At 67.1% G+C, this 54,609-nt stretch carries 59 protein-coding genes (2 of these 59 running past the window's edge); 29 read left to right on the forward strand and 30 right to left on the reverse strand.

Annotation, left to right across the window (positions count from 1 at the left end; genetic code table 11):
- The 5 genes in view from A9J21_RS25790 to A9J21_RS25810 are tightly spaced (at most 36 nt apart) and all read left to right on the forward strand, a layout consistent with a single transcriptional unit that may run on beyond the window.
- A protein-coding gene (locus A9J21_RS25790) for a tripartite tricarboxylate transporter substrate binding protein (protein WP_066740665.1) crosses the window boundary here: on the forward strand, nt 1-484 show its final stretch. Its footprint begins 503 nt before the window's first position; the window shows 484 of its 987 coding nt (coding positions 504-987); its start codon lies beyond the left edge, outside the window; its stop codon occupies nt 482-484.
- Between the two features lie 16 nt (nt 485-500).
- Nucleotides 501-1,733 (forward strand): CaiB/BaiF CoA-transferase family protein, encoded by a 1,233-nt coding sequence (locus A9J21_RS25795; protein ID WP_066740667.1) that lies wholly within the window; start codon nt 501-503, stop codon nt 1,731-1,733.
- Nucleotides 1,733-2,749, forward strand: a complete 1,017-nt coding sequence (locus tag A9J21_RS25800) for a cyclase family protein (RefSeq protein WP_066740773.1) — start codon at nt 1,733-1,735, stop codon at nt 2,747-2,749. The genes A9J21_RS25795 and A9J21_RS25800 overlap by 1 nt, the downstream gene beginning before the upstream one ends.
- Nucleotides 2,750-2,785: 36 nt before the next feature.
- Nucleotides 2,786-3,745 carry a tripartite tricarboxylate transporter substrate binding protein gene (locus A9J21_RS25805; RefSeq protein WP_066740669.1) on the forward strand — a complete coding sequence of 320 codons (960 nt, stop codon included), beginning with the start codon at nt 2,786-2,788 and terminating at the stop codon, nt 3,743-3,745.
- Nucleotides 3,746-3,759: 14 nt separating this feature from the next.
- Nucleotides 3,760-4,626, forward strand: a complete 867-nt coding sequence (locus A9J21_RS25810; protein ID WP_066740672.1) for a CoA ester lyase — start codon at nt 3,760-3,762, stop codon at nt 4,624-4,626.
- 32 nt (nt 4,627-4,658) lie between these two features.
- Here A9J21_RS25810 and A9J21_RS25815 read toward each other — a convergent pair whose 3' ends face one another.
- Nucleotides 4,659-5,048 (reverse strand): hypothetical protein, encoded by a 390-nt coding sequence (locus tag A9J21_RS25815; RefSeq protein WP_066740680.1) that lies wholly within the window; start codon nt 5,046-5,048, stop codon nt 4,659-4,661.
- Nucleotides 5,049-5,269: 221 nt separating this feature from the next.
- On the opposite strand from A9J21_RS25815, the gene A9J21_RS25820 reads away from it, so the two are divergent.
- Nucleotides 5,270-5,875, forward strand: a complete 606-nt coding sequence (locus tag A9J21_RS25820; protein ID WP_066740682.1) for a DUF2239 family protein — start codon at nt 5,270-5,272, stop codon at nt 5,873-5,875.
- Here A9J21_RS25820 and A9J21_RS25825 read toward each other — a convergent pair.
- On the reverse strand, nt 5,854-7,686 hold the full coding sequence (locus A9J21_RS25825) for a cytochrome c biogenesis protein DipZ (RefSeq protein ID WP_066740683.1): 1,833 nt from the start codon (nt 7,684-7,686) through the stop codon (nt 5,854-5,856). The genes A9J21_RS25820 and A9J21_RS25825 overlap by 22 nt on opposite strands.
- Before the next feature lie 229 nt (nt 7,687-7,915).
- Between A9J21_RS25825 and A9J21_RS25830 the strand changes: the two genes are divergently transcribed.
- The 5 genes from A9J21_RS25830 (at nt 7,916) to A9J21_RS25850 (ending at nt 11,969) form a co-directional block, all read left to right on the forward strand.
- Nucleotides 7,916-8,659 (forward strand): response regulator, encoded by a 744-nt coding sequence (locus A9J21_RS25830; RefSeq protein ID WP_066740778.1) that lies wholly within the window; start codon nt 7,916-7,918, stop codon nt 8,657-8,659.
- Nucleotides 8,660-8,688: 29 nt separating this feature from the next.
- A complete protein-coding gene (locus A9J21_RS25835) occupies nt 8,689-9,960 on the forward strand; it encodes a HAMP domain-containing sensor histidine kinase (protein WP_156546193.1) in 1,272 nt (423 codons plus the stop codon).
- Between the two features lie 417 nt (nt 9,961-10,377).
- Nucleotides 10,378-10,851: a hydroxyquinol 1,2-dioxygenase gene (locus A9J21_RS25840; protein WP_066740686.1), complete on the forward strand. Its 474-nt coding sequence runs from the start codon at nt 10,378-10,380 to the stop codon at nt 10,849-10,851.
- Nucleotides 10,852-10,914: 63 nt separating this feature from the next.
- On the forward strand, nt 10,915-11,334 hold the full coding sequence (locus A9J21_RS25845; protein WP_066740688.1) for an organic hydroperoxide resistance protein: 420 nt from the start codon (nt 10,915-10,917) through the stop codon (nt 11,332-11,334).
- Nucleotides 11,335-11,414: 80 nt separating this feature from the next.
- Nucleotides 11,415-11,969 carry a thioredoxin family protein gene (locus A9J21_RS25850; protein WP_066740689.1) on the forward strand — a complete coding sequence of 185 codons (555 nt, stop codon included), beginning with the start codon at nt 11,415-11,417 and terminating at the stop codon, nt 11,967-11,969.
- 100 nt (nt 11,970-12,069) lie between these two features.
- Here A9J21_RS25850 and A9J21_RS25855 read toward each other — a convergent pair whose 3' ends face one another.
- Both A9J21_RS25855 and A9J21_RS25860 read right to left on the reverse strand, forming a co-directional pair.
- On the reverse strand, nt 12,070-12,405 hold the full coding sequence (locus A9J21_RS25855; protein WP_066740690.1) for a cupin domain-containing protein: 336 nt from the start codon (nt 12,403-12,405) through the stop codon (nt 12,070-12,072).
- Nucleotides 12,406-12,629: 224 nt separating this feature from the next.
- Complete coding sequence (locus A9J21_RS25860; protein ID WP_066740691.1) at nt 12,630-13,028, reverse strand: hypothetical protein; 399 nt, start codon at nt 13,026-13,028, stop codon at nt 12,630-12,632.
- Between the two features lie 307 nt (nt 13,029-13,335).
- Here A9J21_RS25860 and A9J21_RS25865 point away from each other — a divergent pair, with 307 nt between their 5' ends.
- Nucleotides 13,336-14,898, forward strand: coding sequence for a diguanylate cyclase domain-containing protein (locus tag A9J21_RS25865; protein ID WP_066740693.1), 1,563 nt, complete (start codon nt 13,336-13,338; stop codon nt 14,896-14,898).
- A 26-nt stretch (nt 14,899-14,924) separates the two neighbouring features.
- Here A9J21_RS25865 and A9J21_RS25870 read toward each other — a convergent pair whose 3' ends face one another.
- Nucleotides 14,925-15,428, reverse strand: a complete 504-nt coding sequence (locus A9J21_RS25870) for an Lrp/AsnC family transcriptional regulator (protein ID WP_066740695.1) — start codon at nt 15,426-15,428, stop codon at nt 14,925-14,927.
- A 153-nt stretch (nt 15,429-15,581) separates the two neighbouring features.
- On the opposite strand from A9J21_RS25870, the gene glmS reads away from it, so the two are divergent.
- From glmS to A9J21_RS25895, 5 genes are all read left to right on the forward strand, one after another.
- Nucleotides 15,582-17,411, forward strand: coding sequence for a glutamine--fructose-6-phosphate transaminase (isomerizing) (glmS, locus tag A9J21_RS25875; protein WP_066740697.1), 1,830 nt, complete (start codon nt 15,582-15,584; stop codon nt 17,409-17,411).
- A gap of 273 nt (nt 17,412-17,684) precedes the next feature.
- Nucleotides 17,685-17,909: a DUF2188 domain-containing protein gene (locus A9J21_RS25880; RefSeq protein WP_066740779.1), complete on the forward strand. Its 225-nt coding sequence runs from the start codon at nt 17,685-17,687 to the stop codon at nt 17,907-17,909.
- Between the two features lie 5 nt (nt 17,910-17,914).
- A complete protein-coding gene (locus A9J21_RS25885) occupies nt 17,915-18,526 on the forward strand; it encodes a DUF421 domain-containing protein (RefSeq protein WP_082926607.1) in 612 nt (203 codons plus the stop codon).
- A complete protein-coding gene (locus A9J21_RS25890; RefSeq protein ID WP_066740699.1) occupies nt 18,513-19,043 on the forward strand; it encodes a CinA family protein in 531 nt (176 codons plus the stop codon). The genes A9J21_RS25885 and A9J21_RS25890 overlap by 14 nt, the downstream gene beginning before the upstream one ends.
- Before the next feature lie 235 nt (nt 19,044-19,278).
- Complete coding sequence (locus tag A9J21_RS25895) at nt 19,279-19,662, forward strand: NUDIX hydrolase (protein WP_066740701.1); 384 nt, start codon at nt 19,279-19,281, stop codon at nt 19,660-19,662.
- Between the two features lie 94 nt (nt 19,663-19,756).
- Here the strand turns inward: A9J21_RS25895 and A9J21_RS25900 are convergent, their stop codons facing one another.
- Nucleotides 19,757-20,317 carry a DUF4142 domain-containing protein gene (locus A9J21_RS25900; protein WP_231907042.1) on the reverse strand — a complete coding sequence of 187 codons (561 nt, stop codon included), beginning with the start codon at nt 20,315-20,317 and terminating at the stop codon, nt 19,757-19,759.
- Nucleotides 20,318-20,451: 134 nt separating this feature from the next.
- Here A9J21_RS25900 and A9J21_RS25905 point away from each other — a divergent pair, with 134 nt between their 5' ends.
- The 5 genes from A9J21_RS25905 to A9J21_RS25925 all read left to right on the forward strand — a co-directional run bounded on the left by A9J21_RS25905 (nt 20,452) and on the right by A9J21_RS25925 (nt 24,463).
- Nucleotides 20,452-20,667, forward strand: a complete 216-nt coding sequence (locus A9J21_RS25905) for a hypothetical protein (RefSeq protein ID WP_066740705.1) — start codon at nt 20,452-20,454, stop codon at nt 20,665-20,667.
- Nucleotides 20,668-20,706: 39 nt separating this feature from the next.
- A complete protein-coding gene (locus tag A9J21_RS25910) occupies nt 20,707-21,405 on the forward strand; it encodes a BON domain-containing protein (RefSeq protein ID WP_082926608.1) in 699 nt (232 codons plus the stop codon).
- 314 nt (nt 21,406-21,719) lie between these two features.
- Complete coding sequence (locus tag A9J21_RS25915; protein ID WP_066740709.1) at nt 21,720-23,126, forward strand: selenium-binding protein SBP56-related protein; 1,407 nt, start codon at nt 21,720-21,722, stop codon at nt 23,124-23,126.
- Nucleotides 23,123-23,785, forward strand: coding sequence for a hypothetical protein (locus A9J21_RS25920; protein WP_066740711.1), 663 nt, complete (start codon nt 23,123-23,125; stop codon nt 23,783-23,785). Before A9J21_RS25915 ends, A9J21_RS25920 begins: the two co-directional genes overlap by 4 nt.
- A 186-nt stretch (nt 23,786-23,971) precedes the next feature.
- Nucleotides 23,972-24,463, forward strand: coding sequence for a hypothetical protein (locus A9J21_RS25925; protein ID WP_066740713.1), 492 nt, complete (start codon nt 23,972-23,974; stop codon nt 24,461-24,463).
- Nucleotides 24,464-24,506: 43 nt separating this feature from the next.
- On the opposite strand, the gene A9J21_RS25930 is transcribed toward A9J21_RS25925, so the two are convergent.
- Together A9J21_RS25930 and A9J21_RS25935 are read right to left on the reverse strand one after the other, a co-directional pair.
- Entirely contained in the window at nt 24,507-24,971 is a 465-nt protein-coding gene (locus tag A9J21_RS25930; protein ID WP_066740715.1) for a type II 3-dehydroquinate dehydratase, read from the reverse strand.
- A gap of 3 nt (nt 24,972-24,974) precedes the next feature.
- Nucleotides 24,975-26,258, reverse strand: coding sequence for an MFS transporter (locus tag A9J21_RS25935; protein ID WP_066740782.1), 1,284 nt, complete (start codon nt 26,256-26,258; stop codon nt 24,975-24,977).
- Between the two features lie 181 nt (nt 26,259-26,439).
- Here A9J21_RS25935 and A9J21_RS25940 point away from each other — a divergent pair, with 181 nt between their 5' ends.
- The gene (locus A9J21_RS25940) at nt 26,440-27,225 is read left to right on the forward strand and encodes an IclR family transcriptional regulator (RefSeq protein WP_066740717.1); all 786 of its coding nucleotides are present in this window, start codon (nt 26,440-26,442) and stop codon (nt 27,223-27,225) included.
- 15 nt (nt 27,226-27,240) lie between these two features.
- Here the strand turns inward: A9J21_RS25940 and A9J21_RS25945 are convergent, their stop codons facing one another.
- From A9J21_RS25945 to A9J21_RS25960, 4 genes are all read right to left on the reverse strand, one after another.
- Nucleotides 27,241-27,828, reverse strand: coding sequence for an isochorismatase family cysteine hydrolase (locus A9J21_RS25945; RefSeq protein ID WP_066740719.1), 588 nt, complete (start codon nt 27,826-27,828; stop codon nt 27,241-27,243).
- 15 nt (nt 27,829-27,843) lie between these two features.
- Nucleotides 27,844-28,728: an oxaloacetate decarboxylase gene (locus A9J21_RS25950; protein WP_066740721.1), complete on the reverse strand. Its 885-nt coding sequence runs from the start codon at nt 28,726-28,728 to the stop codon at nt 27,844-27,846.
- A gap of 186 nt (nt 28,729-28,914) precedes the next feature.
- On the reverse strand, nt 28,915-29,472 hold the full coding sequence (locus A9J21_RS25955) for a hypothetical protein (protein WP_066740723.1): 558 nt from the start codon (nt 29,470-29,472) through the stop codon (nt 28,915-28,917).
- 30 nt (nt 29,473-29,502) lie between these two features.
- Complete coding sequence (locus tag A9J21_RS25960) at nt 29,503-30,417, reverse strand: LysR family transcriptional regulator (RefSeq protein WP_197497570.1); 915 nt, start codon at nt 30,415-30,417, stop codon at nt 29,503-29,505.
- Between the two features lie 89 nt (nt 30,418-30,506).
- Here A9J21_RS25960 and A9J21_RS25965 point away from each other — a divergent pair, with 89 nt between their 5' ends.
- Entirely contained in the window at nt 30,507-31,274 is a 768-nt protein-coding gene (locus A9J21_RS25965; protein WP_066740725.1) for a sulfite exporter TauE/SafE family protein, read from the forward strand.
- Nucleotides 31,275-31,310: 36 nt separating this feature from the next.
- Here the strand turns inward: A9J21_RS25965 and A9J21_RS25970 are convergent, their stop codons facing one another.
- The 7 genes from A9J21_RS25970 to A9J21_RS26000 form a co-directional block, all read right to left on the reverse strand.
- Nucleotides 31,311-31,634 (reverse strand): hypothetical protein, encoded by a 324-nt coding sequence (locus tag A9J21_RS25970; RefSeq protein WP_066740786.1) that lies wholly within the window; start codon nt 31,632-31,634, stop codon nt 31,311-31,313.
- A gap of 123 nt (nt 31,635-31,757) precedes the next feature.
- Entirely contained in the window at nt 31,758-32,174 is a 417-nt protein-coding gene (locus tag A9J21_RS25975) for a cupin (RefSeq protein WP_066740727.1), read from the reverse strand.
- Nucleotides 32,175-32,240: 66 nt separating this feature from the next.
- Entirely contained in the window at nt 32,241-33,092 is an 852-nt protein-coding gene (locus tag A9J21_RS25980) for a class I SAM-dependent methyltransferase (RefSeq protein ID WP_066740728.1), read from the reverse strand.
- A 173-nt stretch (nt 33,093-33,265) separates the two neighbouring features.
- Nucleotides 33,266-33,940: a DUF3016 domain-containing protein gene (locus tag A9J21_RS32620; protein ID WP_082926609.1), complete on the reverse strand. Its 675-nt coding sequence runs from the start codon at nt 33,938-33,940 to the stop codon at nt 33,266-33,268.
- Complete coding sequence (locus A9J21_RS25990) at nt 33,876-34,415, reverse strand: cysteine hydrolase family protein (protein ID WP_066740788.1); 540 nt, start codon at nt 34,413-34,415, stop codon at nt 33,876-33,878. The genes A9J21_RS32620 and A9J21_RS25990 overlap by 65 nt, the downstream gene beginning before the upstream one ends.
- A gap of 65 nt (nt 34,416-34,480) precedes the next feature.
- The gene (locus A9J21_RS25995; RefSeq protein WP_066740730.1) at nt 34,481-35,449 is read right to left on the reverse strand and encodes a tripartite tricarboxylate transporter substrate binding protein; all 969 of its coding nucleotides are present in this window, start codon (nt 35,447-35,449) and stop codon (nt 34,481-34,483) included.
- Between the two features lie 146 nt (nt 35,450-35,595).
- Nucleotides 35,596-36,507, reverse strand: a complete 912-nt coding sequence (locus tag A9J21_RS26000; protein ID WP_066740790.1) for a LysR family transcriptional regulator — start codon at nt 36,505-36,507, stop codon at nt 35,596-35,598.
- A gap of 177 nt (nt 36,508-36,684) precedes the next feature.
- Between A9J21_RS26000 and A9J21_RS26005 the strand changes: the two genes are divergently transcribed.
- Genes A9J21_RS26005 through A9J21_RS26015 form a run of 3 tightly spaced genes read left to right on the forward strand, consistent with a single transcriptional unit; the run spans nt 36,685 to nt 41,430 of the window.
- Nucleotides 36,685-38,040 (forward strand): MmgE/PrpD family protein, encoded by a 1,356-nt coding sequence (locus tag A9J21_RS26005; protein ID WP_066740732.1) that lies wholly within the window; start codon nt 36,685-36,687, stop codon nt 38,038-38,040.
- Nucleotides 38,041-38,073: 33 nt separating this feature from the next.
- The gene (locus tag A9J21_RS26010) at nt 38,074-40,227 is read left to right on the forward strand and encodes an acetate--CoA ligase family protein (protein WP_066740734.1); all 2,154 of its coding nucleotides are present in this window, start codon (nt 38,074-38,076) and stop codon (nt 40,225-40,227) included.
- 57 nt (nt 40,228-40,284) lie between these two features.
- On the forward strand, nt 40,285-41,430 hold the full coding sequence (locus A9J21_RS26015; protein ID WP_066740736.1) for an acyl-CoA dehydrogenase family protein: 1,146 nt from the start codon (nt 40,285-40,287) through the stop codon (nt 41,428-41,430).
- A gap of 27 nt (nt 41,431-41,457) precedes the next feature.
- Here the strand turns inward: A9J21_RS26015 and A9J21_RS26020 are convergent, their stop codons facing one another.
- From A9J21_RS26020 to A9J21_RS26040, 5 genes are all read right to left on the reverse strand, one after another.
- Entirely contained in the window at nt 41,458-42,186 is a 729-nt protein-coding gene (locus tag A9J21_RS26020; protein ID WP_066740737.1) for a LuxR C-terminal-related transcriptional regulator, read from the reverse strand.
- Between the two features lie 324 nt (nt 42,187-42,510).
- A complete protein-coding gene (locus tag A9J21_RS26025; protein WP_066740740.1) occupies nt 42,511-42,831 on the reverse strand; it encodes a hypothetical protein in 321 nt (106 codons plus the stop codon).
- A gap of 143 nt (nt 42,832-42,974) precedes the next feature.
- Nucleotides 42,975-43,196 carry a hypothetical protein gene (locus A9J21_RS26030; protein WP_066740742.1) on the reverse strand — a complete coding sequence of 74 codons (222 nt, stop codon included), beginning with the start codon at nt 43,194-43,196 and terminating at the stop codon, nt 42,975-42,977.
- A 154-nt stretch (nt 43,197-43,350) separates the two neighbouring features.
- Nucleotides 43,351-44,751: an amidohydrolase family protein gene (locus tag A9J21_RS26035; RefSeq protein WP_066740743.1), complete on the reverse strand. Its 1,401-nt coding sequence runs from the start codon at nt 44,749-44,751 to the stop codon at nt 43,351-43,353.
- Between the two features lie 3 nt (nt 44,752-44,754).
- Nucleotides 44,755-46,125: a nucleobase:cation symporter-2 family protein gene (locus A9J21_RS26040; RefSeq protein WP_066740748.1), complete on the reverse strand. Its 1,371-nt coding sequence runs from the start codon at nt 46,123-46,125 to the stop codon at nt 44,755-44,757.
- A 249-nt stretch (nt 46,126-46,374) separates the two neighbouring features.
- On the opposite strand from A9J21_RS26040, the gene A9J21_RS26045 reads away from it, so the two are divergent.
- Nucleotides 46,375-47,289 (forward strand): AraC family transcriptional regulator, encoded by a 915-nt coding sequence (locus tag A9J21_RS26045; RefSeq protein ID WP_197497571.1) that lies wholly within the window; start codon nt 46,375-46,377, stop codon nt 47,287-47,289.
- 290 nt (nt 47,290-47,579) lie between these two features.
- On the opposite strand, the gene A9J21_RS26050 is transcribed toward A9J21_RS26045, so the two are convergent.
- Genes A9J21_RS26050 through A9J21_RS26070 form a run of 5 tightly spaced genes read right to left on the reverse strand, consistent with a single transcriptional unit; the run spans nt 47,580 to nt 52,957 of the window.
- A complete protein-coding gene (locus A9J21_RS26050; RefSeq protein WP_066740750.1) occupies nt 47,580-48,686 on the reverse strand; it encodes a GTP-binding protein in 1,107 nt (368 codons plus the stop codon).
- A complete protein-coding gene (locus A9J21_RS26055; protein ID WP_066740752.1) occupies nt 48,683-49,309 on the reverse strand; it encodes a UbiX family flavin prenyltransferase in 627 nt (208 codons plus the stop codon). The genes A9J21_RS26050 and A9J21_RS26055 overlap by 4 nt, the downstream gene beginning before the upstream one ends.
- Nucleotides 49,306-51,591 carry a xanthine dehydrogenase family protein molybdopterin-binding subunit gene (locus tag A9J21_RS26060; RefSeq protein ID WP_066740754.1) on the reverse strand — a complete coding sequence of 762 codons (2,286 nt, stop codon included), beginning with the start codon at nt 51,589-51,591 and terminating at the stop codon, nt 49,306-49,308. Before A9J21_RS26060 ends, A9J21_RS26055 begins: the two co-directional genes overlap by 4 nt.
- A complete protein-coding gene (locus A9J21_RS26065; protein WP_066740756.1) occupies nt 51,588-52,097 on the reverse strand; it encodes a (2Fe-2S)-binding protein in 510 nt (169 codons plus the stop codon). The genes A9J21_RS26060 and A9J21_RS26065 overlap by 4 nt, the downstream gene beginning before the upstream one ends.
- A complete protein-coding gene (locus A9J21_RS26070) occupies nt 52,097-52,957 on the reverse strand; it encodes a xanthine dehydrogenase family protein subunit M (RefSeq protein WP_066740757.1) in 861 nt (286 codons plus the stop codon). Before A9J21_RS26070 ends, A9J21_RS26065 begins: the two co-directional genes overlap by 1 nt.
- A 194-nt stretch (nt 52,958-53,151) precedes the next feature.
- Between A9J21_RS26070 and A9J21_RS26075 the strand changes: the two genes are divergently transcribed.
- Nucleotides 53,152-54,051 (forward strand): LysR family transcriptional regulator, encoded by a 900-nt coding sequence (locus A9J21_RS26075; protein ID WP_066740794.1) that lies wholly within the window; start codon nt 53,152-53,154, stop codon nt 54,049-54,051.
- 58 nt (nt 54,052-54,109) lie between these two features.
- On the opposite strand, the gene A9J21_RS26080 is transcribed toward A9J21_RS26075, so the two are convergent.
- Nucleotides 54,110-54,609 carry the 3' portion of a nucleobase:cation symporter-2 family protein gene (locus A9J21_RS26080; protein WP_066740796.1) on the reverse strand. The gene runs 892 nt beyond the window's last position, so only the last 500 of its 1,392 coding nucleotides appear in the window; the start codon falls outside the window, past its right edge — the gene reads right to left on this strand; it ends in the stop codon at nt 54,110-54,112.

A 54,609-nucleotide genomic window follows, 5' to 3' on the forward strand; every position in this document is an offset into this window, starting at 1 on the left:
GATCAACCAGATGTCCAGCGAACTGCTGGCCGGTGATGCCGGTATCGAATTCACGCACGTGCCGTACAAGGGCATCTCGAACGCGCTGACCGACCTGATCGCCGGGCAGGTGCAGTTCGTGATTGCCAGCTTTCCGTCCGTGGCCTCGCAGGTGAAGGGGGGCAAGCTGCGCGCGCTGGGCGTGACGTCGCCGTCGCGCTCGCGCTTTGCGCCGCAGTGGCCGTCGGTGGCCGAGACCGTGCCCAACTATTCCGCCGAACTCTGGTGGGGCGTGTTCGCGCCGGCCGGCACGCCGCAGCCGCTGGTGGACAAGCTCAACGCCGAGATCCGCGACATCATTGCCACGCCCGAAATGCGCGAGACCTTCGCGCGCGAAGGCGCCGAGCCGTCCGCGATGACCGCGGCCCAGTTCGCCGAGCATATCCGCCGCGACAGTGCGCGCTGGAAGCAGGTGGCCAAGGCCCGCAACATCACCGCCGAATAATTCACAGAGTCTTTCCATGTTCAGGCAGCAAGCCCTGGCGCCCGACGCCACCGGACCGCTCGACGGCATCCGCATCCTCGACCTTTCCCGCCTGGTGGCGGGCAACACGCTGACGATGGCGCTGGCCGACCTGGGCGCCGATGTGCTCAAGGTGGAGCCGGCCAGCGGCGACACGCTGCGCGACTGGAAGGTCAGGGACGTGTCCACCGCCTGGAAGGCGTACTGCCGCAACAAGCGCAGCCTGTGCCTGAACTTCCGGGGCGAAGGCGCCATCGACGTGATCCTCGACCTCGTGGCGCATGCCGATGTGTTCGTCGAGAGCTTCAAGCCCGGCACGCTCGAAACCATGGGCCTGGGCCCCGAGGTGCTGATGGCGCGCAACCCCAGGCTTGTGATCGTGCGCGTTTCCGGCTGGGGCCAGGACGGCCCCTACTCGCATCGACCCGGCTTCGGCACGCTGGTCGAGGGCATGTCGGGGTTTGCGTCGATGAACGGCTTTGCCGACCGCGAGCCGGTGCTGCCGCCGATCTACCTGGGCGACATGACCGCCGGCCTCTACGGCGCCATCGGCGTGCTCAGCGCCGTGCGCAATGTGGAAGTGCGCGGCGGCGTGGGCCAGGTCATCGACCTGCCGCTGCTTGATCCGATCTTCGCCATCCTGGGCGCGCAGGCCGCCAACTACCGGCTGACCGGCAAGGTCAAGCCGCGCACGGGCAGCCGGTCCACCAACAGCGCGCCGCGCAATGCCTATCAGACGGCCGATGGCAAATGGGTGTGCCTGTCGGCATCCACGCAGGCCATGACCGAGCGGCTGTTCCGCGCCATCGGCCGGCCCGAGCTGATTACCGATCCGCGCTTCGCCACCAATGCCGAGCGCGTGAAGCACGCCGCGCTGCTGGACGGCATCATCGGCGAATTCCTTGGCACGATGACCCAGCCCGACTGCGTCGCGTTCTTCGACAAGGCCGGCGTGACGATCGGGCCGATCTACGACATCTCCGATATCGAGCACGACCCGCATTTCCACGCACGCGACATCGTGGTGGAAATTCCCGATGCCGAGATGGGCCAGATTCCCGTGCACAACATCTCGCCGCGACTGGGCGGCACGCCGGGCACGTTCCGGCGCGCGGCACCGGCACTGGGCGAGCATTCGGTCGAGGCGCTGCGCGCGGCCGGGCTCGACGACGCACGCATCGCCGCGCTGCAGGCCGCCGGCGTGGTGATTGACGCCGGCAAGGACCAATGATGGCTGCGAACCCGCGCTGGACGCACCGCCCGCAAGGATCCAACTGGGGCGATTTCGGTCCCGACGACCAGCTTGGCCGGCTCAACCTGATCGGCCCGGTCCAGGTACTGGCCGCCGTGCGCGAGGTGCGCGAGGGCCTGACGTTCTCGCTGAGCCTGCCGCTCGATGTGCCGCGTGCCGGCGTGCTGAACCCGCGCCGCCGTCCGCCCGTGCTGCATCCATCGGAAAAGGACGGCCAGCGCGTATTCAATCGGCCCATGGCTGGCGATGTGCCGGGCGCCACCGATGTGATCAGCGACGACCACGTCACGCTGTCGCCGCAGTACTCCACGCAGTGGGACGCCCTGGGCCATGTGAACTGCCTGTTCGATGCCGATGGCGATGGTCAGGCCGAAACGGTCGGCTACAACGGTTTTTCGGTCGGTACCGGCAGCGCCGCCGATGGCACGTTTATCGGCGCCCAGGCCCTGTCGATTGCGCCGATGGCGGCGCGCGGCATCCAGGGGCGCGGCACGCTGGTGGACCTGCACCGGCACTTCGGCCCGGCGCGGCGCGCGGTCGGCTATGACGACCTGATGCGCGTGATCGAGGCCGATGGCGTGGACGTGCAGCGCGGCGACATCCTCTGCGTGCATACCGGCCTGGCCGACATGGCGCTGCAGCTGTCTGCCGCCGATGATCATTCGGGGCTGCGCAACGCCTGCGCGGTGCTCGACGGCACCGACGCCCGGCTGCTGCGCTGGATCGACGAAGCCGGCATCGCCGCCATCGCCGCGGACAACCACGCAGTGGAAGAGCGCCGCCACGCACTGCCGGCAGGCACGACCGGCCCGCTGCTGCCGCTGCACGAACTCTGCCTGGTCAAGCTTGGCATTCCGCTGGGCGAGATGTGGCACCTGACGCCGCTTGCGGCCTGGCTGCACCAGGCTGGACGCGCGTCGTTCCTGCTGACGGCGCCGCCGATGCACCTGCCGCGCGCGGTGGGATCGCCGGCCAATCCCATCGCCACGGTCTGACGACCAGCGAAACGTAAAGAAACGAGGAGACTCCCCATGCATCCGACCTGCCGCAAGCTGCTGGTCGCAGTGGCCGCCTGCGCGCCGCTGCTGGCCGCCGCAGCCTTTCCCGACCGCCCGCTGCGCATGATCGTGCCGTATTCCGCCGGTGGCGGTGCCGACAACACGGCGCGCGTGATCGCGCAGCGCATGAGCGCGTCGATGGGCCAGCAGGTGGTGATCGACAACCGCCCCGGCGCCGCAGGCGTGATTGGCGAGGAAGCGGTGGCAAAGGCCACGCCCGATGGCTATACGGTGCTGTACGACGCCTCGGCGTTCGCGGTGAATCCGAGCCTGCGCAAGATGTCATTCGACCCGCTCAAGGAGCTGGTGCCGATTTCGCTGGTGGCTACCGCCGCCAACATCCTGGTGGTGCCGCCCAATGCGCCGTACAAGACGGTCAAGGAGTTCATCGCCTATGCCAAGGCCAACCCGGGCAAGCTGACGTTCGCGTCGGCCGGTTCGGGCAGCGGGTCGCATCTGGCGGGCGAACTGCTCAACGCCAAGGCCGGCATCGACCTGCTGCACGTGCCCTACAAGGGCGGTGCGCCGGCGCTGACCGATGTCATGGGCAACCAGGTGTCGGCCTATTTCGGCAACGTGGCCTCCACGCTCAACTACGCCCGGAGCGGCAAGCTCAAGGCGCTGGCGGTGACGTCGCTCAAGCGCAATCCGGGCCTGCCCGACACGCCGACGCTGGCCGAGAGCGGCCTGCCCGACTTCGAGGTGCTGGAGTGGAACGGCGTGTGGGTGCCCAAGGGCACGCCGCCCGATGTGGTGGCACGGCTGGCGAAGGAAGTGCAGGACGCCGTGGCGGACCCGCACGTGCAGGAAAAGCTGCGCCAGATGGGCCTGGAGCCGGTGGGCAATTCGCCGCAGCAGTTCGGCAAGTTCGTGCAGGGCGAGGCGGCCCGCTGGGGTGCGCTGGTCAAGCAGCGCAATATCCGCGCGGAATAAGGGTGAGGGCGATCATGCGCAGCAAGCTGTTTGTACCGGGATCGCGCCCGGAACTGTTCGACAAGGCGCTGGCCAGCGCGGCCGATGCCCTGTCGTTCGATCTCGAAGATGCCGTGGCCGAGCCGCGCAAGGCTGAAGCCCGCGCCGCGCTGCAGGACCTGCTGGCCTCCGGCCGTACCGCGGCATCGGGCAAGACGATCATCGTGCGCGTGAACGCGCCGGACACCGCCCACTTCGCGCCCGACATCGTGGCCGTGGTGCGCAATGGGCTGCATCTGGTCAATGTGCCGAAGGTGGAAGAGGTGGAGCAGGTGCACCTGGCCGCCAGGGCCGTGGCACTGGCCGAAGCCGCCAACGGCGTGACCACGCCGGTCAGGCTGCTGCTCAATATCGAGTCGCCGCGCGGGCTGCGCCGCGCGCATGAACTGGCCGCCGCCGATGCGCGCGTGGCGGGCCTGCAGCTGGGCTACGCCGACCTGTTCGAGCCGGCCGGCATCCACCGGCGCGAAACGCTGGCCGTGGCGCAGACCATGTACCAGATGCGCATGGCCGCCGCCGAGGCCGGGGTGTTCGCCTATGACGCAGCCTTTGCGGACGTCAAGGATGCCGATGGCTACCGGGCCGAAGCCGAGCTGGCGCGCCGGCTGGGGTATCTGGGCAAGAGCTGCATCCACCCGAGCCAGATCGCGCTCGCCAACGAGGTGTTCCAGCCGACCGAAGCGGAGATCGCCGCTGCGCAGCGGATCGTGGCAGCTGCCGATGAAGCCGATGCCAAAGGCGTGGGCGCCTATCTGGTCGACGGCAAGATGGTGGACCGCCCGTTCGTGGAGCGCGCCCGCGCCGTGCTGGCACAGGCGCGGACGATGGGACGGGCTGGCTGAAGCGTGCCCGGTGTGTCGCGTGCTGACTGCGCTTACCGCGCCGCGGTGGCCGGCTTGCAGTCCTTGACGTAGCCGGTGACACGGCCCTTGCTCAGCATGGGCCGCCAGTCGCCCGCGCTGCGGATCTGTACGTCCGTACCCTGCCGCGCGGCGCGCAGGTTGATCAGGTACGAGTAACCCGCATCGGCGCGATGGCCATAGCCCACGCGCACATCCACCTTGCCCGGTTCGGGGTAAGCCTCCACCGTGGCGTCATCCCCGAGCTTCTGCTTCAGGCACAGCACCAGTTCGCCCACGCTGGCGTCCGAATGGAGCGTGTTGCCATCCTGGGATTCGAGGTACTCCATGCTGCTGCCACTGGCGCAGGCCGCCAGCAGCGGCGTAACGATGGCCGCGATCAGTAGTGGCCGGATTCCGGTCATTGAAAGTCCCGTAAGAAGTCGTCTGGAAAATCTGCCCCGCGATGCTGCCATGCGCGGCGCTTCGGGTCAAAGCTTGCCGGGAACACCGGCAAGCGCCCGTAGCGGGCCGGCAGGCCGCGAACTTGGCGCGCCTGCGAAAAATATTACCCGGGTGTAATTGACTGAAGCGATATTACCCGGGTAATATCATCTCCCATCAAAACCGGAGTCGGGAGACCCACATGGAAGACAACGAATCGTGTACCGCCTTTGCGGGCGAACGGCGGCTGGCGTCCGGTACGCCGGTGGAAGTGGCGCTGGCCGTGGCGGCCGCGCTGCGTGCCAATCCCGATCAATCGATCCTGGCGTTTGGCGATGTCACCGGCCGGCAGGTGGATTTCGACCTGCGCGGCAGCGATGCCGACATCGTCGCGCGGCTGGCACCGCCAACTGCTGATGAGGGCCCGGCCAGGAAGGGCGCCGGGCGTCCAAAGCTGGGTGTCGTGGCGCGCGAAGTCACGCTGCTGCCGCGCCACTGGGAATGGCTGGGCGAGCAGTCCGGCGGGGCGTCGGTAACGTTGCGCAAGCTCGTCGATGCCGCGCGCAAGGGGCAGGGCGTGGAGGGCGCGGGTTTGGCCGCCAGCCGTGCCAAGGCGGCGGCAGATCGCTTCATGTCGACGATGCTCGGCAACCAGCCCGGGTACGAGGAGGCGTCGCGCGCGCTGTATGGCGGCGACCGCGAGCGCTTCCTGGCGCTGTCGGAGGCGTGGCCCGCCGACCTGCGCGACCACGCCCGCAAGCTGGCCGCGCCGGCCTTCGATACCGATCAGCCGAACGTGAACGCGTAAGCCTGGGCGCCCGGGTCGAGAAAGCGGATCTCGAACGTGTGTTCGCCCACTTCGCCTGCCTGGCGCACCAGCTGGTAAAGCCGCGTGGCCGTGATTGCGCCGTTGCCGTTGGCGTCGATGTCGGCGCCATGGCTCTCGCCCGGCGCCTTGCCGTCGATCGTCACCACGAAGCGCACCGCGCGGCCATCGGCGGCGGGCCCCAGCACCAGGTGCAGGTCGCGGGCCTGGAAGCGGTAGCGGATGCTGCCGTCGGCGCGCTCTGCAGTGGCGAACTCCGGTCCCACCGTCCATTGGCCCGCCAGCCCCCACTGGTTCAGGTGCAGCTTGCCATCCAGGGCGTAATTGCGCGGCGCGTCGGGGCGGATGCCGCCCGCCGAGGCGAAGTTCGACGCCTGGTTGTAGCCCACATAGGTCTCGCCCGAGCGGACATTGCGCAGGTCGGGGGCGGCCTGCGCGCCCCTGGCGTCGGGCACCACCACGTCGCGCGACGCCGACGGCTGGCCGGCTTCGGCCAGCAGCGTCTGGATCACGCGCTCGGAATTCGCATAGTCGCCTTCGCCAAACTGGTGATGGCGGATATTGCCGCGCGCATCGACGAAGTAGGCCGCCGGCCAGTAGTTGTTGTTGAAGGCGCGCCAGATGTTGTAGTCGCTGTCCACCGCCACCGGGAAGCCGATCTTGAAGTCGCCGATGGCGCGGCGCACGTTGTCAGGCTTCTTTTCGAACGCGAACTCGGGCGTGTGCACGCCGATCACCTGCAGGCCCGGATACTTGTCGGCCCAGGCGCGCAGGTAGGGCAGCGTGCGGATGCAATTGATGCATGAGTACGTCCAGAAATAGACCAGCGTGACCTTGCCCTGCAGCTGCTGGCGCGTGATGGGTGCGCCGTTGGGCGTGTTGAACCACTGGACCGCGCCGTCGAGCGACGGCAACTGGCCTTCCACCGGCAGGCGGTTGCCGACGCCGTAGCCCTCGAATCCCGTACCGTTGGCCGCCAGCAGCATGCCGGCATTGGCCCCGGGGCCGGCTTCACCGGAAGCGGTGGCGGCCGTGGCCGGCACCTCGTTCCCAGCCTGCGGCGCCGGCGCCGATGCGTTGTGCAGCCGGTCGACCAGCGCCTGTTCCAGCCGGGCCGGGCCGCTGACGGACAGCCGCGCCAGGAAGCCGGTATCGGCCCCGATGGCAATGGCGGCCACGCCGCCCAGCACGCCAACCCCCAGGCCGCGGCGCAGCCATTCGCCAGCCCCCATCGACCGCTTCATCGCCGCGAACAGGCGGCCGCCCACGCCCAGCGCGGCGGCCAGCGACGTGGCAGCGCCTGCCGCATAGGCCACCAGCAGCAGCGAGCTTTGCACGCTGGCGCCCTGCAGCGCGGCCGTGGTCAGCACGATGCCCAGGATCGGGCCCGCGCAGGGGGCCCACAACATGCCCGTTGCCACGCCCAGCAGCAACGACGCCCACGGCGATGCCGCGCCGGCCGTGCCATCGCCGGCCAGCCGGTTGCCCAGCGCCACCACGGGCCGGGTGAGCGCGTCGGCCAGCCTGGGTACGAGCAGCGACACGCCGAACATCGCCAGCAAGGCCAGCGCGGCATAGCGGCCATATTCGTTGGCGCGCACCGCCCAGGCGCCACCCACCGATGCCAGCGTGGCTACCGCTGCAAAGGTCAGCGCCATGCCGGCCAGCATCGGCAGCCGTCCGCGCAGGAATGGCTGGCCGCTGCCGCTCAGTACGAATGGCAGCACCGGCAGGATGCACGGGCTCAGGATGGTCAGGGCACCGCCCAGGTAGGCAAGGATCAGCAGCGTCATGGTCGGGTTCCTTTCGGCAAGGATGAGGGGCCAGCAATCTGGCATGCCCCAATGAGACGCCCGTGATCTACCGTAAATGTGTCGCCAACCGGCGAAGTTGTATGGCTTTGTGGGACCGCAGCCGCCAGATACATTGCGATACACGCGAAGGCCCGGCCGCCCATACAATCTCGCCAACAGACTGATTGTTCACATTTTTCCTAAAAATAGATCGCCAGGGGTGAAGCTGATGGAATCGCATGTCGACCATGTCCTGATCGTCGATGACGACCGGGAGATCCGGGAGTTGGTATCCACTTACCTGACCAAGAACGGGCTGCGGGTGACCATGGCGCCGGATGGCCGGCATATGCGGCAGTTCCTGGACGCCAACACGGTCGACCTGATCGTGCTGGACGTGATGCTGCCCGGCGACGATGGCCTGGTGCTGTGCCGCGAACTGCGCGCCGGCAAGCACAAGTCCACGCCGGTGCTGATGCTGACCGCCCGCGACGACGAGACCGACCGCATCATCGGCCTGGAAATGGGGGCCGACGACTACCTGACCAAGCCGTTCGCGGCACGCGAGCTGCTGGCGCGCATCAAGGCCGTGCTGCGCCGTACCCGGATGCTGCCGCCGAACCTGCAGATCACCGAGGCCGGGCAGATGCTGGCATTCGGCGACTGGCAGCTGGACACCACGGCACGTCACCTGATCGACAACGAAGGCACCATCGTCGCGCTGAGCGGCGCCGAATACCGGCTGCTGCGCGTCTTCGTGGACCACCCGCAGCGCGTGCTGAACCGCGACCAGCTGCTGAACCTGACCCAGGGCCGCGAAGCCGACATGTTCGAGCGGTCGGTGGACCTGCTGGTCAGCCGCCTGCGCCAGCGCCTGAAGGACGATGCGCGCGAGCCGGCCTATATCAAGACGGTGCGCAGCGAGGGCTATGTGTTCTCGATGCCCGTGGAGATCACGGAGGCCCGTCAGTGAGCACGCGCCGCTGGCGCTGGCCCCATACCATGGGGTCGCGCCTGTTCCTGATCCTGCTGGCGGGCATGATCGTCGCGCATCTGATGTCGTTTGCCGTGCTGTTTTCGGAGCGATACATGTCGGCGCGGCAGGTCATGCTGGGCACGCTGGAGACCGACGTGGCGACATCGGTGGCGATCCTGGACCGGATTCCGGCCGCCGAACGCCCGCAGTGGCTGCCACGCGTGAACCGTGGCAACTACCAGTACATCCTGGGGCCGGGATCGCCGGGGGTGCCGGAAATGACGCAGCGCGGGCGCGATATCGCCGAGCGCATCATGGAGGCCACCGGCACGCACTACCCGGTCACGGTGCAGTCGATTCCGGGCGACGGCAAGCAGCTTCAGGCGCACCTGACGCTGAGCGACGGCAGTCCGCTGACCATCGACGTGCATCCGCGCATGACGCCCATCGCCGAGTGGCTGCCCTATGTGCTGGTGCTGCAGTTGCTGCTGCTGATCCTGTGCTGCTGGTTCGCCGTGCGCCTGTCGATCCGCCCGCTGGTGGCGCTGGCCGACGCCGCCGACGCGCTCAATCCGAATACCCGCTCGCAGCCGCTGGACGAGCACGGTCCCACGGAACTGGCGCAGGCGGCGCGGGCCTTCAACGCCATGCGCGACCGCATCGCGCATTTTGTCGAGGAACGCGTGCAGATCCTGGCTGCCATCTCGCACGACCTGCAGACGCCCATCACGCGGATGAAGCTGCGCGCGGAGATGGCCGAGGATTCCGAGGAAAAACGCAAGCTGGTGAGCGACCTGGCGGAAATCCAGACGCTGGTGCGCGAAGGGCTGGCCTACGCGCGCAGTACCGGCGGGGATTCCGAGGAGGCGTCCCGCATCGATCTGGGATCGTTTGTCGAAAGCCTGGTCTACGACTACCAGGACACCGGCAAGGACGTGACAATTGGCGAGAACGCCGGTGGCGCCATCGTCACGCGACGCAATGCCCTGCGACGGGTGCTGACCAACCTGATCGACAACGCCATCAAATATGGCGGAGGGGCCGCAGAAGTGGGCGTCCGCCGCGAACGCGACACCGTGGTCATATCGATCATGGACCGGGGCCCCGGCATCCCCGAAGACAAGCTCGAGGCCGTGTTGCAGCCGTTTGTACGGCTGGAAGGCTCGCGCAACCGCGAGACCGGCGGCACCGGCCTGGGCCTGGCCATCGCCCATCAGCTTGCAGCGGCCATCGGCGGCTCGCTGACCCTGCGCAACCGCGAAGGCGGCGGCCTGGCGGCCGATATCAGGCTGGGCTGAGTCCTTTCGGCCACCGCTGGTTTGCTCCCCTCTTCCGCTTGCGGGAGAGGGGCCGGGGAGAGGGCGGGCGCTTCAAATCGCAGCCGGCAGGCCACCAGCGGCTCGCCCCTCTCCCTTACCCCGCTTCCCAACCCGCTCCCATGCATGGAAGTGCGGAGTGCCGCAAGGCGCATGTTTTCTTTTCTCCCTTCCCTCCGCAGTTCTTGTCCTCTTCCGGGCATCCCCCTTTTTGTACGCCTTTGTATCAGGCCGTCGCGACGATACGTGCCCTGACACTACGGCCGCCAAGTCGCTACGGGCGCGATACGTGGGCCGCCTTAAATACGGTCCATGGCAGCGCGACGCACAAACGACAGAGCGAAAACGCTGCCAGGCAATCGACCGAATCGACCGCATACCACTGAAAAGGAAACCATCATGTCCAAGAACCTCACCAAGCGCCTTGTTCTCGCCGTTGCCCTGGTTGCCGCCGCCGCTGGCGCACAGGCTTCCGTTGTCGGTGCCCGCGACGTGTACACCGACGGCGCCCGTGCCGTGCAGGGTGCACGCGATGTGTTCAGCGAAGGTGCCCGCTCGGCCACCGACGCCCGCGACCCGTACACCGAAGGTGCCCGCTCGGTGCAGGAGCCGCGCAGCCCGTACTACGACGGCGCCCGCTCGGTACAGGAACCGCGCAGCCCCTACTACGACGGCGCACACACCGTAGCCGGCCTGGATCGCACGGGCGTCTCGGCCCCGCCGGCCCGCTCGGCCGACCCGTACCTGGACGGCGCCCGCACGCTGGACCCGTACTACGAAGGCGCCCACACGGTGGCCGGCATGGACCGCACCGGCGTCTCGGCCGACCCGGCACGCAGCGTCGATCCGTACCTGGACGGCGCCTACGCCTGAGTCCCCGAAATCCCGAATCCGCATCCTCACAACCAGACCACTGAAAGAGACAAGGAAACCATCATGGCCCGTATCGAAAAAGTCCTGTACACCGGCAAGGTCCACATCACGTCCGGCGGCCGCGACGGCTCGGCCCGCAGCGACGACGGCAAGCTCGACATCGACCTGTCGTCGCCCGGCAGCAAGGGCAACGGCACCAACCCCGAGCAGCTGCTGGCTGCCGGCTGGTCTGCCTGCTTTATCGGCGCCATCGGCCTGGCAGCGGGCAAGCAGAAGATCAAGCTGCCGGAAGACCTGTCTGTAGATGCCGAAGTGGACCTGGGCACGGCCGGCGTGGAGTACCTGCTGCAGGCACGGCTACGGGTGCATATCCCCGGCATCGAGCGCCACGTGGCGCAGGCGCTGGTGGACACCGCGCACCGCACCTGCCCGTACTCGAAGGCGCTGCACGGCAACATCCATATCGAAACCGAACTGGTCTGACCAGTGCCGCATCGCCCCGTCGACCCGCCGATCCGCCAGCCGGGTCACGGGGCGAGCATCTCCTGAAAGGCCCCTGAATCATGCGTAACGTATTCCGCGCCATGCTTGCCGCCATCGGCATCGCGGCCATCTACACCTTCGGCACCGGCGCCATCGCCGAAAGTCCCAAGGTTGGCGACCAGGGCGCCGCGCCCGAATTCGTGGGGATCAACCACTGGCTGAATTCCGAGCCGCTCACGATGCAGCAACTGCGCGGCAAGGTCGTACTGGTCGACTTCTGGACGTACGCCTGCGGCAACTGCGTGAACACGCTGCCGTATGTGAAACAGTGGTACGACAAGTACAAGGACCAGGGCCTGGTGGTGGTGGGTGTCCACACGCCGGAATTCCCGTTCGAGAAATCGACGGAGAACGTGCAGGCCGCGCTCAAGCGCCATGACATCCGCTATCCGGTGGCGCAAGACAACATGTACGGCACGTGGTCCGCATATCGCAACCAGTACTGGCCCGCGCTCTACCTGATCGACGCCAACGGCCGCATCGTGTACCAGCACTACGGCGAGGGCCGCTACAAGGAAACCGAGGCGGCCATCCAGAAGCTGCTGGCGGAACGCAAGCCGGCACAACCGCAGTGAGTGTGCGGCCGGTGCGCAGTGATCGAAGTCCCAGCTGGCTTCGGAAACCTGGAAGGGCCTTGTTCGCAAGGCTCTTTTTTATTGGTCTGCCGCCGCCGCGCTACTGGCCGTCCAGCAAGACCATCGTCAACAGCACCGACGCATCGGTCAGCGCTTTCACGTCATGCCGGACATTGCCGGCCAGGTAGATCAGGTCGCCGGGTTTCAGACGCTGCGAGCCGTGGTCGAGTGCGACTTCGACTTCGCCTTCGATGCACTGGATGGTCAAGGGGCCGGCCACGGCGTGCGGAGGCAGTTGTTTGCCTGCCAGCATCACCAGGCGGGCCACTTCCATGTGAGGGGCCTTGAACAGCGCGGTGGTGGGGGTGTTCTTGAGGTTGGCGCCAAGCGGTAGCACGCTGGCGGTCTGGCCGGAAGACAGGTGGGGAATCGACATGGCTTCGCTCGCTGACTGGGGATTGGCTGGTTCTGCAGTCGCGCCTTCCTGCGCGCGGCAGGTTTCAGTCTATTGCCAAAACACGTGCACGGCACAGCGCGGCGGAGGGCGAGTGTGGCGCAGGCAGCGTATGTCGACCCGGGGTGGCCTGGCGCGCGGGCGATTTTGTTGGCGATCGGGGTGGCGGGTCACGTCGCGACAGGCGTGACCCGCAGGCTGGCGGCTCAGGCCAGCGCGCCGTCCGTGTAGACGTCGATCGTGCGCGAGGGCGCCGCCGATACGCCGCGGAGGTCCATGCCGGCCAGTGCGCCGTCGGTGTAGACGTCGATCACGCGCGAGGGCGCGGCTGACACGCCACGAAGGTCCATCCCTGACAGGGAACGGTCATTGTCGATTTCGCGCGTGGTCGGAGCCACGACACGTGCGCCTTCGCTGAAGGTATCAAATCGGCCGGTGCGGGCGCCATCGCTGTAGACATCGCGCGCGTCGATGCGGAAGTTGTAGCCGTACCTGTCGCCAGCGTGCGTGCTGTCGCGCGGGCCCGAGGCATGGGCGCCGCCTGCCGCCAGGCCGAGGGCCAGGGCAGTGGTGGAGAGAAGGGAAATGGTGAATCTGCGTGACATGGCAAAGCTCCAAAGGCAGGTGAAACACAACGGAACGCCGCGAGACGTTCCTCTGCTATTACGCAGTTCCCGTACCAGCGGATGCAGGTGGCCGAATGTGGCGGCGCTGGCGCGCCAGCGCTGAAAAACGCCCGCGGACGTTGGCCGCCCGCCAACACCGCGTCCGACGGGTGGCGGGGAATGGCCGACACCTGGCCGCCGGGTCAGGTCGGCGTCAGGCCCGTCTGATAGCGTCGCGCAGGCGTATAGAGATCGGCCGAACTGCCGTTATCTCCGGTACCCCCGCATCCGATGGCCCAGACAATTGATGAAGACATATCTCCGCTCTGTGAGGTTCGGCCTGATACGTACGATGGCGCTTGGCGCACTGGTCACTGCCCTGCTGGTGGGCGGTGGACTGTTTGTCATGAAACGGTTCGATTCGTACGTCACCACCATCTATGTGGGCAACACGCTGCCGGTGGGGCAGCTGGGCGAACTGCGGGCCAGCTGCCTGGAAGCGCGGCGCCGGCTGTGGAAGGCGCTGGCGATGCGCGCGCACGGCGACGATCACGCCATCGTTGCCGGCGTGCGCGATGACCTGGCGCGCATGGACAAGGCCTGGGCCGCGTACTATCCGGCCAACGTCAGCGGGCCCCGGGAGCAGCAGGCGGCCGACGCGTTGCGCCATGAGCTGGGCGCGTTCCGCAACCTGGCGCTGGCGACGGCCGAGATGATCGTGGCCGGGCACCACGACGCGGCCAAGGCGTACCTGAGCGCCCAAATCGGCCTGATGCAGCACATGGACGACCTGATGGCGCGCGCCATCGACGCCAATGTCGTACAGGCTGCCGCGCTGGCGCGGGGCAGCACACAGATGCTGGAGCGCACCGCGCAGGCCGCTGCGGCCGTGATGGCCGCAGCCATGGCCGTTTCGCTGGCCTTTGGCTTCCGGCTGCTGCGCGAGCGCGACGATGCGCGGCGGTCTTCGCGCTACAGCCTGTGGCTGGTGGACCAGGCGTTCGAGCTGACGCAGGACGGCATGATGATTACCGACGCGCACGGCATCATCGAGAAAGTGAACCCGGCCTTTGTGCGGCTCACGGGCTATGCCGAGGCCGAACTGATCGGCAATACGCCGCGCATGCTCGGTTCGGGCCGGCAGCCGCCCGAGTTCTATCGCGATATGTGGCAGGCGTTGCGCGAGACCGGCCACTGGCGCGGCGAGCTATGGAACCGTCGCAAGGACGGCGCGATCTATCGCGAATCGCTGTCGATCCACGGCATTCGAGGCCCCAAGGGTGATGTATCCAATTTCGTGGCGGTCTGTGCCGACATCACCCAGCGCCAGCTGGCCCAGGACCGCCTGGGCTACCTCGCCACGCACGATGCACTGACCGGGCTGCCCAACCGCACGCTGCTGGGCGAGCGGCTGGAGCAGGCCATTGGCCGGGCGCGCCGCGGTGGCACGCATGTGGCCGTCATGTTTATCGATCTCGATGGCTTCAAGGCCGTCAACGACACGTTGGGGCACGGCATTGGCGACGAGACGCTGATCACGGTGGCGCAACGCCTGAAGGCCCCGCTGCGCGACGGCGATACCGTGGCGCGCCTGGGCGGCGACGAGTTTGCCATCGTGCTGGAGGACGTCGCCGACATCGGCCACGTGGCGCCGCTGGCCGAACGGCTGGTGCAGGCAGTGGGCGGGATCGACACCATCAACGGCTGCCCGGTCAGCATTACGCCGAGCATCGGCATTGCCCTGTATCCGGACGATGCCGAAGAACCCGATTACCTGCTGAACCTGGCCGACGAGAGCATGTACCTGGCAAAGCGGTCGGGCAAGAACGGCTACTGCTTCAGCGGGGCGCTGCCGCGCAAGGCGGCCTGAGGCGGCCACACGGGCAATGCGGGGAATCAGGGCGGGCCGGCCGGGTTTGCGTTGTCGTCGGGATTGACCGGGGCGTTGGCCGAGAACTTGGCGCGATGCGTGGAGAAGAACGTGCGCACGTTGCGTACGTTGCTGGCGCCGCGGAACAGGCGCCGCGCGAAGGCGTCGTAGGCGGCCATATCGCGCAGTTCCGCCATCACCACGAAATCCGGCCCGGGCGAGACGCGATAGCACTGTGTCACCGCCGGCTCCGCGCAGACCTGGCTTTCGAATGCCGCACAGTCTTCGGCGGTCTGCCGGTCCAGCGTGACCTCGATGATGGCCGTCAGCGTATTGCCCACCTTGTCGGCGTCCAGCACGGCAATCTCGCGCGCAATCACGCCGGTCTCCCGCAAGCGGCGTACGCGCCGCATGGTGGTGGGCGCCGAGGCAAAGACGCGCGCCGCCAGTTCGACATTGGTCAGTGATGCATCGCGCTGCATGACCTGGAGAATGCGCAAGTCGAGATCGTCCAGGGCAATAGTGGTCATGGCAGGCTCTCTTGAAAGAAAATTTCAGAAGCATCGTACATCAACTAGAAATGTCATCGATGACGATTTTTCGAAAGAAAATTTCATGAGGAGCGGCCTACCATCCGGTCCATCGCATCGAACGGATGCGCAACATCGGAAACCGGAGGGGCTATGTGCGGAATTGTGGGCGCCGTTGCGCAGCGCGACATCGTTGGGGAGCTGGTCGACGGCCTGAAGCGGCTGGAGTACCGCGGCTACGACTCATGCGGCGTGGCCGCCCTGCAGGGTGGGCGTCTGGTGCGGTCGCGCAGCGTTGACCGCGTGGCGGCCCTGCAGCGCGACGTGGCCGAGCAGGCCATCGGCGGATACACGGGCATTGCCCACACGCGCTGGGCCACGCACGGCAAGCCCATCACGGCCAACGCCCACCCGCATTTCTCGCCGAGCGATCTGGCGCCGCGCATCGCGCTGTCCCACAACGGCATCATCGAAAACCACGAGGCCCTGCGCCGCGAGCTGGAAGCCTACGGCTATGTGTTTGCCAGCCAGACCGACAGCGAGGTCATCGGGCACCTGGTGGACCACCTCTACAACGGCGACCTGTTCGACGCCGTGCGCGAGGCCGTCAGGCGGCTGCGCGGCAGCTATGCGATTGCGGTGCTGTGCCGCGACGAGCCGCACCGGCTGGTGGGTGCCCGGCACGGCATGCCGCTGGTGGTGGGCATTGGCGAGGGCGAGAACTACCTGGCGTCGGACGCTATCGCGGTGGCGGCCGTCACGAACCAGATCGTTTATCTGGAGGATGGCGACGTGGCGGATGTGCAGATGCATCGCCACTGGATTGTCGACGCCGATGGCCGGCGCGTGACACGTGCCGTGCACACGGTGGCTGCGCACAGTGCGGCGGCCGACCTGGGCCTGTACCAGCACTACATGCAGAAGGAAATCTTCGAGCAGCCGCGCGCCGTGGTCGACACGCTGCAGGACATTACGACGATCATGCCCGAGCTGTTTGGCGACGGCGCCTATCGCCAGCTGGAGACGGTCGACGCGGTGCTGCTGCTGGCGTGCGGCGGCAGCTATCACGCTGCGCTGACGGCCAGCTACTGGATCGAACGGCTCGCCAACCTGCCCGTGCGGGTGGAGATCGCCAGCGAATATCGCTATCGCGACGGCTTCAGCAACCCGAACATGCTGGTGGTGGCGGTGTCGCAAAGCGGCGAAACGGCCGACGTGCTCGGTGCCGTGCAGGCGGCCCGCGAGCGCGGCATGCATCGCACGCTTGCCATCTGCAACGTGGCCACCAGCGCGCTGGTGCGGGCCTGTGCGATGCACTTCATCACACGGGCCGGCGTGGAGATCGGCGTGGCGTCCACCAAGGCGTTCACCACGCAGCTGGTGGCGCTGTTCCTGCTGGCATTGACGCTGGCGCAGATGCGTGGCCGGCTGCCGGACGCCGAAGAGCAGGAGCACCTGCGCGCACTGCGGCACCTGCCCGACGCGCTGAGCCGCGTGCTGGCACTGGAACCGCACATCATCGGCTGGGCCGACCAGCTGACCCGCAAGGAGAACATCCTGTTCCTCGGGCGTGGCATGCACTATCCGATCGCGCTCGAAGGCGCGCTGAAAATGAAGGAGATCTCCTATATCCATGCGGAAGGCTACGCGGCCGGAGAACTCAAGCACGGGCCGCTGGCCCTGATCAGCGACCAGATGCCTGTGGTGGCCGTGGCGCCCAACGACAGCCTGCTGGAAAAGCTGAAGTCGAACATGCACGAGGTACACGCGCGCAACTGCAAGCTCTATGTGTTCGCCGATATCGACTGCGCACTGCAGCCGGGCGATGGGCTGGAGATTATCCGGCTGACCGAGCACTACGGCCTGCTGTCACCAATCGTCCACACCATTCCGATGCAGTTGCTGGCGTATCACACGGCGCTGGCGCGTGGCACCGATATCGACAAGCCACGCAACCTGGCAAAGTCGGTGACGGTGGAATGAGAAAAAAAGTAGCGCCCCTCCGGGAGAGCGGGCGCCATGGATCAAGGGAGGCCCGACGGGTCTGGACCGCCGGGCGCATTAATAATCTAGGTCAGAAATGGATACGTCAGCCGGTACGGAAAGCGGACGTTCCGGACGTTGCGGCGCGATTTCGAACACCCGCATTGTGAACACCGACGTTGGCCTACGCACTTGTCAGACCACGGCCGACTGCCGCGCGAACGGCTTTGGGTGAATAAACAGGACATGAGACAGACACCCATGGAGACGCAAATGAGCGGCAAGGACGTACACGTGGTGCCGGCCCCTGACGGCTGGGCGGTGGAAGAGGCCAAAAGCCCGGCGGGGCGCAAGCTGTATGCCACGCAGGAAGACGCCATCGAGGTGGCTACCGAGATGGCCCGGAAAAACCAGGCAGAGCTGTTTATCCATGGCCGGGACGGCCAGATTCGGGCGCGCAATTCGTTCGGACATGATCCCAGGTCGATCCGGGGCTGAATGCCATGGCTGGAACGGGTACGGCTTTCGAAGCCGTGTTCGAGGCCGCATTTGGCGCGGGCAAGGATCTGCTGTGGTACCAGATGTCAGCGCGCGCGGCGCTTGTGTTCGTGGTCACGTGGCTGTTGCTGCGGGTGGCCGGACGGCGCACCTTTGCCCAGAAGACCGCGTTCGACCTCTGCATCATGCTGTTGCTGGGTGCGATCCTGTCGCGCATGGTGGTCGGCGCCAGTCCGATCCTGGGCACGCTGGCCGCAGCAGCCGTGCTGGTGTTCATGCATCGGCTGGTCTGCATGGTGTCCGCCACATGGCCGGCCGTTGACCGCGCAATTGGCGGGCGGCCGATCGTGGTGGTCAAGAACGGGCGCGAGGACCGCCGTGCCCGCAGGCGCGCCATGCTGACAGACGAGGATCTCGACGCGAACGCCCGCGCCACACTGCATGCCGCAGGCTGGGTTGATCAGGGCACCCGGTCCGACCAACCGATGGCCCGGCAATGGGATGTGGTGCTCGAACGCGATGGGCAGATATCGTTCGTGAAGCATCCCCGGCCCGCGCGTCGCGACGCGGATCGGCCAATCCATCCGCGAACGGAGGACGCCCATGCATCCGGCTGAGGCCGCCGCGCATTATCTGCAGCGCCATGACCTGCGGCTGGCGACGGCGGAGTCCTGCACGGCGGGGCTTATCGCATCCCATATTGCCGACGTGCCCGGCTGCGGCGGCACGCTCAAATGCGCCATCGTTGCCTATTCGCCCGATGCCAAGGAGCAGATCCTTGGCGTCAGCGCCGACCTGATCGCACGCCATGGCCTGACCAGCGAAGCCGTTTCGCTCGCCATGGCACGTGGCGTGATGAGGATCAGCCAGGCCGACGTGGCAGTGTCCAACACGGGCGTGGCCGACGACGGGGCCCCCGATGGCACGCCGCCGGGTACGCAGTGCTTTGCGTGGCTGATCCGTTCGCCAGGGGCCGCCGCAACGATATGCGAGTACACGGAGACGCGGCAGTTTCGCGGGGATCGCAGCCAGATCCGGCAGGCGGCCGCCCAATGGGCGCTACAGCGCATCGCCCACTACCATGGGCTGGCAACGGCCAGCCGGGGGCAGCCCTCTGGCACGACCCGTGCGTAAGAGGGACATCAAGCGAGGAATGCGGTGGATGCGCAACAGCTTCAGTTCCCATCCATTGCCAGTGGCGGCAACAGGGGCGACACTACGCGCCTGTACGGTTTGATTGCGTTCCGCACAGGCCGCCCCCTGAAACAGCCTGTCCGGAAAATGCCGGCGCGCCTATATAGTGGGACCCACCGCGCGAAAAGCGGGTCCGGATGAAATGAAACAACATGCAGTGGTTGGAACGGCCGATATGCCTTTCATCAAGCCAAAAATCAGAGCTACGGTCATTTGCGTTCGCGAGGGACAAATCCTGCTCGTGTCGAAGGACGGCGTGCGCTGGGCGCTGCCCGGCGGGCGCCCTGACGACCAGGAATCGCTGGTGGAAGCCGCGTGGCGCGAGTTGCGCGAGGAAACCGCGATCGAGGCCAAGTCGCTGACCAACGCCTTCCAGTTCATCGGCGCCACCACGGTGCATCACGTGTTCTCGGCGGCGGTGGGCAAATCGGCTGCGCCGAAGCCGCGCAACGAGATCAAGTATCTGAAATGGGCGCAGCGCGACGTGCTGGACGAACTGACCACCAGCCCCACCACGCGGGCCATCGTGTCGCAGTACTTTCTCGCCAAGACCCGCTGACGCTGGCCGCCGGGCCGCGCAGATATTGCACCGGGTTTGCAGATTCGCCGTCTGGATCTGCAAACACCGGGCCGGACTCGCTGCCGGACTGCGGCTACTTCACTTGCGCCGCCATTTTCTGAGCCATATCCAGATGGTGTTCCAGCGTCGGCAGGGTCTGGCGCGCGAACGACTTGACGCCATCGTCCCTGGCATCGTCCGCCGCCTTCCTGAACAGCGCCACGGCGTCCTGGTGCGCATCCACGCCAATCTGCTGGGCATAGGCCCGGTCGAATTCCGCCCCCTTCAACTGGCCCAGCCTGGTTAGCGCCTGCTGGTCCTTCTGCAGCGGCGTGGCCGGCACTTGCACGCCCAGCCGCTGGGCCTGCTGCTTCAACTTTGCGTCGGCGGCCCGATGGTCCTGGATCATCTGCGTGGCAAACGACTTGACCACGGGGCTGCTGGCACGGCTTTGCGCCAGGTTGCTGGCATCGATCTCCAGCGTCCCGGCCATGGCGGCCTTGCGCAGGAACATGACATCGCCGTCGCCGGCCATGGCGGTTCCTGGCTGGTCAGACAACGGTGCCGCGTGCATGGCGGGGCCCGGTGCGGACAACAGCGCCGCAGTGGCTGCCAGCATCGGCAGATTGGTGAATCGCATGGTGGTGACTGGCATGGCAATCCTCGCTCGGTGTGTGTCGATGCAAGGACGCGAGGCAAGCGCCATGCCGGCCCCGCAAGTGTCCCGCAGGCCGCCATTGGCATGTTGCTTGCGGCATCCCCTGCCGCAGTCGCTATCAGGAGACCATCATGTCCAGCAAGCCAAACTCCGGCAAGCATGCCGAAAAACGTGGCGGCACCAACCCCGGCGTGCGCACCGACCGGCGTGCCGACCAGTTGAAGAGCCGCAGCGCAGACCCCGGCCAGAGCAGTTATGGGGGATTCCGCAACGAAGATCCCGGCGCGCAGCATCAGGCCACGTCGACATCGCCGGGCAAGCGCGCGAAAAAGGGCCGTCAATCCTGATGGCGGATCACCCAGGGGACACAGCCAGCGAGAGACGTCATGAACCGAGACAGCAGAGACAGCGGGTATCGCGACGATCGATACCTCGACGACCTGCGCGGGCCACCGCGTGACTACGGGGGCGATCCGCGCCGCATGGAACGCATGCGCTATACGGGGCAGGCCGGCTGGGGTATCGCGCACGGCTATCCCGGCGAAATGCAGGACCGCGAGGATCGTGGCGGACCTTACCGGCACGGTGGCACCCCCGGCGCACGCCACTGGCGCGACGGCTATGGCGCAGCCCGTGGCAGCGGTGTCGACGCCCCCGCGTTGCCCGGCGCCTACGGCCACGGCCCGGGCGGCCCGGTGCAGCAGCCTGCCGGGCCCAGGGGCTATACCCGGCCGGACGAACGGATTCGCGAAGACCTGTGCGAACGCCTGACCCATGCCGGGCGGCTCGACGTGCGTGAAGTGGAGGTGACGGTTTCGGAAGGCTGGGTCACGTTGTCCGGCACGGTGCCCGCGCGCCCGCAGAAGTACCGCATCGAGGACATTGCCGCGTCAGTCTACGGTGTGAAGGATGTGGAAAATCGCATCCGGGTTTTGCCCGGCACCGGCGATACAGGCTGGACGGAACAGTCCGGCCAGCCGGGGCTGACCGGCCAGCTCGGCCGTGCCGGCCAGACGGCAAGCCAGAATATTGGCACGGATGCCGGCCAGGACGTGGATTCAGGCGCCGCCGGAAAGCCGGCATAGCCCTCCGGCGCGGCCTCGCGATGGCGGCGGGCACCTTCGCCGGCAGGCCGAAGCCCTGCAGCCCGACCAGTTCGATATGCGACTGCACCGTTGCGGAACTTGCCGCCCTCGCTGAGCCTGCTGTTCGTTGTGATCGGACGACCCAAGACAAGCGCCCGATGCCGCCTGCGCCGAAGGAATGAACTTGTCGCGCCATCTCGGATGTGACGGCATATGGGCATGCGGATTTCTTCGTTACCGCGCCGTGAGGCGCGCGCCTATGCTTGTAGACCGCATCGACGCACTTTGACCCCGACGTCAAGGGAGGTTTCATCATGAACCTGCGGCCCGACCCGACCTTCCACGCATCGCCACGGCTTGCGATGCAGGCGCCGGCGGAAGCCCACGCGTACACGCTGCTGCTGCGTCCCGATGGGTCGCAGCCTGACGCGCTGGCCGTCATCGACGTCAATCCCGATTCGTCGCGCTACGGCACGGTGGTCCATACGGTGCCGATGACGGGGCGGGGCGACGAACTGCACCACTTCGGCTGGAACGCCTGTTCGTCCGCGCTCTCGCCGTTGACCGGGCACGCGTTCCTGGAGCGGCGCTTCCTGATCATTCCCGGCATGCGCAGCTCGCGCATCTATGTGGTGGATACGAAGCCGGACCCCACGCAGGCGAAGCTCCACAAGGTCATCGAGCCCGAGGAGATTTTCCGCAAGACCGGCTATTCGCGGCCCCATACCGTCCATTGCGGGCCGGAAGGCATCTATGTGAGCACGCTGGGCGGCGCGGGCCCCGACGGCACCGAGGGCGCACCCGGCATCTTCATCATGGATTGCCAGACTTTCGAAGTGCTGGGCCGGTGGGAGATCGACCGCGGCCCGCAGGACAAGCACTATGACTTCTGGTGGAACCTGCCGCGCGATTACATGGTGTCGAGCGAATGGGCGCTGCCGCCGCAGTTCGAGAACGGGCTGGTGCCGGAGGACCTGCTCGGCAACCGCTATGGGCACCGGCTTCACTTCTGGGACCTGCGTGCGCGACGCAACGTGCAGACGCTGGACCTGGGCGCGCAGCACCAGATGGCACTGGAAGTACGGCCCGCGCACGATCCGGTGCGCGAATATGGCTTTGTCGGCGTGGTGGTCGACACGACGAACCTGGAGGGATCGATCTGGACATGGTGGCGCGAAGACGGTCAGTTCCATATCGAGAAGACGGCCACCATCCCGCCCGAGCCTGCATCGCCCGACGATCTGCCCCCGTTGCTGAAGGGATTTGGCGCGGTGCCGCCGCTGGTGACCGATATCGACCTGTCGCTCGACGACCGCTTTCTGTATGTGTCGTGCTGGGGCACGGGCGAAATGCGTCAGTACGATGTCAGCGATCCGCGCAAGCCCAGGCTGGCGGGGTCGGTACATCTGGGCGGCATCGTCCGTCGCACTCCGCACCCCGATGGCTCGGCGTTCGCGGGCGGCCCGCAGATGGTGGAGATCAGCCGCGACGGTCGGCGTGTCTACTGGACCAATTCGCTGTATTCCACCTGGGACGACCAGTTCTATCCGGACGGCGTGCCCGGCGTGCAGGTCATGGCGCATGCCGGTGCCGATGGCGGGCTGACGCTCGACGAGCGCTTTCGGGTCACCTTTCCCGATGGCTATCGCGCGCACCAGATCCGGCTGGAGGGCGGCGACTGCTCGACCGATTCGTTCTGCTATCCATCGGTGGGCGCTTGACCGCCACCTGGGAGCAGGCGGGGCTGTGGGCCGCAGTGCTTGCCAGTGGCCTGTACCACGGTCTCAATCCGGCGATGGGGTGGCCGCTGGCGGTGTCCGGTGCGCTGCTGGCGCGCAGCGCGCGCACGTTGCCGATGTCGCTCGGCTATCTCGGCGCCGGGCACGCGCTTGCCATTCTGGCGCTGACCTTGCCATTCGGGCTGCTGGTCTCGCTGGCCGCCTGGGAAGTGCGTATCCGTCTTGTTGCCAGCCTTCTGGTAGTGGCCTATGGCATTGCGCTGCTGGTCTGGCGCCGGCATTCGCGCGCGCTGGCCCGCATCCCGCCCGCACGGCTCGCGTTCTGGTCATTTGCCATTGCCATCGCGCACGGTGCGGGACTGATGCTGGTGCCGATCTACCTGGGCCTCTGCCTTGCACAGGGCGATGCCGGCCACCGGGCAGCCGGGGCGTTGGCGCTGGGCAACGCCAGTACCGCCGTGCTGGTCACGGCCGTGCATACCACGGCCATGCTGGCTACGGGCGGCGGCCTGGCATGGCTCACGTTCCGCTACCTCGGGCCACAGTTCGTGGCACGCAGCTGGTTCAATCTCGACGTGGTGTGGGCGCTCAGCCTGGTGCTGGTGGGCGGTGCATCGCTGGCGCTGCTGGCGATGGATTGATTTATTGTCCGAGTGCGTTTTCGTTTGATCTCACCCCATCACGTATGCCGGTTGTTCCGTGATGGAATAGCCGCGCGGCTGGGGGTTGAAAGTCAGCAGGCCGCGGGGCCCTGCATCGATGACGAGCAGGACGACAAGAAGCGACAGCGCACAGATCCGTGCCTATACGAATATTCTCAAGACAACATGAATTCGCTGATTTCCGCAGCTGCAGGTTTTCCGCTCCAGGCGCAGGACGCCGGCTTGACCGTCTATCAACTTACTGTCGCTGGCATCCTGGCCGCAGCGATCGTGGGCATCGTGCTAGGCATCATGACCTACATGGCCAATCACAATCGCGATATCGTGCAGTCGGAGGTCAAGCCGGTGGTGGCAAGGCTGGACGGCATCGACAAGCATCTGGAGCAGATTGATATCCGTCTGGAAAACATGGATACCCGTTTCGAAAGTATCGATATCCGCCTGGACAAGATGGATACCCGTTTCGACCGGATCGATATGCGTATGGACAAGATGGACGAGCGTTTCGACAAGATGGATGAGCGCTTCGACAAGATGGACCAGCGCTTCGACAAGATGGATGAGCGGATGGACAGGATGGAAGTCAAACTCGACAAGGTGGCTGACGACGTCGGCGTGCTGGTGCAGGTAGTCAAGCGTCTGGTAGAGAGCCGGTAACGCCGGCGACAGGTGTTGCCGTCCGGCGCATCGGTGTCAGCTGCTACTGTGGCTGACCGGCCGCCTCCGTCTGCCCCCACAGGTCATCCACCGCCCGCATCGCCAGCTGATACCCATTGGCTCCTGCCCCGCAGATCACCGCCGTGGCCGCCACCGAGATTGTGGAGTGGCGGTACTCCTGGGAGCGGCGGTGAATATTGCTGATGTGCACTTCCACCACGGGGCGGCAGATCAGCTTGACGGCATCGAGCACCGGAATGCGCCCGAACGAAAAGCCGGCGGGGTTGATGATCAGCGCGGCGTCCTGGAAGTACGCTTCCTGAATCCAGCCGATCAGTTCGCTTTCGCTGTTGGTCTGACGGAATACGCAGTCGAATCGCAGGGTCTCGGCCATCGCCCGGCATTGCTGTTCGATGTCCTGCAGCGTGGTGCTGCCGTAGATGTGGGGCTCGCGAACGCCCAGCATGTTCAGGTTCGAGCCGTTGAGTATGTAGAGTTTGCGATGCATGGTTCAGTGCGCGTGGCTTTGGTCCAGAGCCGTGCCGCGGGTCTCGCGGGAGATGGCGATCATGATGAAAGAGAGCAGGTTCAGCGAACCGCAGACGGCGACGATGGCCCATGGCGATCCGTGGAACGCTTCGAGCAACGCAACGGCGACGATCGGCATCGGACCGCCGGTCAGCAGGTTGGCGCCCGAGTACGAGAGGGCGGAGCCGGTGTAGCGTGCCTCGGTCGGGAATGATTCGGCAAACCAGACCGGCTGGATGCCGCTCTGGAACTGGGTGAACCCCAGGAACGCGCCCATGATCGCCATCGTCATCGCGTGCGAGCCCTGGTTGAGGATCGGAAAGTAGACCAGGCAGCAGACCAGCGTGCAGAACGATCCCAGCAACAGGGCGCGCTTGCGGCCGATGCGGTCGCTGAGCCAGCCACCGGCCAGCGCGCCGACGATGGCGCAGGCATTGGCAACCATCAGGAACATGAAGCCGGTCTGCTTGGGCACGCCAAGGTTGCGCGTCAGGTAGCTGAGCGAGAAGACCACGATCAGGTAGAACAGCGCCGCCGGGCCGCAGAAAAACAGCGTCAGGCGCAGCGCGGTCTTCCAGTGGTGCCGCACCACAGTGCCCAGCGGGTTGGCGGTGCGCACGCGCGCGCCGTCCTTGCGCAGCGCTTCGAACGCGGGCGTCTCGCTGACCTTCATGCGGATGTAGATACCCAGAATGACCAGCAGGAAGCTGGCAAGGAACGGAATGCGCCAGCCATACGATTCGAAATCCTCGGGCGACAGTACGGCGGCCAGCGCGAATAGCGTCAGGTTGGCAAGAATCTGGCTTAGCGGCGAGCAGATGCCAAGAAAGCCCGAGTACAGGCCACGGCGATCCGCTGACGCGTGCTCCACGGCCATCAGCTGGGCACCGGTGGACTCGCCGCCGAGCGCAAAGCCCTGGATGATCCGCAGCGTCACCAGCAGGGCCGGTGCGGCAATGCCCACCTGCTGATAGGTCGGCAGCAGCCCCATCAGGAACGAGGACAGCCCCATGACCGACACCGTGACCAGCATCAGGTTGCGGCGGCCCCAGCGGTCGCCGAGGATGCCGCAGACGATGGCGCCCAGCGGGCGTGCCGCCAGGCCGGCCCAGAAGCTCGCCAGCGATGCCAGCAGCGATGCCGTGGGGTCCAGCGACGGAAAGAACAGCTTCGGAAAGATGGTGGCTGCGACCACGCCGTACAGCGCGAAGTCGAACCATTCCAGGGCCGTGCCAACGGTGGCGCCGGCCACGGCGCGCCGGGCCATTTCAGGCTGGCCGGCCTGCGCCTGTGCAGGCGCGATGTTCGAGTCAGTGATCACTGACATGGTTGTCTCCCCTCTTTTATATGAGTATCGGTGTCGATTGCCGCAGCTTGTGCGCACTGCTATTGTTTGCGCGGCATGGCTGGGGTGTTCCGCACCGGAACTTCATTCCGTAATACGAAAAATGTCATTGAAGGCAGGTCTCCGGATTCTCGATTTCCTGGCGTCGCAGGGCGAAGGCGCCGGGCTGGTTGCCATTGCCGAGGCACTTGGCCTGCCGCGCAGCACCTGTCATCGCGTGCTGCATGAACTGGTCGAGGGGGGGTATGTCCGCCAACTGGTGGACCACAGCCGCTACATCCTGACGATGCGCATGACATCGAACGGGCTCGAATTCCTGAGCCTCACCGGCATTGCCGATATCGCCCAGCCCATCATCGAACGCATTGCGGCGCGCACCGGCGAACTGGCCCGGTTGTCGCTGGTGGACGGCGAGGCCATCATCTGGGTAGCCAAGGCCGATGGGCAGCGCACGGGCTTTCGTTACGATCCGGACATGGGGCTGGCGGCGCGGCTCTCGTGTACGTCCACCGGCCATGCCTGGCTGATGACGATGTCCGACGAGGCGGCCGTGGCTCTGGTCATGAAGCAGGGTTTTGGTCAGCCCAACGAGTACGGGCCGAATGCGCCCACCACGCTGAAGACGCTGCTGGGGTTCCTGCATGCCGCGCGGGTGCGTGGCTACGCGATGATCGACGAGGTGTTTGCAGCACGCATGGCGGCCGTGGCAGTGCCGGTCGTGCGCGGGTCGCGCTGCATTGGTGTCATCAGCCTGGCGGGGTCGCGCACGCGCCTGACCGCGCCAAGGATCCACGAATACGCGGCACTGCTGCGCGAAGCCGCCAACGAACTGGCGCAGCTCAGCAACATGGCGGGCTTCCTGTCCCGGCCGCCGCTCGGCAAGGGCTGAGTTGGCGGCCGTGCCCTAGGTTTCGGGCAGGCCGGGCAGTGCCGCGACGGTTGTCACGGTGCCAATTGCCCCAAGGTTCTTCAGCGCGTGCCGGTGATCGTCCTCGCTGCGCGCGGCGCAGGCATCCTCCACCACGATCACCTGGTAGTCCCGGTCGTGCGCCTCGCGCGCCGTCGCTTCCACGGCCCAGTTGGTGCTGATACCCGTCAGGATCAGGCGATCCACATGGCGCGCGCGCAGGATGGTTTCCAGCCCGGTGCCATAGAACGCGCTGACGCGGTGCTTGGTCACCACGCTATCCGCCGCCTGCACATCGAGGCCGTCCACGAACGCTGTCCCCCATCCTCCCAGCGTCAGTGCGCCGGCGGCCTTTGCCTTGCCGAAGACCGGCGAATCCTTGGGATGCTCGGCATAGTTTTCGGAAAATCCCACCTTTACGAAGATGACCGGCCACTGGTGCGCCCGTGCGTGGGCGATGACCGCGTTGCTGGCGGCCACCAGGTTGCGCGCGGCGGCCTGCGCCGCCGTGCCGCTACCTGCCAGCTTGCCTTGCGCATGGACGATGTCATTGATCAGGTCCAGCACGATCAGCGCGGTCTGCATGGCTGCCTCCGGTGGTCAGTCGTCGCTCTTGTAGCGGCCGTCGAGTTCGTCGTACAGCGGCTTGCGCACAAGCCGCTGCCGCTCGCCGAACGGCGCCACGATGGCCGGGTCCTCGTTCATCTGGCCGTTGGTCTGCAGCATGTCCAGCGCCTGCTGCATCCCGCGCACGGCACCTTGCAGCGCGGCGTTGGCGTACAGCACCAGGCCGTAGCCCAGCTGCTCCAGCGCGTCGCGGCCCTGCACCGGCGTCTTGCCGCCGATCACGATATTGATCAGCAGCGGCACGCTGAACAAGCCAGGCAGCCGTTCGATGTCCTTGAGATCCTCGATGGCCTCCAGGAACAGGATGTCGGCGCCGGCTTCCGCAAAGCGGTGGCCGCGCTCGATGGCATCGTCGATGCCATGTACGGCTGCGGCGTCGGTGCGGGCGACGATCAGGAAGTTGGGGTCGTCGCGTGCATCGGTGGCGGCCCGGATCTTTCCGACCATTTCGCCGGTGCTCACGACATGCTTGCCGGCGAAGTGGCCGCATTTCTTCGGCATGACCTGGTCTTCGAGCTGGATCGCATCGGCGCCGGCACGCTCCAGCGTGCGCACGGCGTGGTGAACGTTCAGCGCGTTGCCGAAGCCGGTATCCGAATCCACCAGCAGCGGCAGGTCTACTGCATCGCGCACGCGGGCCGTGTGTTCGGCCATGTCACTGAGGCCGATAAAACCCAGGTCGGGCAGGCCGAATGACATATTGGTGACGCCGGCCCCGGTCAGGTACACGGCCTGAAACCCGAGGTCTTCGATCACGCGCGCGCTCATGGCATTGAATGCGCCCGGCATCAGCAGTGCCTTGCGCGTTGCCACCTGCTGCCGGAAGGCCTGTCTGCGGGAAGCTGCTTTGGAGGTCATGGGTGGGGGCTCCAGTCTGAACAGTCTGAGCGGGATGCCTGCGGGCATCCCGGGTGCGCGAACACGGGGCGCGCAATGCAGGCTGAAGATTACACCCTGGCGCTCAACGCTTCAGGTATTTGATGGATGGGCCGCCAACCGTGGCCGGCTGGCGGCATGCCGATTATGGTGGAGGTGGGGGCGGCGTCAGAGCGGCGCCGGCACCTTCGCGGGAGCAGGCGCCGCAGTCGGGGCCGTCTGGACCTTGTCCGAATTGCCGTTGTAGGCGAAATAGCGCGCCTTGGCGCCCTTGCCCCAGTACGCCACGGTGAACTGCTTGCCGTCCCGGGCGTACAGCAGTTCCAGGCTGCCGTTGGACGCCGCCCATTCCGCATAGCCGTTCTGGGCGTTGGGTTCGGTCTTGCGCTTCGATTCGTAGCGGGCGTCGAGCTTGTGGGTCACATCGTCGAGCGCGGTGCGGTCGAAGGTCAGCGTCACCAGCGTCACGACGTCCTGCCCGTCGCAGTTCACCACCGCACGGGTCAGGCCCGGCAGGTTGAAGCGTTCCAGGCGCTTCAGCTCGAAAGCGTCGCCGCCGGCCCACGGCGCCGTGCCGGTCCTTTCGCGATTCGGGCCCGGCGTCAGCCGCGCGCACGAGGTCTTGCCAAGCTCCAGGCCCAGCGGTGCCGCCACGCCACCAGCGGTCGGCTGGGCCTGGGCAATGGATGCCAGCCCGACGGCGGCCAGCAGGATTAGCTTCTTCATGGGAATGCTTCCGAACGATGTCGCAGGATTTTACGGCTTTCCGGCCGGCGGACTTGAGGCGCCGGGGTCGCCGCTTTCGATCAGCTGCCGTGCCAGCAGGCCCGCATGTGGCGTCAGGGCGCCGAAATCGCGCGCGCACAGGAACAGACTGCGCGTGGCCCACGCCTCCGACAGCGGCAGCATGGCCAGGCCGCGTGGCATCGACCTTGCCAGGGCACCGGACACGATCGAGATGCCGATACCCGCATCGACCAGCATCGCCACGTGCTCCACGTTGCGCAGCTGGACGCGATAGTGCAGCTGGTGCCCCAGGCGCGACGCGCGCTCGGCCAGGTGCGTCTCCAGCGCCGTATCCGCCATGCCCACGATCGGCTCGCCGACGATGTCTGCAAAGGCCACGGCCGGCTGCGCCGCGATCCGGTGCTGGCGGCTGGCTACCACCACGAGCTGGTCTTCGGCGATGCGGTGGGTCTGCAGGTTCGCGAAATCGGCGAAGTCGGCCACGATGCCCAGTTCCGCGCGTCCCTCGACCAGCGCCTGGACGATTTCGGGGCTCGGGCGTTCGCCAAGGTCGACGGACAGATCGGGATGCGCCGCCAGGAAGCGGCGCAGATGCGGTGGCAGGAACGACGCCAGCGCGGCAGTGTTCGACAGCAGGCGGACGCGGCCCTTGAGGCCCGTTGCATAGCTGCGCAGTTCGCCGCGCATCTGTTCGACCTGGCCCAGGATCGACCGCGCGTGCCGCACCAGCGCCTCGCCGGCCGGAGTGGGCCGCACGCCGCGCCGGTTGCGCTCCAGCAATGGCGCACCCAGCGTGGCTTCCATGCCGGCAATGCGTTCGCTGACCGACGCCAGCGCCAGATGCATCGACCGGGCACCCTGGGTCAGGCTGCCGCATTCCACCACGCTCAGGAACAGCCGCATATCGGTCAGGTCGAAACGCACGCCATCCTCCCCTGCTTTCGGTTTTGCCGAAGTCTAGCACCGGAAAAGCCAGATTGCGGGCGTCCGGTGCGATGGCTAGCATTCGCTCCATGGACCCAATTCTTCTGGTTTTCGGCGCGGGATTCGTTGCCGGTGCGATGAATGCGCTGGCGGGCGGCGGCTCGTTTGTCAGTCTGCCCGCCATGATTGCCGCCGGTGTGCCACCGGTTCAGGCGAATACATCGAGTACGGTCGCGCTGTTTCCGGGCGGCCTGGCAAGCGCGTGGGCGTATCGCGACGGGCTGGGGCCGGTGGGCGCGGTATCGCTGCGCACGCTGCTGGTGGCTACGCTGTGCGGCGGGTTTGTCGGTGCGATGCTGCTGTTGCGCACATCGTCGGCGGCGTTCACGTTCGTGCTGCCGTGGCTGCTGCTGATCGCCTGCGTGGCGCTGGCGTTTGGCCGGCAACTGGGCGAGGCGCTGCGTGCCCGCTGCCGCATCCCTGCGCACGCCGTGCTGGCGGTGCAGTTCGGGCTGGGCGTCTACGGGGGCTATTTCGGCGGGGCGGTCGGCATCATGATGATCGCCATGTGGGGCCTGCTGGACAGCCGCGACCTCAAGAACCTGAACGCGCCACGCACGCTGATGGTCAGCGCGGCCAATGCCGTGGCGGTGATCGCGTTTATCGTGGCAAACGCGGTGCGCTGGCCGGAAACCGTCGCCATGCTGATCGGCGCCATCCTGGGTGGATACGGGGGCGCGTTGCTGGGCCGCATGACGCCGCCGCGCGTGGTGCGGGCCGGCACGCTGCTGGCAACGTCGTGCATCACGCTGGCGTTCTTCGTGAAGACTTACGCGCCGGCGCTGATGCACCGGTAGGCCGGCGGCACCAGGGCGGCGGGGCCGCAGTGTCCCTCAGTCCACCTGCTCCATCAGCGCGGCGTCCATCATCGCAAGGGTCAGGCCGATCAGCAGGGCAATGGCCGAAGCAATGAACCAGCGCACGGTCTTCCGGTATTCGGCGATGCTGTCGTCTTCCACGCGCAGCGCGCGGAATAACGCAAGGATCTGCAGCGCCACGGCCAGGATCAGGCAGGCTGCCGCCGCCAGCGAAGCGCGGCTCCAGTACCCCGGGCTTTCGAATCCCCAGAACCGCCAGAAGGCCAGCGAAAAACCCAGCAGCACCGTAATGGCCGTGATGATGCCCTGCCGGAACCCCGACGGCACCGTGGGTGGCAGCGGAGCGGGTGGCGGTAATGACGGCAATGGCGGTAACGGCGGCTGTGGCTGCGGGGCCGATGCCAGCGGCGCGGCGCTGCCTGGCCGGGCGTCGGGGCCGGTATCGGACGGCATCCGGTGCGCCTAGTGGCCGGGTACCGGCATTTCCACCATGGCGAGCGTGGCGATATTGCCGCCGATCACACGGCTGCGATGCCCCTTGCCGTGCGTATCGTCAAGCAGCAGCGTACCGCCCGGCACCAGCGCACGGCGTTCGCCGTCAGACACCTCGAACTCCATTTCGCCGTCGAGCAGGAAGATCCACATGCGCACCGGCGCGGGGTGCAGGTCGCCAACCCAGCCGGTGGGCACCACCAGGAAGCCCTGCCTTACGGCCTCGTCCATGCGCGACACCCAGAAGGGCGGCGCCGGCGGGGCGAAGTTGCGCTCGGACATATTGAAATCCAGTGCGCCAAAGTGTGATTCGCCCGTTTCATCGGCATAGATGCGTCCGAACGCCAGCGTCGAATGACTGACCGGATGTTCCGTCGATGCGGCCATGGCTTGTTCCCCCGTCGTGCGCGCAATGATGTACCCAGTCTAGTCGCGCCGCCGGGGGCCGCAACATCAGTCTCCGGCGCGCGCGTCGATCTGCCAGCACGCGGCCGTGTAGCGCACCGTGTCGCCGTGGACGAACGGCGCGAAGGCCGCGCGCACGGTCTGGATGACCCTGGCGCGCGTGGCCTCGTCGGCGGTCAGCAGGCGCTGGCCTACCGAACCGAGCCAGCCGATGTAGTCGAGCAGGTCGGCTTCGGACAGCTGGCACGGCACGTCGATGGGGCGGATGTCGATGCCTGACCAGCCGGCCTGCGCCAGTATCGTCTCCACGCGCTGCCGGTCGGCAAAGGCGAATTGCCCCGGCGCGCCGGGCTGGCGCACGGGCAGGTCGGGAAGCAGCGGCGCAGCCGCGCGTTCGCCGGTGGTCATGAACGCATTCTCGGCCTGGCCGCGCCAGGCGATGACGCGCATCGTGGCGCCCGGCCGCGCGGCGCGGCGCAGATTGGCGAAGGCCGCCACGGGATCGTCGAAGAACATTACGCCGAAGCGCGAGGTGAAATGGTCGAAGCTGGCCGGGGCGAACGCGTGGGTTTGCACATCGGCCTGGACAAAGCGAGCCGCCACGCCAAGCCGGGCGGCGCGTTCGCGGGCCATGTCCAGCATCGGGGCCGAAATGTCGACGCCGACACATTCCCCCCGGCTGCCCAGGCGCTGCGCCATCGCCAGCGTGGTGGCGCCGGTGCCGCAGCCCACATCGAGCACGTGGGGATACGCGGCGCCGCTGGGCAGCGCGTCCAGCAGGATCGGTTCGAATGGCTGGAACATGCGGTCAAGCAGGGTCTGGTTCACGACCCAGGCCCGGCCACCGGTACCGTTCCAGAGGGTGTTCTGGTCGCTGTTGCTCTGCGGATTGGCGTTCATTGTGCGCTCGCGGGTTGTCCAGGAAGGCAATGTACACGGTGCCAGCCCAACTCCGCCCGAGGTCAGCGTTGAACGCGGCCGTCTCCTTGTACAGTGCCCGCGGCAGCGCCCCGGGCCGACACGCGTCGCCGCGAGCGGCCGGGTTGCGCGAGGCTGCCCCGCCAGGCTGGCAATCAGCCGTGCAGATGCCGCGTGATGGCGCGTTCGAACCAGTCGTCCAGCATCGCCTTCTCGTAGCGCAGCGGATCGCTGTAGCCGTACAGGTTCACGCCCCAGTTGAAGTTCATGTTGTTGATGCGCTCCTGGTTGCTGGCGATGATCTCGCCGTCATGCATGAGCGCGTAGCGCAGCGTCATGCGGGGCCAGGTGGCATCGCGGATCACGCGTACATTGCCCTGGTAGCGCCAGTCCACGTACCCGGCCAGGTCGATGTCCAGGATCTCGATCGACAGCGAGTACCCGGCAGGCAGTTCGCGGGCGGCCAGCTTCTGCAGGTGCTGGCGGATCGCATCGAGCACCTGCGGATCGCTGCCGTACCCGTAGGACTTCGACGCGTCCTGGTAGGTCTCCGGATGGGTGAAGGTAAGGGTCAGCGCGCCCGGCTGGGGTTCGGCCGCCAGGGCCGAGCCCAGCGTGGCTCTATGGCCGGGCAGGGCCCGGCTTCGCGGATTATCGGTGAGGAAATCTCCAGCCGAAGTCAGGGTCAGCCCCGGGTTTGCGATGCAATGTGCGATAGCCGCACCGCTGCCGCGGCTGGCGTGCTGCAGGGCAGTCCGGGGTGCGCTACGCCGCGAAGAAAACCTCGGCGGCGGCCACCGGCGTGACGCGCGGCCCGAAGCTCTCGATATTGGAAAGCGTCAGGTTGTGATGCCGGACGATCTGCGCGGCCGACAGGGCGCCGTTGTCGACGGTGGTGTGGCCGTCGGACACCAGCGTGACCGGATAGCCCAGCGCCAGCGCGCGGCGGGTGGTCGTATCCACGCAGAAGTCGGTCTGCATGCCGCAGATCACCAGCGCGGACACCCCGCGCGCCTGCAGCACTTCGGCCAAGTCGGTACGGTGGAACGAATCGGGCGTGGTCTTGCGCACGCGCGGGTCGGCATCGCGCGCATCCAGGCCACGGGCAAGCTGCCAGCGGTCTGAGCCGAACCGCAGATAGTCGGATTTCGATTCGTGCTGCACGAAGATCACCGGCGCGCCGGCCGCACGCGCGGCGGCCGCTACGCGGTTGATCCGTTCGATCGTGGCCTGCGCGTCGACGCAGGCTTCGTCACCTTCGCAAAGTCCCTGCTGGACATCGATGACGATCAGGGCGGTGGTCATGATGGAGGCATCGGAGTAGAGATGGCCGCCATCATGACACAGCACTGGAATGGCCGATCGATGCATCAGTCGATGCGGGCTCCGGAACTGACCACCACGGGCTTCCAGGCCTGGTACTCGGCCACCACGAACTTGCCGAACGCGTCCGGCGCCAGGTTCATCGCCTCTGCCCCTTGCTGCGCGAGCTTGTTGCGCATGTCGGGCTGGGCCAGCGCATCGGTCACCACCTTGTTCAGCTTCGCGACGATCTCGGGCGGCGTGTTCTTCGGTGCAAACAGGCCGAACCAGGCACCGGTGACCAGGTTCTGCACGCCGGCCTCGGCCATGGTCGGCACATCGGGCAACGCCGCCGACCGCTTGCGCGACGTCACCGCCAGCGCACGCAGCTGGCCGCCCCGGATATGCGAGATCACCGAAGGCACCGTGGCAAACATGAACTGCACGCGGCCGGCCAGCAGGTCGTTCAGCGCATCGGCGCCCTTGTACGGTACGTGGGTGGTTTTGGCGCCGGTACGCTCGTTGAACAGCACGCCCGACAGGTGGGCGGCCGTGCCGACGCCCGTGGAACTGAAGTTGAGCTGGTTCGGATGCGCGCGCGCATAGGCGATGAATTCCTGCACTGTCCTGGCCGGCACATTCGGGCTGACCACCATGACGTTGGGCACATCGGCAATCGGCGCCACGGGCTGCAGGTCGGTTTGCGGATTCACCTTGAGCCGGCTGTATAGCGTGGGATTGATGGCAACGGGGCCCACCGAGGTTGCCAGCAGCGTGTAGCCATCGGCATCGCTGCGGCCCACGTAGTCGGTGCCGATATTGCCGCCCGCGCCGGGTCGGTTCTCCACCACCACGCTCTGGCCCAGGGCCTTGCTCATCTGCTGGGCCACTTCGCGGGCCAGGATGTCGGTGGTGCCGCCGGCGGTGAACGCCACGACCACGCGGATCGGCTTGGACGGATAGGGTTGCTGGGCGTGGGCTGTTGCGGCGCAAAAAAGCAGCACGCCGGCGGCCGAGCGCCGCAGGAAGTCTTTCATTGCTGTCTCCGTGTGATTCTTGTCGTGGGGCGCCCCGGTGAAAGGGCTGCCCTGTAGAGCATCTTAGAAAGATGCCCGCACGGAGCTTTGACGAAACAGAAACGCTGCGTTCTCGGTGGGGCGGCACCGGGGGCGGCAGCAGGGCGTCAGCGCGGCTTGAGGAAATGCTGCTCCATCGCGGCGCAGCGGCTCAGGTATTCCAGCAGCCGGCCCACGCCGGAAGGCAGGCTGTCGCGGTCGCGCACGCAGACGTAGAACTCCCGCTCGGCCCAGGCGTCCTTGAGCGTCAGCATCGACAGGCCCATCATCTGCAGATAGTTGCGCGCGATGCCCTCGGGCACCACGGCCAGCCCCAGGCCCTCGCGCACCATGCGGCAGCGGGCCTCGAAGTTGGACACCTGGGTCTTGACGGTCAGCGGCCGCGACAGCGTGCCCGACGCCAGCGTCAGGAACGCGTCGAACGTATGGCGCGGAAAGTAGCCCAGGAAGTCGTAGTCGAGCGCCTCTTCCAGATGCAGCGCGCCCTTGGCTTCCAGCGGATGCCCGCGCGGCACCACCAGCCCCACGCGGTCCTTGCGGTATGGCAGCGAATGCACGCCGGGGCTGGGGCTGCGCGCGTGATAGATGCCGATATCGGCGTCGCCGTTGGACACCATGCGCGGAATGTCGAAGCTGAACGCTTCCACCAGGTCGATACGCGCTTCGGGGTCATGCTTCTGGAAGCCGCTGATATCGGCTGGCAGGAACTGCAGGATCGTCGAACGGTTCGACGCCAGGCGGATCTTGGCAATGCCGTCCAGCGAATAGGCCGCCAGCGCGTCCTGCGCCAGCTGCACGCTGCGCACGATGGCCTTGGCGCGCTGGTAGAGCATGGCGCCGGCCGGTGTCGGCTCCACGCCACGTCCGTGGCGGCGCAGCAAGGCCGTGCCCGCGCGCCGCTCCAGCTCGGCAATCCGCTTGCTGGCCGCCGAGGTGACCAGGTTCTCGCGCTCGGCCGCGCGTGACAGGCTCTTCTCTTCCACGGCGGCGATCAGGATGGCAAGCGAAGGAATGTCCATGTCCATGGGTTGAGCGTGCTCCAAATGGAAAGGCTGGGCCGACGATGGCGTGCGCAGAGTATGCACCAGCCTCCAGACGCCGGGATACGCGTGCCGGCTTGGGAGCTTTCACCAAATGTCAAAGCTGGGCGGGCGCCGGTTCTTACCATGGGAGTCATTCCAGAGGAGACAACCGGCATGCTGATCGACCAATTTGCCGCCTATGTCGGCAACCAGGCCCATGCGCCCCTGCCCGACGACGTACAGCACCACGCCCGGCGCGTGGTGATCGACTGGTTTGCCGCGCTGCTGGCCGGGGTGCCCATGGCGCCGGGCCGCCAGCTGGTGGCCGCCCATCGCCAGGAGCTGGGCGTTGGCCACAGCACCGTGCTGGGCCACGGCACCACCGCATTCCCGGCGCTGGCCGCGTGGATCAACGGCAGCGCATCGCACGCGGCCGAATTCGACGATATCTTCCGCGATGCCGTCTACCATCCGGGCTGCCCGACCATTGCCGCCGCGCTGGCGCTGGCCGAAGACCGCAATGCCAGCGGCACCGATCTGCTGCGTGCCGTGGTGGCCGGCTACGAGGTATCCACGCGCATCGGCGCCGCGATCCAGCCCGCGCACTACCGCTTCTTCCATACCACCGGCACCGTCGGCTGCATTGGCGCAGCCGCGGCCGGGGCAGTGCTGCTGGCGCCGGGCAATGCCGACGTGGCGGCCCACGCCATGGCAACCGCCACCACGTTCGCGTCGGGGCTGCAACAGGCGTTCCGGTCGGACGCGATGACCAAGGCGCTGCACGCCGGGCATGCGGCGCAGACCGGCGTGCTGGCCGCCCAGGGTGCCGCGCACGGCGTGACCGGCGTACGCGACATCCTGGAAGGCGACGCCGGCTTCGGCGCGGCATTGTGCGGCAGCCCGAACTGGGCCATTGCCACCGCCGGTCTGGGCACCGACTACAACGTCACGCGCATTACGCAGAAGAATCATGGCTGCTGCGGCCACACGTTCGCCGCCATCGACGCCGCCATGCGGCTGGTGCGCGAGCATGCGCTCGACCCTTCGCGCATTGCCGCCGTGCGTGTGAACGCCTACCAGGTGGCGCTGGACGTCACCGGCAACTTCAACCCGACCACGCCGTTCGAGGCGCGCTTCAGCCTGCCTTACGTGGTGGCCCACGGCATCCTGCACGGCGCGGTGCGGCTCGACGCCTTCGAGCCCGGGCGCCTTGGCGATACCGCGATTCGCGCGCTGATGACACGCATCACGCTGACTGCCGACGCCGAACTGACCGCCGCCTTCCCGCGCCAGCGCGCCGCAAGGGTCGAGATCGAGATGACGGACGGCACGCGCCACGCGCACTTCCAGCCGTACCGGGTGGGCGATCCCGAGGCGCCGCTCGACGACGCGATGCTGACCGACAAGTTCATGGAACTGGGTGGCCCGGTGCTGGGCCAGGACAAGGCGGCCAGCCTGCTCGACGCGCTCTGGCAGCTCGACGCGCGCCCGGTGCGCCAGCTTGGCCTTGGCGCGCTGCGTGCGCGCTGAGCCCTTCCGATCATTCACAGGAACACTGCATTCATGACGAGAGTCGACAAGGAAATCGCCGCAGGCGTGGGCGCCACCGGCAAGGCGCTGGCCCGGGCGCTGTTCACGCCTGGCGCAGTGGCGCTGGTGGGCGCATCGGCCGACGAGAAGAAGAACACTGCCCGCCCGCTGCGCTTCATGCGCAAGCACGGCTACCGGGGCCGCATCCTGCCGGTCAACGCGGGGCGCAGCGAAGTCATGGGCCTGCCCGCGTATCCGAGCGTGGACGCCTTGCCCGAGGCGATCGACCACGCGTTCGTGATGGTGCCCGGCGCCCATGTGGCCGAGGCGCTGGCGCAGAGCGCCGCGCGCGGCGCGCGCGTGGTGACGGTCTTTTCCGACGGATTCGCCGAACTGGGCGAAGCCGGCATGGCGGCCCAGCAGGCGCTGGCCGACCAGGCCAGACAGCTTGGCGTGCGGCTGCTGGGGCCGAACAGCATCGGCGTGGTCGATGTGCATAGCGGCGCCATCCTGTCGGTCAATGCAGTGCTGGAGATGGATGAACTGCGGCCCGGCTCGGTAAGCGTGGTATCGCAGAGCGGCTCGATGCTCGGCGCGCTGCTGTCACGCGGCGCGGCGCGGGGCATGGGCTTTGCCAAGCTGGTGTCGGTCGGCAACGAGGCGGACGTTGGCGTGGGCGAACTGGTGGACCTGCTGGTGGACGATGACGCCACCGAAGTGATCCTGCTGTTCCTGGAAACCATCCGCGATGCCGCCGTGCTGGGCCCCGCGCTGCGGCGTGCGCGCGCCGCGGGCAAGCCGGTGCTGGTCTACAAGCTTGGCCGCTCGGCCCAGGGCGAGGCACTGGCCCAGTCGCACACGGGCGCGCTGGCCGGCAACGATGCGGCCGTCGATGCCTTCCTGCGCAAGCACGGCGCCATGCGCGTGGAGATGCTGGAAACGCTGTTCGAAGCCGCGCCGCTGGCCAGCCGCCATGCCCGCACGGTGCCGGCGCTGGATCGGGCACCGCGCGTGGCCGTGGTGACCACCACCGGCGGTGGCGCGGCCACCGTGGTGGACCGGCTCGGGCTGGCTGGCGTCGATGCGGTGCCGCCTCCCGACGCGTTCGTCGCGCATATGGCGGCGCGCGGGGTCAGGATCCGCCAGACGCCGATCATCGACCTGACGCTGGCGGCCACCAGCGCGCAGTATCGCGACCTGGTGGAGCAGATGCTGCAGAGCGACTGGTGCGACGCCGTGCTGTGCGTGGCGGGGTCGTCGGCGCAGTTCCATCCGCAGCTGGCCGTGAAGCCCATCGTCGAGGCGTCGGCCATCGGCGGCAAGCCGCTGCTGGCATTCCTGGCGCCCGAAGCCACGCAGTCGCTGCAGGTGCTGCAGTCGGCTGGCGTGCCGGCGTTCCGCACGCCGGAGAGCTGTGCCGATGCGTTGTCCTGCCTGTTCCGCGCAGCCAGGGGCGCCCAGGCCGCCGATGCCGGGCAGGGTGACGACGGCGCTGACGTGCCGCCGCTGCCGTGGCCCGAAGGCCTGCCCACGCAGGGCGACCTGACCGAGCGCGAGGCCGGGACCGTGTTCGAGGCGCTGGGCGTGCCGATTGCCCCGGCTGCGCTGGTCAGCCCCGCATCGCTGGGCCACGCAGTGCCTTACCCCGTGGTCGCCAAGATCTGCTCGCGCGACATCCTGCACAAGACCGAGATCGGCGGCGTGCAGGTGGGCGTGCGCGATAACGCCGAACTGGCGGCGGCGGCCGAACGTCTGCTGGCAAACGCACGCCAGGCGGTGCCCGATGCGCGCATCGACGGCATCCTGGTGCAGCGCATGGAGGATCGCCTGCTGGAGCTGATGCTGGGTTATCGCCAGGACCCGCTGGTGGGCCCGATGGTCATGCTTAGCGCGGGCGGCATCACCGCCGAACTGCATCGCGACGTGAGCCTGCGCCCGGCACCGGTCAGCCTGGACGAAGCCCGGCAGATGATCGACGAGGTGCGCTCCACCCGGCTGGTACGCGGATTCCGTGGCCTGCCGCGTGGCGATGTCGATGCGCTGGCCGATGCCATCGTGCGTTTTTCACGGCTGGCCGCCGTGCAGGGCCCGACCGTGGCCGAGGCGGAGATCAATCCGTTGTTCGTGCGCGCCAACGGCGTGGTCGGTGTCGACTGCGTGCTGCGGCTGGCCGACGCGCAGCACTGACGCCCATACCGAACCAGATACCCGATACCCGATACCCGAATAGATTCCGGAGACATCATGCATTTCAAGCTCACCCCCGAACAGCAGGAATTCCAGGACGCCGTCAGCCGCTTCGCGGAAAAGGAACTGCGCCCGGGCGCCCGCGAGCGCGCGCACACCGATGCCTATCCATGGGATGTGGCGAAGAAGATGGCCGCGCAGGGCCTGCTCGGCATCACGATTGCCGAGGCCGACGGCGGCCAGGGCGGTTCGCTGATGGACGCCGTGATCGCCATCCAGGCCGTGGCCGCCCACTGCCCGCGCAGCGCGGACGTGGTGCAGGCCGGCAACTTCGGCGCGATCCGCGTGCTGGCCGAGTACGGTTCGGCGGAGCAGAAGGCGCGCTGGCTGGCCCCGCTGCTGCGCGGCGAGACGCTGATCTCGGTGGGCATGACCGAGCCCGAAGCCGGCTCGGCCGTGACCGAACTGAAGACCAGCGCCACGCCCGATGGCGAAGGCTTCCGTATCAACGGCACCAAGATCTTCACCACGCATGGCCCTCACGCCGACGTGATCCTGGCCTATGTGCGCTTCGGCCCCGGCGTGGGCGGCATCGGGTCGGTGCTGATCGACACCAAGGCGCCGGGCGTGCGCATCGGCCAGAAATCGCGCTTCATGTCTGGCGAGGAATGGGCCCAGATCTATTTCGAGGATGTCTATGTGGCCCCCGGGGACGTGCTGCTGGGCGAAGGCGGATTCAAGAAACAGATCGCCGGCTTCAACGTGGAGCGCATGGGCAATACGGCGCGCTCGCTGGCGCTGGGCCGCTACGCGTACGAAGTGGCGCGCCAGTGGGCGCTGCAGCGCAAGCAGTTCGGCCGTCTGCTGTGCGAGTTCCAGGGCCTGCAATGGAAGTTCGCCGAAATGAAGATGAAGCTCGATGCGGGCCAGCTGCTGTTGTACCGTGCCGCCAGCAACGCCGACAGCGGCCTGCCGTCGGCGGAGGAAACGGCCATCGCCAAGGCATTCTGCAACCAGGCGGGTTTCGACATCGCCAACGAGGCACTGCAGGTGATGGGCGGCATGGGCTACAGCCAGGAAGAACTGGTCGAATACTGCCAGCGGCGCTGCCGCGGCTGGATGATTGCGGGCGGCTCGATCGAGATCCTCAAGAACCGCATCGCCGAATCAGTGTTCGAACGCACGTTCTCCCAGCGCCCCTGATCCGGGCCGAGGCCTGGCAAGGCGCGCTCAGGCGGCTTCGGCCGCCGCCGAGATCGCCGCCAGCAACGCGCCGCGCTCACGCGCCACGAAGACCGCCTCGGTCTTGTTGTTGGCCGCGAGCCGGCGGTAGATCTGCAGCGTGTGGCTCTTTACGGTGGGCACGGAGATATGGAGGCGGCGGCTGATCAGCTTGATCGACATGCCCTTGGACAGCAGCACCAGCACGTCGTACTGCCGCTGCGTCAGGCTTAGCAGCTGGGCCTCTGACACGGATTCCGGCGCGCCTGCGCCGAACAGTTGCGGCGGGGTCGGCATCGGCAGCACGATGGCGGCGCCGGAAGCTGCCGCACGCGCGGCCTGACCATCGCCCTCGGAAGGCGTGCCGGTGCAGCAGCCCCGGCGCATCGCGCCGATCATCTTGCGCAGCGTGCCTTCGATGGCTTCGAGTGCTGCGTTCTCGGGCAGCCACGACAGCAGCGGCGCGATCTCGCGTGGCGGCATCCATTGCACGGTGCCGCCGGCGCTCAGGTACAGCACGCCACGGACATCCGCAGCAGTCCCAAGCAGTTGCAGCATGGCGTCGTCATACCCCTGCAGAAGGTCTCCGACGATCAGCAGATCGATGCCATCGAGCGTAAGGCCCCGCGCGGGCCCGGGAGACACCAGGCAGGAATCGTCAATGTCCTGAATGCGGTACAGCACCTGTTGAATGCCAAAGCCGATCAGCGGCCGGGATTCCACAACAGCAGCCTTCATGTGTCGCTCCCCTCTTCTTTCTATGTTTGGAAGCAACGATGGCGCAAGTTCCGTTCCAGCCATATGAACGCGCTGGAGGCCGCATTACGCGGTGCACTTCCGGCGCGGCGCCGTTACGCGTTACGTAACGTTTGGCGGGCGTTGCGGCTTTGCTTTTACCTTTTTGCCGATTCAACCTTAACGGATTGTGAATTCTGCAAGGCGCGCGAGTGCAATGACTGGAATGACTGGATGGGCGAGGGCGAGCCGATCGTGGTCTGGCAGAAAGAAGGCTGGGCGCCCGCGCTCCGTGAAACCGGAGCCGGGCACCTGAAGGCAGCGACGTCAGTCGTCCTCGCGCCAGCGGCGCTCGCGGCGCCATTCGTGTTCGCGCCAGCGTTGCTCGCGCCGCCATTCATGCTCGCGCCACCGCTGGTCGCGATAGCCCTCGTAATAGCCCGGGGCTACCACCACCGGACGCGGCTCGACGACCACCGGGCGCGGCGCCATGTAGACGGGCGCGGGCTGGTAGTAGACCGGCGCTGGCGGCGGGGCCACGTAGGCGGGCACACCGATGCCGATGTCGAAGTTGACATGCGCCTCGGCGGCGGCAGAGGCCGTGAGGGCGGAAAGACCGATCAGACTAGCGATGAGGAACCTGGACATGGAGACCACCTTTTGCTCGGGTTGCTGCGTGGATGCCGATACTAACGGCGCGCAGTACGGTCCGTTGACCCTGTCGCAGGTGTCTTTGTAAGCTGTTGTATCGAATGTCTGCCGCCCTGGCCCTGGCCTTGGCGTCTACTGGTCTACGGGCTGGTCGCGTCCTCGTCGCCTTCGCCGGCCCTGCGCTCGTTGGCAGTCTTGCCCTGCGAGGGGTGGTCCGGCTGCAGGGCGCGGCCGGAGGTCTCGTCGTCCACCAGGCCGTTGCCCTCGCCCGAAACCCTGACTTCCAGGGTCTCGACGTAATGATCGGGCTCGTCCTGTTCGATCTGGCTGTTACGTGTTGATGCATCTTCCCGGGCTGCCATGGTGCGCTCCTTTATCGAGTCTTAACGAGAGATTAAGAGAAGGCATAAGGAAGAACGGCGCAAGGTCCGGGCCACGCCTGCGGTGCAGATGGCGCGCCGTTTCCGGCGCAAATCGGCAGCGCACCGCAGGCGAGGGCTCGCAAGATCTACAACGTCAGGGCAGCAGCGTCGTCAGCGCGGCCTGCGCATCCCTGCGCAGCTGGGCGATATCGAGCCCGACGATCGCCCCGCCTTCGACCACATGCCGGCCGCGCACGAATACGTCGCGCACGGGCGTCGGCTCGCCGGCCGCCACGGGCGCGGTGGCGATGTCATGGAAGCCCGCAAAGCGCAGCCCGCCGACATCGTAGATCGCCAGGTCGGCCGACTGGCCCGGCGCCAGCGTCCCGACCCCGGGCAGGCCCAGCACCTGCGCACCGCCCGCCGTGCCCCAGTGGATGACTTCCTCGACCCGCGTCTGCGCCGCACCGCCCAGCGCCCGGTGGACCAGCCACGCGAAGTTGGCCTCGTGGACCATGCTGCCCGATTCGTTCGATGCCACGCCATCCACGCCGATCGACACCGGTACGCCCGCGTCGGCCATCGCGCGAACGGGCGCGATGCCGCTGCCCAGCCGCGCGTTGCTGACCGGGCAGTGGGCCATGCCGGTGCGGGTCTGGCCGAGCATGCGGATCTCGTCGGGCGTGACGGTGACCAGATGGGCAAACCAGACATCGGGGCCAAGCCAGTCGTGGTCCGCCACGAACTGCACCGGCGTGCAGCGGTACTTCTCGGCGCAGAAGCGCACGTAGTTGTCGGTCTCGGACAGATGGCTGTGCAGCCGCAACTGCATGCCGCGCGCAAAACCGGCCACCTCGCGCAGCAGCGGGGGCGGCAGCGAGAACGTGGGCGTGGTTGGCGCCACCACCACGCGCCGCAGCGCGTCGGGGCCGGCATCGTGATAGCGCGACTTGAGCCGCTCGATGTCGGCCAGCATCTCGTCCAGCGTTTCGGGCACCAGCGCCGTGGCGCGCATGCCGGGATGATCGGCCTTCGACTGCACGGCGCCACCCCGGCACAGCACCAGCCGCATGCCGAATTCCTGCGCGACATCGAACAGCACGTCGCCGGTCTCCGCGCCGTGGCCGTGGTGATACAGGTAATGGTGATCGGCGCAGGTGGTGGTGCCCGACAGCAGCAGTTCGGCCATGCCCAGCCGAACCGCCGTGCGGAAGATTTCCGGCGTGAAACGGTCCAGCCGCGGGTAGGGCACGCTGGCGAGCCAGTCCTGCAGGTCGGCGTTCATGCCGGCCGGCACGGCCTTGAGCAGGTTCTGGAACAGGTGATGATGGGTGTTGACCCAGCCGGGATAGACCACGCAGCCGGTGGCGTCGATCACGGTCTCGCCAGGCTGCGGCACCAGGCCGGCTGCCAGTTCGGCCACGCGGCCGTCGCGGATGCGGATATCGACGGCGCCGGCGCGGGCCGCCGCACCGGCGCGGCCGGTCATGACGGCGGCGGCGCCCCGGATCAGGGTGGATGGGTTGGGCTGGGTGGATTGGCTTGGATGGGTCATGGCTCAGGCCTCCGAGACAGGGGCGGCAGAGGTTGCCGGAGCGGCAGCGATGGCGTGCGCCTCTTCTTCGTCGCGCGCCGGGATGCCGTTCAGGATCAGGTTCAGGAAGACGGAGACCACGCAGGAGATGATCACGCTGCTGTGGACGAACGGTTGCAGTGCCGCCGGCAGCTTTTCAAGCAGGTTGGGCATGATGACCGGCATCAGCGCGCAGGCCAGCGTGATCGCCACCACGCTGAGATTGGCCGGTTTGCGCTCGTAGTCGACCTGGCCCAGCGTGCGGATGCCGGCGGCCACCACCACGCCGAACATGACGATGGTGGCGCCGCCCAGCGCGGCGGCGGGAATCGACGAGAACAGTGCGCCGATCTTCGGCACCAGCGCCACGACGCAGAGCATGATGCCGCAGACGGCCACCACCCAGCGGCTGCGCACGCCTGTGACGATCACCAGCCCCACGTTTTCCATGAAGGCGATGAACGGGAAGGCCGCGAAGCAGCCGCCAATGGCGCTGGCAAGTCCGTTGGCACGCAGGCCGCAGGTGGCTTCGCGCTCGGTGACCGGACGCTTGACGATATCGCCGATGGCGACAAACAGGCCCATCGATTCCACCATCTGCACCACCATCACGATCACCATGGTGACAATGGCGCCCGCATTGAACGTGGGCATGCCGAACGCGAACGGCGTCACCATCGTGAACCACGGGGCGCGCGCCACTTCGTCGAAGTTGCCCATGCCGAGCAACCATGCCGCCACGCCGCCGAGCAACAGGCCGATCATCACGGCCAGGCTGCGTACCAGCCGACCGCCGTGGCTGTTGATGAACAGGATCAGCGCCACGGTGCCGAAGGCGACGATGAAGAACAACGGCGAGCCGAAGTCCCTGGCGCCGTGTCCGCCACCGGTCCACTGGTATGCCACCGGGAACAGCGACAGGCCCACCGAGGTGATGATGCAGCCACTGACCACGGGCGGAAAGAAGCGCTTGAGCCGGCCGATCACCGGGGCCAGGAACATCGTCACCACGCCGGCCCCGATCACGGCGCCGCAGACGCCGGTAAAGCCGAGCGTGGGGTCGGTGCCGATGGCGATCACCGGGCCCACCGAACCGAACGCCACGCCCTGCATCAGCGGCAGGCGCACGCCGAACTTCCAGAAGCCGACGGTCTGCAGCAATGTGGCGATGCCCGAGGTGAACAGCGCCGTGCTGATCAGCAGCGTGGTCTGCGCGGGCGTCATCTTCAGCGCACCGGCCACGATCATTGGCACGGCAATCGCGCCAAGGTAGCTGACCAGCATGTGTTGGAAACCAAGCGAGACCATGGCCCGCGCGGGCAGCACCTGGTCAACGGGGTGGACGGGGGTGGTCATGGCGGCTCTCCTGCCTTTTCGTGTGGGTTCGCAGCCAAGGTAGCGGGTACGAAGCGCCGCGCGTAGCAACATTGCGAACGGGCGCGCACGGAAGCGAAAGCGCAGGGGTTTTCCACAGCTTGCACGGAAACTGCAAGGCTCCCTACGATGACGACGATAACCCCCGCACCCCCCAGGTTTTTCTGCACCATGGTTCAACATGCTGCACCAAGAGTGAACAATGCGAGCCATGCGCGTGCAATCGACCACGTGCAGGCACTGTCTGCGCGCATTTTCGGGCCCACGCGCCTGCGCACCGACGACGCGGCACCCCAGGTGCAGCTGCAGAGCTGCCAGATCGGCCACCTGACGCTGGCGACCACGCGCTACGCCCAGGCGATGGAAGTGGAGCCGCAGCCGGGCAAGGACCAGTACGTGGTCCAGACCGTGATATCGGGAGGCTGCCGCGTGGTATGGGAGGGGATGACGCGCGAGATGGCACCGGGCGAGACCTGGGTGTTCTCGCCGTCGCTGCCGGTGCGGCTGCTGCTGGATGCCGATTGCGAGCGCTTCAGCGTGATCGTGCGGCGCCAGGCCCTGGAAGAAGCGTTTCGCGATTGCTTCAACTTCGACGCGCCCGCGCCGCTGATGTTCGCCATGCAGCCATTGTCCGACGCGCAGTTGTCTGGCCGCTGGCGGGCCATGATGAGCTGGCTGCGCACCGAAGCGGCGATGCGTGCGGAAGGCCCCGGCTTGCCGGCCGCCGACGGGGCCATCGAGCAACTGTTCCTGACCACGCTGCTGGCCGACCATTTCGGCGCGGACGGCCGCCTGCTGCCACGCGGCTACCTGCCATCGTTGCCGCCCTACGTACGCTGTGCAATCCGCTATCTGCGCGCGAATCTCGACAAGCCGGTGACGATGCACGCGCTGGCCGAGCACTGTGGCGTCTGCGAGCGCACGTTGCAGCTTGGCTTTCGCAAGAGCAAGAACATCACGCCGATGGAATACCTGCGGTTGCTGCGCCTGCACGGCGCCCGCGAGGCGCTGCAGCACGCCACCCCGGGGCCGGGCGTGGTCTCGGAGATTGCGCTGCGCAATGGCTTTACCCACCTGAGCCTGTTTGCGCGCGAATATCGCAAGGAGTTCGACGAACCGCCGTCGGCAACGCTGCGGGCGCGGTAGCCGCTGGCCGGCTTGCCCTCTCCCCCAGCCAAAGCGGGAGAGGGGAGCAAACCAGGAGCATCCGGTATGCGTTCCGTGGCCGCCCTCGGCGAAGGAGCAAACGACGAGCGTTCAGTATGCGTGCTGGGGTCTTCCCTCTCCCGCCTGCGGGAGAGGGACGGGGAAAGGGGCGGGGAGAGGGCAGGCGCGTCCCGTACCCGCCACAGAAAAAAAGGCGCGGCCGCGTGAGACAGGCCGCGCCATCAATCACCCGTCATGCCTGACGGGGTCCCAGAGCGATTGCCGCCGATTCAGGCCGCTACCTGCGCGGGCTGGCACACGCGCAGCAGTGTCTGCAGCCGTGCGCGGTCCAGATTGCGGCCGATAAAGACGAACTTGCTTTCCCGTGGCGTCGTGCCCCAGGTATCAGCCGGATGAAAGTCCATCAGCCGGTGCACGGCCTGCAGCACATGTCGGCGGTCGTCGTCCTGCACGGCCACGATGCCCTTCATGCGGAACACGTCGTCGCCCTGCGCCGCCAGTAACGCACGCAGCGCATGCTCCAGCCGCTGGCGATCGAACGGCGCGTCAAACAGCAGGGACACCGAAGTCACCGACGGATCGTGCCGGTGGGCGTGCTCGTCGTCGTCATGGGCGTGCTCGCAAAGTTCGTCGCAGACGTGGTCCGGGTCATGCCCCGCATCGTGGTGCGCGCCGTGGTGATGGTCGTGCGCGTCTTCCGGCAACTGCGCCATGCCCGGCGTGAAGCCGCCGATGCCGAGAATGCGTGACAGGTCCACCTGCGCGTAGTTCGACCGCAGGATCTGCGCGCCCTCGTTCAGGTGCTGCAGCCGGTGCGCGAGGGCATCGAGCCGTGCTGCGGAGACCAGATCCGACTTGTTCAGGATGATGCGGTCGGCCGCCACGATCTGGTCCACCGCCTGGTTGTCGAAGCCCGAGAGCTTCGGGTCGTCGAGATGGGCCTCGATATGCACGGCATCGACCAGCGTCAGGATGCCGTCCAGCGTGACCTGCCTCGCCACCTCGTTGTCCATGAAGAAGGTGGCGGCCACGGGCGTGGGATCGGCAAGGCCGCTGGTTTCCACCAGGATATGGTCGAACCGCTCAGGCCGTTCCAGCAGCTTCTGCAGGATGCGCACCAGGTCTGTCCGCACGTCGACCACGCAGCAGATGCAGCCGTTGGTCATCTGGTAGATCTCTTCGTCGGATGTCAGCACGAGGTCGGAATCGACATCGACTTCGCCGAACTCGTTCTCGATCACCGCGATGCGGTGCCCGTGCTTCTGCGTCAGGATGTGATTCAGCAGCGTGGTCTTGCCGGCCCCGAGGAAGCCGGTCAGGATCGTGACGGGCACGGGCGGCAGTTGCGGCGGCAGGTTGCGTTGGGCTTCGGTCATGGTGTCTCCCTGGGTGTGATATCGGAATGCACTGCGGCAAGCGCCGGCCGCATGCCGGACCAGCGCGCCACCAGTCCGGCATGCTCGACGCCGAACAGGTCCAGCACGCGGCCGACGGTGTGGCCCACGATGTCGTCGACGCTCTGTGGATGGGTGTAGAAGGCCGGCACCGGCGGCATCACGATGGCGCCCATCTCGGTCACCGTGGTCATGTTGCGCAGATGCACCAGATGCAGCGGGGTCTCGCGCGCCAGCAGCACCAGGCGGCGGCGTTCCTTCAGCATGACGTCGGCGGCGCGCGTCACCAGGTTGTCGGCCATGCCGGTGGCAACGGCGGCCAGCGTGCGCATCGAGCACGGCGCGATGACCATGCCGTCGCAGCGGAACGAACCGCTTGCCACGCTGGCGCCGATGTCGCGCACGTTATGCACCACGTCGGCCAGCGCTTCCACGTCACGCCGCTGCAGGCCCATTTCGTGATGCGCCGTCAGCAGGCCCGATGGCGAGCAGACCAGATGGGTTTCCCAGCCATCGGCCGTGCCCATGGCCTGCAGCAGCCGCACCCCGTATGCCGCGCCACTGGCACCGGTGATCGCCACCACCAGCCGCCGGGGCGCGCTCATGGCCGGGCCTCCGCCGCGCGTCTGGCGGCCAGCGCCTGCAGCACCTGTTCGGGCTTGATCGGGTAATGCCGGAAGCGCACGCCGATGGCGTCGAAGACCGCGTTGGCGATGGCCGGCCCGATGGCAACGATGGGGTCCTCGCCCACGCCCTTGGCACCGAACGGCCCGCCGGGGTCGGGCGCGGCTTCGAGCAGGATCGTGTGGATCTCGGGCATGTCCATCGCCAGCGGCATCTTGTAGTCGACGAAGTTGGCATTGAGCGACCGGCCCGTGCCCATGTCGATCTGGTAATCCTCGTAGAGCGTATGGCCGATGCCCTGCTGGATGCCGCCCTCGATCTGGCCGGCCGCCGCCACGGGGTGGATGACCTTGCCAATGTCGTGCACAGGTACCACCTGCCTGACCGTGATGAAGCCGGTCTCGGTATCGACCTCGACCTCCACGAAATGCGCGGCGAACGAGTACGACTTGGTCGGGTGATAGGTGGCGGTGCCGACGAACTGCGCGGCAGGAAGACCCTTGCGCGGCATGACAGCCTCGCGCACGGTCATCGTCGGACCCTGCCGGTCGCGTACCGAGATCACGCCATCGGCAATATCGAGTGCGTCGGGCTCGGCCTCCATCTGCCTGGCCGCCCGCGCCAGCAACTGCGTCTTGATCTCGCCGGCGGCCATCTGCGCAGCGCGGCCCACCATGTAGGTGGTGTGGCTGGCAAAGGCGCCGATGTCCCACGGCACCACGTCGGTGTCGCCATGGACGACCGAAACCGATTCGAACGGGATCGCCAGCTCTTCGGCCACGATCTGGGCCAGGGCGGTGTGAGCCCCGGTGCCCAGGCCGGCGGCGCCCGTAAGCAGCACCACGGTGCCGTCTTCGTTCATCTTGACGATGGCATTGCCCTGTTCCTTGATACCGGGATAGGCGCTGCTGCCGTGCATTTCACAGCCTACGCCCCAGCCGCGCCGGATGGCGCCGTGCTGCTGGCGCGTGGCCGCGCGGCGGGCCTTCCAGTCCACCGCCTCCATGCCCCGGGCGATGCAGGCCTCAAGCCCGCGACCGATCAGCGGGTGGTTTGACGGCGCGATATCGCCTTCGCGCACGGCATTCCCGAGCTTGAGTTCGGCGGGGTCCATGCCCAGGCGTTCCGCGGCTTCGTCCATCTGGATATCCAGGGCGTAGTAGGTCTGCACCACGCCGTAGCCGCGAAATGCCCCGGCAATCGGGCTGTTGGTGTAGACGCAGCGGCCTTCGAGCCTGACGTTCTCGCAGCGGTAGAGCGAAACCATGGCTGCCGTGCCCACATTGGTCACGCCAGGCCCGTGCGAGCCATAGGCGCCCGAATTGAAGACGACCTTTGCCTCGCGCGCGGTGATCGTGCCGTCGTTGCGAAAGCCCTGGCGCAACCAGATCCGGGCGGGATGGCGGGTGCGCCCGCCCAGGAACGTTTCCTCGCGCGTGTACTCCATGCGCACCGGCCGGTGCGTCTCGCGTGCCAGCAGCGCGCACAGGAATTCGCTCTGGAACAGGTCCTGCTTGGCGCCGAAGCCGCCGCCCATGTGGTCTACCAGCACCCGCACCTTGTGCAGCGGCAGGCCCAGCACCTCGGCCATGATGCCGCGCACCATGAAGGCGGTCTGCGTGGAGATCCACACGGTCAGGTTGCCGTTGCCGTCCCATTTGCAGGTCAGCACGTTCGGCTCCATATAGGCCGGGGTGGGCCGGCCGCCTTCGTAGACGCCTTCGAGGATGAAGTCCGCGTCGGCAAAGCCCTGGTCGACATCGCCGCGTTCGATGCGCACGGGCGGCAGCACCAGGTTGCCACCCGGTTCGCGGTCATGGATCAGCGGCGCGCCCGGTGCGGCGGCATCCTCCACGGCGAACAGCGCCGGCAGCGGCTCGTATTCCACCTCGATCAGTTCCACGGCCCGCGCTGCAATCTCCTCGCTGGTGGCGGCCACGGCCGCGACGCCTTCGCCCCAGTAGCGCACCTTGTCATCGAGGATGTACTGGTCACAGGTGACCGACGCCGAGCGCGGATGTGGCGACCCGGCGTGCAGCACGCGCGGCACGTTTTCGTGGGTCAGGATGGCCTTGACGCCGGGCAGCGCCAGCGCGGCCGATGTGTCGATGCGACGGATGCGCGCGTGCGCCACGTTGCACCGCTTCATCTTTGCGTGCAGCAACCCGGCCATCGGCATGTCGGCGACGTACTTCGCGTTGCCGGTGACCTTGTCGAGCAGGTCCGTGCGCTTGACGCTGTGTCCGATCACGGCGTGGGTCATCGTACGGTCTCCGGTGCGCAGTGGCATTGGGGAAGGCGGCGCAGGTCTTCGGCGGTCTGCTCGATGGCCTCGACAATCCTGGTGTAGCCGGTGCAGCGGCAGATGTTGCCGGCGATGGCAAAGCGGATCTCGTCGCGCGTGGGGTTCGGATTGGCGTCGAGCAGGGCCTTGGCGGCCACCACGAAGCCGGGCGTGCAGAAGCCGCACTGGGCGGCCCCGCAGCGCATGAACTGTTCCTGGATCGGGTGTACGGCATCGGCATGGGGCTGGATGCCCTCGATCGTGACGATCTTCCGGCCATGTGCCTCGGGTGCCAGCATCAGGCAGCTGTTCATTGGCTTGCCATCAACCAGGATCGTGCACGAGCCGCATTCGCCAACATCGCAACCTTTCTTGGTGCCGGTCAGGCCGGCGTCGTAGCGCAGCGCGTCCAGCAGCGTGCTGTGCGGTTCCACGGCAAGCTCGCGCGGCTCGCCGTTGATTTCCACTTCGATCAGTTTGCGCATCACAGGGTCTCCAGGGCTTGGGCGATGGCACGGCGCGTCAGCACGCCGACCATCTCGCGGCGGTAGTCGGCGCTGGCGCGCACGTCGCTGATCGGACGTGCGTCCTGCATGGCGGCGTGCGCGGCCTGCAGCACCAGTGCGTCGCTGAGGGAGTGGCCGCGCAGCACTGCTTCGGCATGGCGGGCGCGGATCGGCGTGGGACCGACGGCAGCCAGCACGATGCCGACGTCGGTGCACTGCCCGTGTTCGACCGTGATCGAGACCGCCACGCCCACCGTAGCCAGCTCCATCTGCACGCGACGCCCGTGCTTGAGGTAGGCCTTGCCCGTGTGTGGCGCCGGGGCGGGAATCGTGATGCGCGACACCAGTTCGTCCGGCTCCAGAGCAGTCTTGCCGGGACCCTTCACGAAATCCTCCACCCGCATCGAGCGGGAGCCCTGCAAACCATAGAGGTGTACCGATGCGCGGTCGGCAATCAGCGGTGCCAGCGAATCGGCGGAGGGCGAGGCGCGGCAGACATTGCCGACCACCGTGGCGCGGTTGCGCACCTGGATCGACGCAAAGTCGGTCACGGCACGGGCCAGGCTGGCGTAGTGGCGGCGCACCGCGTACGAGGTCTCGGCTTCGCGCGTGGCGACCAGCGCGCCGATGCGCAACCCTTCGACGGGATCGAAGGCCAGCACGTCCATGCCGGGGATCTTCTTGATGTTGATGACCTGCGCGGGCTGCCGGTGCGACTCCTTGATCTGCACGAGCAGGTCGGTGCCGCCGGCCAGCACGCTAGCGCGTCCGCCGCTGCGATGCAGCAGCGCCGAGGCTTCGGCCAGCGTGGCGGGTTCGAGGTATTCGAACGCTCTCATCTTGACTCCTTTTGGGGGAATGCCTGTGGCCCGTGCGCGCGGTGTGGCGGGGCGCCGTTGTCGCTGACCGTGAAACCATGATGGTGGCTGCACCGTCATCGGTAAATGCCCGTAACCGGATTTATTGATCGTGTTACCCTCTGAATCGACTGCCGTGACCCACACAACAGAGCAGGGGAGACATGCCAACCAACATGAACGTATCGCTGCGCCAGCTGCGCGCATTTGTCGCCGTGGCCGAGGAGCGGCACTTCACGCGAGCGGCCGAGAAGCTCAATCTTTCGCAATCGTCGGTCAGTGCCCTGATCCATGAACTGGAGGTCAACCTTGGCCTGAAGCTGTTCGACCGCCATACGCGGCTGATGCAGATCACCCAGGCGGGCGCCGAGCTGCTGCCGATGGTCAAGAAGGCCGTCGCCGATATCGACAGCGTGCTGGACAGCTCCGCCGATCTGCGCACGCTGGGGCGGGGGCGCGTATCGATTGCCGCCTCGTCCATCCAGGCCGCGCTGATGCTGCCGCGCTTTATCCGCGAATTCTGCGTGGGACATCCGGGCGTGAAGGTGGAACTGCATGACGTGGCCGAAGACGAGGTGCCGCGCATGGTCAGCGCGGGCGAAGTCGACTTCGGTATCGGCACCATTCCGGAAGGGCAACCCGACCTGGCGGCGCACCGGCTGTCGACCGATGCATTCGTGATCGTGATGCCGCCCAGCCATCCGCTGGCACGCCGCCGCGAGCTGACATGGGAAGAGGTGGCGAAGCTGCCGGTGATCGGCCCGCATCGCGGCAACCCTATCCGTGACTGCCTTGACGCGGCGCTGGCGATGCGCGGCATCTCGCTGGCGCGCGTACACGAGGTGTACCTGCCGCTGACGATGGTGGGCATGGTCGACGCGGGGCTGGGCATCGCGGTGATGAGCACGGCGGTCACGCGGCTCACGTCGTCGCTGGGGCTGGTGGCCGTGATGCCGCAGGACCCGGTGATCTCGCGCGAGATCTCGCTGCTTACGCATGCAGACCGGTCACTGTCGCCACCGGCGCAGTCGTTCCGCGACCTGCTGATGCGGCATCGGAGCGATCTGGGGAAGTAGTACCTTCCTCCGCTCTCCCGCAGGCGGAAGAGCGGAGGACATCACCGCCCAGCGTTGGTCACGCCACCTTCTTCGTCAGCATCTGCGGTGCCGCTTGCGTGCCGCGCACGTTGAACAGCAGGTTCAACAGCACCGCGCACAACGTGCCCAGCAGGATGCCGTTCTGGCAGAACCTGGCAACCAGGTCGGGCAATTGCGCAAAGAACCTGTCGGCCACCAGCGGAATCATGCCCAGCGCCAGGCTGACCGCCACGATGTACGCGTTCTTCTTGTTCTCGACGAAATCGACATGGCCCAGGATGCGCACGCCGGTGGCGGCCACCATGCCGAACATCACCAATGCCGCGCCGCCAAGCACGTACTGGGGAATCGACGCGGCAAAGAACGCCAGCTTGGGCAGGCAGCCCAGCACGATCAGGATCCCGCCGGCCGTGGCGCAGACCCAGCGGCTGCGTACACCGGTGACCTGTACCAGCCCGACATTCTGCGCGTACGACGTATAGGTGAACGTGTTGAACACGGCCCCCACCAGCGCCCCCACGCCGTCGGCCCGCAGGC

Source organism: Cupriavidus sp. D384 (assembly GCF_001652915.1).
Taxonomy (GTDB): Bacteria; Pseudomonadota; Gammaproteobacteria; order Burkholderiales; family Burkholderiaceae; genus Cupriavidus.

Excerpts from the sequence above, each read along its gene's own strand:
- A9J21_RS25795 (WP_066740667.1), top strand. The coding sequence starts at position 501 with ATGTTCAGGCAGCAAGCCCTGGCGCCCGACGCCACCGGACCGCTCGAC.
- A9J21_RS25800 (WP_066740773.1), top strand. The coding sequence starts at position 1,733 with ATGGCTGCGAACCCGCGCTGGACGCACCGCCCGCAAGGATCCAACTGG.
- A9J21_RS25805 (WP_066740669.1), top strand. The coding sequence starts at position 2,786 with ATGCATCCGACCTGCCGCAAGCTGCTGGTCGCAGTGGCCGCCTGCGCG.
- A9J21_RS25810 (WP_066740672.1), top strand. The coding sequence starts at position 3,760 with ATGCGCAGCAAGCTGTTTGTACCGGGATCGCGCCCGGAACTGTTCGAC.
- A9J21_RS25815 (WP_066740680.1), bottom strand. The coding sequence starts at position 5,048 with ATGACCGGAATCCGGCCACTACTGATCGCGGCCATCGTTACGCCGCTG.
- A9J21_RS25820 (WP_066740682.1), top strand. The coding sequence starts at position 5,270 with ATGGAAGACAACGAATCGTGTACCGCCTTTGCGGGCGAACGGCGGCTG.
- A9J21_RS25825 (WP_066740683.1), bottom strand. The coding sequence starts at position 7,686 with ATGACGCTGCTGATCCTTGCCTACCTGGGCGGTGCCCTGACCATCCTG.
- A9J21_RS25830 (WP_066740778.1), top strand. The coding sequence starts at position 7,916 with ATGGAATCGCATGTCGACCATGTCCTGATCGTCGATGACGACCGGGAG.
- A9J21_RS25835 (WP_156546193.1), top strand. The coding sequence starts at position 8,689 with ATGGGGTCGCGCCTGTTCCTGATCCTGCTGGCGGGCATGATCGTCGCG.
- A9J21_RS25840 (WP_066740686.1), top strand. The coding sequence starts at position 10,378 with ATGTCCAAGAACCTCACCAAGCGCCTTGTTCTCGCCGTTGCCCTGGTT.
- A9J21_RS25845 (WP_066740688.1), top strand. The coding sequence starts at position 10,915 with ATGGCCCGTATCGAAAAAGTCCTGTACACCGGCAAGGTCCACATCACG.
- A9J21_RS25850 (WP_066740689.1), top strand. The coding sequence starts at position 11,415 with ATGCGTAACGTATTCCGCGCCATGCTTGCCGCCATCGGCATCGCGGCC.
- A9J21_RS25855 (WP_066740690.1), bottom strand. The coding sequence starts at position 12,405 with ATGTCGATTCCCCACCTGTCTTCCGGCCAGACCGCCAGCGTGCTACCG.
- A9J21_RS25860 (WP_066740691.1), bottom strand. The coding sequence starts at position 13,028 with ATGTCACGCAGATTCACCATTTCCCTTCTCTCCACCACTGCCCTGGCC.
- A9J21_RS25865 (WP_066740693.1), top strand. The coding sequence starts at position 13,336 with ATGAAGACATATCTCCGCTCTGTGAGGTTCGGCCTGATACGTACGATG.
- A9J21_RS25870 (WP_066740695.1), bottom strand. The coding sequence starts at position 15,428 with ATGACCACTATTGCCCTGGACGATCTCGACTTGCGCATTCTCCAGGTC.
- glmS (WP_066740697.1), top strand. The coding sequence starts at position 15,582 with ATGTGCGGAATTGTGGGCGCCGTTGCGCAGCGCGACATCGTTGGGGAG.
- A9J21_RS25880 (WP_066740779.1), top strand. The coding sequence starts at position 17,685 with ATGAGCGGCAAGGACGTACACGTGGTGCCGGCCCCTGACGGCTGGGCG.
- A9J21_RS25885 (WP_082926607.1), top strand. The coding sequence starts at position 17,915 with ATGGCTGGAACGGGTACGGCTTTCGAAGCCGTGTTCGAGGCCGCATTT.
- A9J21_RS25890 (WP_066740699.1), top strand. The coding sequence starts at position 18,513 with ATGCATCCGGCTGAGGCCGCCGCGCATTATCTGCAGCGCCATGACCTG.
- A9J21_RS25895 (WP_066740701.1), top strand. The coding sequence starts at position 19,279 with ATGCCTTTCATCAAGCCAAAAATCAGAGCTACGGTCATTTGCGTTCGC.
- A9J21_RS25900 (WP_231907042.1), bottom strand. The coding sequence starts at position 20,317 with ATGCCAGTCACCACCATGCGATTCACCAATCTGCCGATGCTGGCAGCC.
- A9J21_RS25905 (WP_066740705.1), top strand. The coding sequence starts at position 20,452 with ATGTCCAGCAAGCCAAACTCCGGCAAGCATGCCGAAAAACGTGGCGGC.
- A9J21_RS25910 (WP_082926608.1), top strand. The coding sequence starts at position 20,707 with ATGAACCGAGACAGCAGAGACAGCGGGTATCGCGACGATCGATACCTC.
- A9J21_RS25915 (WP_066740709.1), top strand. The coding sequence starts at position 21,720 with ATGAACCTGCGGCCCGACCCGACCTTCCACGCATCGCCACGGCTTGCG.
- A9J21_RS25925 (WP_066740713.1), top strand. The coding sequence starts at position 23,972 with ATGAATTCGCTGATTTCCGCAGCTGCAGGTTTTCCGCTCCAGGCGCAG.
- A9J21_RS25930 (WP_066740715.1), bottom strand. The coding sequence starts at position 24,971 with ATGCATCGCAAACTCTACATACTCAACGGCTCGAACCTGAACATGCTG.
- A9J21_RS25935 (WP_066740782.1), bottom strand. The coding sequence starts at position 26,258 with ATGGCCCGGCGCGCCGTGGCCGGCGCCACCGTTGGCACGGCCCTGGAA.
- A9J21_RS25940 (WP_066740717.1), top strand. The coding sequence starts at position 26,440 with ATGTCATTGAAGGCAGGTCTCCGGATTCTCGATTTCCTGGCGTCGCAG.
- A9J21_RS25945 (WP_066740719.1), bottom strand. The coding sequence starts at position 27,828 with ATGCAGACCGCGCTGATCGTGCTGGACCTGATCAATGACATCGTCCAT.
- A9J21_RS25950 (WP_066740721.1), bottom strand. The coding sequence starts at position 28,728 with ATGACCTCCAAAGCAGCTTCCCGCAGACAGGCCTTCCGGCAGCAGGTG.
- A9J21_RS25955 (WP_066740723.1), bottom strand. The coding sequence starts at position 29,472 with ATGAAGAAGCTAATCCTGCTGGCCGCCGTCGGGCTGGCATCCATTGCC.
- A9J21_RS25965 (WP_066740725.1), top strand. The coding sequence starts at position 30,507 with ATGGACCCAATTCTTCTGGTTTTCGGCGCGGGATTCGTTGCCGGTGCG.
- A9J21_RS25975 (WP_066740727.1), bottom strand. The coding sequence starts at position 32,174 with ATGGCCGCATCGACGGAACATCCGGTCAGTCATTCGACGCTGGCGTTC.
- A9J21_RS25980 (WP_066740728.1), bottom strand. The coding sequence starts at position 33,092 with ATGAACGCCAATCCGCAGAGCAACAGCGACCAGAACACCCTCTGGAAC.
- A9J21_RS25990 (WP_066740788.1), bottom strand. The coding sequence starts at position 34,415 with ATGACCACCGCCCTGATCGTCATCGATGTCCAGCAGGGACTTTGCGAA.
- A9J21_RS25995 (WP_066740730.1), bottom strand. The coding sequence starts at position 35,449 with ATGAAAGACTTCCTGCGGCGCTCGGCCGCCGGCGTGCTGCTTTTTTGC.
- A9J21_RS26000 (WP_066740790.1), bottom strand. The coding sequence starts at position 36,507 with ATGGACATTCCTTCGCTTGCCATCCTGATCGCCGCCGTGGAAGAGAAG.
- A9J21_RS26005 (WP_066740732.1), top strand. The coding sequence starts at position 36,685 with ATGCTGATCGACCAATTTGCCGCCTATGTCGGCAACCAGGCCCATGCG.
- A9J21_RS26010 (WP_066740734.1), top strand. The coding sequence starts at position 38,074 with ATGACGAGAGTCGACAAGGAAATCGCCGCAGGCGTGGGCGCCACCGGC.
- A9J21_RS26015 (WP_066740736.1), top strand. The coding sequence starts at position 40,285 with ATGCATTTCAAGCTCACCCCCGAACAGCAGGAATTCCAGGACGCCGTC.
- A9J21_RS26020 (WP_066740737.1), bottom strand. The coding sequence starts at position 42,186 with ATGAAGGCTGCTGTTGTGGAATCCCGGCCGCTGATCGGCTTTGGCATT.
- A9J21_RS26025 (WP_066740740.1), bottom strand. The coding sequence starts at position 42,831 with ATGTCCAGGTTCCTCATCGCTAGTCTGATCGGTCTTTCCGCCCTCACG.
- A9J21_RS26030 (WP_066740742.1), bottom strand. The coding sequence starts at position 43,196 with ATGGCAGCCCGGGAAGATGCATCAACACGTAACAGCCAGATCGAACAG.
- A9J21_RS26035 (WP_066740743.1), bottom strand. The coding sequence starts at position 44,751 with ATGACCCATCCAAGCCAATCCACCCAGCCCAACCCATCCACCCTGATC.
- A9J21_RS26040 (WP_066740748.1), bottom strand. The coding sequence starts at position 46,125 with ATGACCACCCCCGTCCACCCCGTTGACCAGGTGCTGCCCGCGCGGGCC.
- A9J21_RS26050 (WP_066740750.1), bottom strand. The coding sequence starts at position 48,686 with ATGACCGAAGCCCAACGCAACCTGCCGCCGCAACTGCCGCCCGTGCCC.
- A9J21_RS26055 (WP_066740752.1), bottom strand. The coding sequence starts at position 49,309 with ATGAGCGCGCCCCGGCGGCTGGTGGTGGCGATCACCGGTGCCAGTGGC.
- A9J21_RS26060 (WP_066740754.1), bottom strand. The coding sequence starts at position 51,591 with ATGACCCACGCCGTGATCGGACACAGCGTCAAGCGCACGGACCTGCTC.
- A9J21_RS26065 (WP_066740756.1), bottom strand. The coding sequence starts at position 52,097 with ATGCGCAAACTGATCGAAGTGGAAATCAACGGCGAGCCGCGCGAGCTT.
- A9J21_RS26070 (WP_066740757.1), bottom strand. The coding sequence starts at position 52,957 with ATGAGAGCGTTCGAATACCTCGAACCCGCCACGCTGGCCGAAGCCTCG.
- A9J21_RS26075 (WP_066740794.1), top strand. The coding sequence starts at position 53,152 with ATGAACGTATCGCTGCGCCAGCTGCGCGCATTTGTCGCCGTGGCCGAG.